The following is a 54,329-nucleotide window of genomic DNA, read 5'->3' as shown; positions in this document are numbered from 1 at the left end:
GCTCATGGAACACCCGCCGTCTCCCGTTGTCAACCATCCGGTTGATAGCATGACGACGTGCCCATGCCCCGCGATGCCGATGCCACCCGCGCCCGACTCCTCCTCGCCGCTCGTGACGAGTTCGCGGCGGTCGGGATCGCCGGTGCCCGTGTGGACCGGATCGCCGCGGCCGCCGCGAGCAACAAGGCGCAGATCTACCACTACTTCGGCAGCAAGGACGGCCTGTTCGACGCGGTCTTCGACGCCATGGTGGCGGAGACCCTCGACGAGGTGACGATCGACGCGGACGACCTCGCGGAGTACGCCGGGCGGCTGCACGACTCGTACGCCAGGCGCCCGTGGGTGCAGCGCTTGGCGACCTGGTACCGCCTCGAGCGAGGCGACTCCCAGCAGCCGATCGACGCCGTCGTCCGGAGCAACGCCGGGAAGCTCCGGGCGATCGAGGAGGCCCAGCACGCCGGGCGGCTGCCGACGACCTTCTCTCCCGCCGAGCTCCTCGGCATCGTGATCCACACCGCCGCGCTCTGGAGCGGGGCCACCCCGGAGTACGCCCGCCTCACGGACGAGGTCGGCGCTGCCCGACGCCGCGCCGTCGTGGTCGCCGCCGTCGCCGCCGTCCTCCGCGCCTGACTCGCTGCCGTCCTGCGCGTCGAAGGCCCTTCCGCGCGTAGTGGGTCGTTCCGCTCGTAGGGGGTCGTTCCGCTCGTAGGAGGTCGCTCCGCGCATCGGGAGACGAATCGCGCATCGGAGGCAGGAAATTCCGACCCCCTACGCGCGATTCCGCTTTCCATTCCGGGCGCGATGGGCAGGAACGTCACCGCGACCCACTGACGGACTGGAGGCGCGGTGCCAGCTGGCACCGCGCCTCCAGTCCGTCAGGTGGTGACGCTGGTCAGACGACGGACCAACCACCGTCGCTCGGCAGCACCGCCCCGTTCACGTTGGCGGAGTCGTCACTGAGCAGCCAGGTGATGGCGGCCGCGAGCTGCTCCGGCTGCGCGACCGGCGGGATCGCGACCTGCATGATCGGGCCGACGCGACCGGCGGCGTACTCACTGCGCATCGGCGCATCGATGTTCGTGGCGACCGCACCCGGGGCGACCGCGTTGGCGCGGATGCCCTGCGGTCCGTGGAAGAACGCGACGCTCTTCGTGAACCCGGCGATCGCGTGCTTCGACGCCGTGTACGCGGCGCCGGCCGCCGAGGCTCGGAGCGCAGCCTCGGATGCGACGTTCACGACGGCACCCCGACCGGCGGCGATCATGACCGGCAGGACGGCGCGGGTGAGTCGCATCGGACCGGTCACGTTGACGCTGAACACGCGATCCCAGGTGGCGTCGTCCACCTCGCTCGGCGGCAGGAAGGCGTCCATGATCCCCGCGATGTTGGCGAGGCCGTCGATCCGCTCGCCGGCGGCGGCGATGAGCGCGTCGATGGTCTCCGCTGCGGCGACGTCGCCGACCACGGTCTCGACCTGGAGCCCGGCGAGTTCGTCGCGCAGGACGTCGAGCCGCTCGGCGACGACGTCGGTCGCGACCACGCGGCCGCCCTCGTTCGCGATGCGCGTCGCCGTGGCGCGTCCGATCCCGGAACCCGCTCCGGTGACGATGATGGTCCTGCCGGCGAACCGTCCGGCGGTGGTGTCGGTCATGTGGTCTCCTCACTGAGAGGCGCTCGCTGCGCCGTGATCGTTATAGCACTCAGTGCCGAAAGGACTCCATGAGCTCGACGAGCGACCGGCCGACCGGACGACCGCGGACCATCGACCCGGACGCCGTGTCCCTGGTCGCGCTCCGACTCTTCGACGAGCAGGGGTTCGACACGGTGTCGATGAACGACGTCGCCGCGGCCGCCGGGATCAGTCGTCGCTCGCTGTTCCGGCTGTTCCCGAGCAAGGCAGCCCTCGTGTGGGGCGGCCTCGACGAGTTCGCCACCCGGTTCGCCGAGGCGCTGCGGGGACGACCGGCCGACGAACCCTCGTCCACCGCGCTCCGTGCCGCGTACCGGGTCGGCGCGTCGTTCCCGGACGCGGCCCTCGAGGTGACCCGGCACCGCCTCCGGGTCATCCGGTCGAACCCGTCCCTGCAGCGAGGCGGCGACGCCACGATCACGAGGCTCACCGACGCGATCGTGCGGTTCATCGCGGAACGGGACGGCGGATCGGTGGACGACCTCGCGGTGGTCGTCCGGGCGAACACGCTGGCGGCTGCGACGAACGCGGCGCTCACCTGGTGGGCGACCCACGGCGAGGGGCGGCCGGAGGACGCGGTCGACCGGGCGATCGACCTGCTCGGCTGAGCGGCCGCGGGGCCGCAGGGCCGATCGACCCTGGTGGACGTGACACCTCGGCGGTATCGTCCGGGCATGAACCTGAACGGGCCCTCGCCCTACTTCCAGTTCGACGGCAGCGCGCGCCAGGCGCTCGAGCGTTGGCAGGGGGTGTTCGGCGGCGAGGTGCGCATCGCGACGTTCGCCGAGTTCTCCCGCACGGACGGCCCGGCCGACGCGGTCGCGCACGGGCAACTCGCCGGCGACCTGCAGCTGTTCGCCGCCGACACCGCCATCGGCGAGACCCCGTTCCGAGCGACCGGGGTCCTCTTCTCCCTGCTCGGCGCCGCGGAACCGGACGTCCTGCGCCGGTGGTTCGACGACCTCGCCTCAGACGGCGCCGTCGTGGACCCGCTGCAGCAGCGGCCGTGGGGCGATTGGGACGGCATCGTCCGTGACGCGTTCGGCGTCACGTGGCTCATCGGTTTCGAGGCCTCGGCGCTGCAGTGACGGTGGCGGCGCCGGCACGCGCGCGAGCGCGCCGAGCGCCAGCGCCCGCGCCGCCTGCGCCCGCGCCCGCGCCAGCGCCGCGCCCGCGCCCGCCAGCGCTACCGCGCGTCGAGCGGCAGCAGCGGCGCCCAGTACGCGTCCGGCCCGTCCCCCACGACCGCCTCGCGCTCGAAACGGAACCCGTACTGCCGCAGGAAGTCCGCGGCAGCGGCCTGCTCGTCCTCGGCGTCGTCGTGCGCGGCGTCGAACAGGTACACGCCGTGCCCCATCGCGACACCGGCGTCGCTGATCACCGAGAGGTCCCAGCGACCCTCCTCGGAGCGTTCGATCCGGACGACGGCGGCCTGCGCGGCGGTGAAGTCAGCCATGCCGCGAGCATACGGACGACACGGCAGCGGCGTTCAGCCTAGGGTGACGGCATGGCGGCGACGGTGCGGCAGGTGCAGGTGACGTTCGACTGTGCGGACCCCGAGCGGGTGGCACGGTTCTGGTGCGAGGTGCTCGGGTACGTGGTGCCGGCACCACCGCCGGGGTTCGACTCGTGGGAGGCGTTCGACCACTCGCTCCCGCCGGAGCACCAGGGCTCGGCGTTCGCCTGCCAGGACCCGAACGGCGTCGGTCCGCGACTGTTCTTCCAGCGGGTGCCCGAGAGCAAGGTCGTGAAGAACCGGGTCCACCTCGACGTGCGCGTCGGCACGGGTCTCGTCGGCGCCGAACGCCTGGCGGCGCTCGACGCCGAGAGCGACCGGCTCATCGCCCTCGGCGCGACGCAGTTCCGGCGGATGACGGCCGACGCGGTGAACGAGTCGTGCATCGTGATGCAGGACGTCGAGGGCAACGAGTTCTGCCTGGACTGATGCGGCCGCTCCCGTCGTTGCTCCGGACCGACCGCCTCGTCCTCGACGGCTGGCTGACGGACGACGTCGGTTGGTACGCCGACCTCGTCGCGGAACGGAGCGCCGCAGCCGCCCGTCGCGGTGAACCGCCGACTCCCCGGACGTCGGGCCGGCCCACAGCCGAGTCCGCCGCAGCGTCCGTCCGAGCGCTGGCCGCGACGGTCGGCACCCCGCTCCCGCTCCACCCCGTCCGGGTCGCCGCTACCGGCACCGCGCTCGGGTACTGCGGGCTGGTCGTCGGCCGGTCCACCGCCGCCGAGCCGGAGCTCGCCTACGAGTTCCTCGAGGCAGCACACGGCCACGGCCACGCCACCGAGGCGGCCCGCGCCGTCGTCGACGCCGCGCGAACAGCCGGGTACGTCCGGCTCTGGGCGACGATCCGCGCCTGGAACGCGCCGTCGTTCGCCGTCGCCGCGCGCCTCGGGTTCGTCCGCGACCCCGCCGCCACCCGCGCCCACCCCGAACCCGACGACGGCCGCGGCGAACAGGTCTGGAACCGACTCGACCTCTGAGGTCGCGTCGCCGCGGCCGGCCAAGCCGATACCGCCGCATCCAGGCCGTCCACATCAGGGCGAGCCACATCAGGGCCTGGAGGCACGGTGCGGTCTGGCACCGCGCCTCCAGGCCCTAGTCTGTGAGCCGCTGGTCTGTACATGCAGACAGGTGACGAGTGGAGGAACGGTCATGTCAGTCGGGTTGCTCGCCGTGGTGGACGACATCCTCGCCGCCGCCCTGAAGGCCAGCGCGAAGACCGCCGGCGTCGTCATCGACGACGCCGCCGTGACCCCGCAGTACGTGCAGGGGCTCGCGCCGGCGCGGGAGCTGCCCGTCGTGTGGCGCATCGCCCTCGGCAGCCTGTTCAACAAGTTCGTCATCATCATCCCGATCGCGCTGCTGCTCACCGCGTTCGCGCCGTGGGTGTTGCCGTGGCTCCTCGTCCTCGGCGGCACCTACCTGTGCTTCGAGGGCGCCGAGAAGGTCATCGAGTGGTTCGGCACCCACCACGAGGCCGAGTCGGCGGCGCCGTCCAGCGAGCCGAAGCTCGTGTTCGGGGCGATCCGGACCGACCTCATCCTCAGCACCGAGATCATGCTCATCGCGCTCGCGAGCCTCGACACGGACCTCGGGTTCTGGCCGACGGTGGGCGCCCTGGCGCTGATCGGGCTCGGCATGACCGCGCTCGTGTACGGCGCGGTGGCCCTGCTCGTGAAGGTCGACGACATCGGCCTGCAGATGATGAAGCACCCCGTCCGTCGGACCCGTCGGACCGGTGCGCGCATCGTCCGGGCGATGCCGGCCGTCTTCCGGGTGATCAGCATCGTCGGCACCGTCGCCATGCTCTGGGTCGGTGGACACCTCGTCATCGCGAACCTCGCGGAGACGTTCTGGCGCGGCCCGTACGACCTGCTGCACGCGATCGAGCACGCGATCGAGGCGGCCGGGCCGGTCGTCACGTGGATCGTCGACACTGCGATCTCGGCGCTGGCCGGCTTCGTGCTGGGCATCGTCGTCGTCGGGATCGTGCTCGGGATCTCGCGGCTGCGCGGTCGCCAGCACCACTGACCGCAGACCTTCCAACAGGTCAGCCTCGGCTGTACAGTCGACGCATGCTGACCGCCGCACCCCGGCTCGACGTCATGAACCGCCTCGGACGCGCCCTCGCCGATCCGACGCGCTCCCGCCTCCTGCTGCGCCTGCTCGACTCCCCCGGCTACCCGGCGGAGCTCGCGGCGGAACTCGGACTCACCCGGACGAACGTGTCGAACCACCTCGCCTGCCTGCGCGGCTGCGGGATCGTCCTCGCCGTGCCCGAGGGCCGTCGCACCCGGTACGAGATCGCGGACGCGCACCTGAGCCGCGCGCTGGAGTCCCTCGTCGACGTGGTCCTGGCGGTCGACGACGGCAGCGGCTGCACCGACGAGGACTGTGACGTCCCGCTCTGCTGCGGACCCGGCGCATGAGCGAGACGACGCCGACCCGACCGCGCGTCGCGACCGACACGGCCGCGGCTGCGGCTGCAACCCTGACCGCCCCCGCGGCTGCGGCTGTGGCTGCGGCTGCGACCCCGACCGCCCCCGCGGCCGCGACTGCGACTGCGCGCCGGGCCGTGCTCCGGCGTCGGATCCGGTGGATCGTCGCGGCCACGATCAGCTACAACGTGGTCGAGGCCGTCATCGCCATCGCCGCGGGATCGGTGGCGTCGTCGACCGCGCTCATCGGCTTCGGCCTGGACTCGATCGTCGAGGTCCTCTCCGCCGCCGCCGTCGCGTGGCAGTTCGCGGGCCGCGACCCGGAGGCACGCGAACGCACCGCGCTCCGGGTCATCGCCGTGTCCTTCTTCGGACTCGCGCTCTTCGTCACGGTCGACGCTGCGCTCACGCTGACCGGCCTCCGCGAACCGGAGCACAGCACGGCCGGCATCGTGCTCGCGGCCGTGAGCCTCGCCGTGATGCCGTTCCTCAGTCTGCTCGAGCGCCGCACCGGCACGGAACTCGGCTCGGCTTCGGCCGTCGCGGACTCGAAGCAGACGCTGGTGTGCAGCTACCTGTCCGCCGCGGTCCTGGTGGGCCTGCTGCTCAACACCCTGTTCGGTTGGACGTGGGCCGACCCGGTGGCCGGGCTCGTCGTGGTCGTCTTCGCCGTCCGCGAGGGGCTGGAGGCGTGGCGTGGCGACGCGTGCAAGCAACCCGTCGCTGCCCTCACGGGTGAACGCGAGACCGACGACTGCGACTGCTGCTGACGTCGCACGACTGCGGCTGACGCGCGTACTTGCGGTGCACCGGCCGCGCGTCGCATAATCTGCGTGTGCATGCAGACAAGCAGATGTGCGGGCTCAGCCCGGAGTCGGAGTACGTCGAACTCGCGGTGGAGGTCTTCGCCATGCTCGCCGACGCCACCCGCGTGCGGATCGTCCTGGCGCTGCGGAACGCCGAGGAGATGTCCGTGAACCACCTCGCCGACGTCGTCGACAAGAGCCCGGCCGCGGTGTCGCAGCACCTCGCGAAGCTCCGGCTGGCGCGGATGGTCTCGACACGGCGCGAGGGCACGACGGTGTTCTACCGACTCACCGACGAGCATGCCTCCGAGCTGGTCGTCGACGCCGTCAAGCAGGCCGAGCACGCGGTCGGCAACGCGCCGCACCACCACCGGACAGCGGCCACGAGCGCATGAACGCGCACACGCACTCCGGCCACGACCACGACCACCCGCACGAGCACGAGCACGCCCACGACCACGCGCACACGCACACGCACGACCACGAGCACGCCCACCCCCACGGCGGCGTGAAGGGCTTCCTGTACGACCTGTTCGTGCCGCACACCCACGACTCCGCCGACTCGATCGACGACGCGATGGAGGCCTCCACCGCCGGCGTCCGCGCGCTCAAGATCAGCATGTTCGTCCTGCTCGGCACCACCGTGCTGCAGCTCGTCCTCGTCGTGTTCACGTCGTCCGTCGCCCTGCTCGCCGACACAATCCACAACTTCGCCGACGCCCTGACCGCCGTCCCGCTCTGGATCGCGTTCGTCCTCGGCCGCCGCGCCGCCACCCGCCGCTACACGTACGGCTACGGCCGCGCCGAGGACCTGGCGGGCATGTTCATCGTGTTCGTCGTCGCCCTCTCCGCGGTCGTCGCGGGGTGGGAGGCGATCGACCGCTTCGTGCACCCCCGTCCGATCGAGAACCCGTGGCTGCTCGTCGCGGCCGGCGTCATCGGCTTCGCCGGCAACGAGGCGGTCGCGATCTACCGCATCCGCGTCGGGCAGCGCATCGGCTCGGCCGCCCTCGTCGCCGACGGCGTGCACGCGCGTCTCGACGGCTTCACGTCGCTCTCCGTGGTGCTCGGCGCCGTCGGTGTCATGCTCGGCTTCCCGCTGGCGGACCCGGTCATCGGCCTCCTCATCGCGGTCTCGATCGTGATCCTGCTCTGGGGCACGGTGAAGTCCATCGGTGCGCGCCTGATGGACGCCGTCGACCCCGAGCTCGTACACCGTCTCGAGCACGCCGTCGAGGACACCGCCGGCGTCCGCGCGGTCCGGGACGTCCGACTCCGCTGGGTCGGACACCGCCTGACCGGGTCGGCGACCGCCGAGGTCGACGGCGACGACCTGCGTGGTGCGAGCGCCACGGCCGCGCACGCGGCCGAGCACGCGCGCGAAGCGCTCCGCAACCTCGACGAGTTCACCGTCACCGCGGCGCCGAGCGCCCGCCACTGACGGCCCGGTGCGAGCGCCGTGCGCCGCAGCGCACAACGGAAGTCACGCCGAACCGCGGGACGCTGCGGTTCGAGGTGACTTCCGTTGTGCGGCGGGTCGGCACAGCGCGGCGGCCCGGCATCGGACGTTCCGTCGGTGCGGTGGTCGCGACCACGTCCGGACTGGAGGCGCGGTGCGGGCCGGTACCGCGCCTCCAGTCCGTCACGGGATGACGTGCAGTCCGTCACGGGGTGACGTGCTCAAGCAGGGCTTCGACCGGTGGTCCGGCTCGGGCCGGAACGACGGCGAACCGCTCGCGGGGCAGGCGCTGGCCGCACTCGCGGAGCTGCGCGAAGCCGCCGCGGCGCGGCGCGAGCGCCGTGCGCCGCAGCGCACAACGGAAGTCACGCCGAACCGTGGGACGCGGCGGTTCGAGGTGACTTCCGTTGTGCGGCGGCCCGGCACAGCGCGGCGGCCGGCACCGGACGGCGGGTCGGCACCGCACGTTGCGTCGGTGCGGTGGTCGCGACCACGTCCGGACTGGAGGCGCGGTGCGGGCCGGCACCGCGCCTCCAGTCCGTCAGGGGGTGACGTCTTCGAGACCCGCCAGCAGGCCGGGCTGGGTGGACGCGTCAGGCCGGCGCCGCGACCACCGTGCGCGTCGTGCCCGAGCGCGCCTCGCGCGCCGGTCGCGCCGGGCGCGCTGGGCGGTGCCAGACGAGGGCCGCCCGCTCGGGGTCGCGCGCAAGCCGGCGCACCCGCAGCACGACGATGTCGTGGTCGCCCGCCCGGTGGGTGTCCTCGACGGTGCACTCCAGCCAGGTGTGCGACCCGGTGAGGAACACCGCCCCACTGTCCGTGGCGACGTGGTCGATCCCGTCGAGCCGCCGGTCCCGGTCCCGAGACGCGAGCTGCCGGGTGTGCGGCGCGTGCACGTCGGCGAGGACCGAGAGCCCGAGCACGGTGGCAGCGGCGAGGTCCGGCCACGTGGTGGAGGAGTGCTGCACCGCGACCGACACGAGCGGCGGGTCGTGGGAGACCCCGACCGTGAAGGACGTGGCGACCATCACGACGGGCACCCCGTCGATGCGGGCGGCGATCGCGGCGACGACCGAGGGGACCTCGGCCGCGGCCTCGCGGATGTCGAGCGGGTCGTCGGTGAACGCGTCGTGCATGTCGGACTCCTCGTGTCGTGGGACCGCGTCGCGGCCGTCCCGGTCAGGGGCGGGTGAGCAGGGCCCGGGCCCGGCGCTCGTCGTCGCGCATGGCGACCACGAGGGCGTCCGGCCCGGAGAAGGTGCGCTGGCGGCGGATCCGCGCCCCGACGGTGAGTTCGACGGGCGTGCCGTAGAGGTCGCCGGCGAAGTCGAGCACGTGGACCTCGACGGTCCGCGGGCGGTCGGGGAAGGTGCTGTTGCTGCCGATCGACACGAGGGCGTGCCGTGCCTCCGACCAGGTCGCCGCGCTGAGCGACCCGACGTAGACGCCGTCGGCCGGCACGCGACCGCCGTCGTCGGGCAGCAGGTTGGCGGTCGGGTAGCCGAGGCCGTTCCCGACGCCCGCTCCGTGCACCACGGCGCCGGTGAGCACGGTGGGCCGCGGTCGCCCGGGCAGGAGCGCCGCCGCCACCACGGCGCCGACCGCGGCGACCGCCAGGACCCCGAGCGCGACCGCGTCCGTCGACGCGGCGAGCACGACCGCGGTGGCCGTGCTGCCGAGCACCGCGCCGAGCTGCTTGACCGTGTTGAAGGTGCTCGAGGCGGCACCGATGGTGGCGGGGTCGCCGTGCAGGACCGCGGCGAGCGAGAACGGCGACCAGACGAAGGCGTTCGCGAACCCGAAGCCCGTGAACGCCGCAGCGACCGTCCAGAGCGGTGCGCCGGACCCGACGAGCACCGCGGTCAGCGCCACGGACACGACGAGGAGCACGGCGCCGACCGTCGCCGTGACCCGGGGTCCGGCCGTGTTCGTGAGCCGCCCGACGAACGGGGCGGCGGCGAGGCACGCGATGCCCATCGGGACGAGGACCAGGGCGGCCTCCCCCGCGCCGAGCCCGCGCCCGCGCTGCAGGTCGAGCATGAGCGGGATCGGCGCCGACCCGACGCAGAACGACGCGGCCGCCGCACCCCAGGACCCGGTGACGAAGCCGTGGTCGCGGAAGAGTCCGAGCGGCACGAGGGCCCGGTCGCCGGCCCGACGCTGCACGACGAGCACCGCGGCGACGACGAGGGCGCCGAGCAGCACGAGCGCGATGCGGGGCAGCGGCTCGGCGAGGACGCCGTCCCCGGTGCCCTGGACCCCGACGACGACGGCGAGCACCCCGGCGGTGACCCCGACGACCGCGGGCAGCGGCAGCGGGACCCGCACGCGCCGGGACAGCGGGACGAAGCGGAGGACGACGATCGCGGTGACGATCCCGACCGGCACGTTCACGAGGAACACCGACGGCCAGCCCCACGCCTCGACGAGGACACCGCCGACGATCGGCCCCGCGACCGTCGCCGCCCCGCCGCCCGCACTCCAGACGGCGAGCGCGACGGCCAGCCGCGGCGGGTCGAACAGCGACCGGATGACGGTGAGGCACTGCGGCGTCAGCAGCGCGGCGCCGACCCCCTGCACGGCCCGCCAGGCGATGAGGGCACCGATGCCGGGTGCCAGTGCGCAGCCGACCGAGGCGACGGTGAAGACGGCGAGCCCGAGCAGGTAGACCCGGCGGTGCCCGTACCGGTCGCCGAGCCGACCGGCGACGAGGAGCGGGACGGCGAAGGCGAACAGGTAGGCGCTGTTCACCCACACCGACGTCGACGCGTCGGCGTGCAGGTCCCGGGCGACGGCGGGCAGGGCCACGGACACGATCGTGCTGTCGAGCAGCAGCATGAAGAAGCCGAGGCAGAGCCCGCCGAGCGCGAGCCACCGACGGGCCGGGGTCACCTCACACCGCCAGGTTCTGGCGGAGCGTCGTCCCCGGGTACCGCGGGGCGAGGGCACCGCGCCCGCGGAGCTCCGGCACGAGCAGTTCGCTGAGGTCGGCGAACCCGGCGGGCATGCCGAGCGGGCTGGAGAGCATGTAGCCGCCGCGTCCGCCGGTGGCCGCGAAGTTCTCCTCGAGCGCGTCCGCCACGCCCGCGGCGTCACCGACGAGCATGTGGTCGAGCCCGGTCGCCGCACGCCAACCGTGCTCGAAGAACTCGTCGCGGTCCATGCAGTGCTCCTCACCGAACTCGGCGACGAGGCTGCCGACGAGGCCCGCGGGGCTCGCGTTCGCCGCGACGATCTCGTCGCGGAGCTCGCCGAGCCGGAACCGCTCCGGCAGCGTGGAGAAGTCGTAGCCGGCGTTGTGGGAGATGAAGGTGCCGACGGCCTCCCGGTTCCAGAACGACAGCAGCGAGTCGCGTCGTGCGGTGGCCTCGGCGTCGGTGCCGCCGACGATCACCTGCGTGGCCCAGAGGATCCCGACCGCTGCCGGGTCCCGTCCGGTGTCGACGAGTGCGGCGTCGAGGGCGTCCCGGTGCCGGCGCTGCCCGGCGAGGCTCGCGCCGAAGCCGAACACCAGGTCGGCGAAGGACGCACTCGCGGCGATCCCCCGGGGCGAGTTGCCGGCCTGCACGACGACCGGGTGGGTCTGCGGGCTCGGGACGCTCGCGAGCGGTCCGCGGACCTTGAAGAACCGGCCGTCGTGGTCGATCGGGTGCACGCCGGCGGGGTCGGCGAAGCGCCCGGTGGTGCGGTCGCGCACGATGGCGTCCGGCGCGACGGAGTCCCAGAGGTCCCGGCAGACGCCGATGAACTCCTCCATCCGCTCGTACCGGGCGTCGTGGTCGACGAGGTGGTCGGAGCCGTAGTTCGCGGCGTCCGCACCCCGTGACGAGGCGACGACGTTGAACGCCATCCGGCCGCCGGTGACGTGGTCGAGCGAGTTGAGCAGCCGCGCGACGTAGAACGGGTGCATGAACGTCGACGAGTAGGTGAGGCCGAACCCGATGTGGTCGGTGACGGTCGACATCGCCGCGATGACCGGGGACATGTCCTGCCGCGGCCACTGGATCCCCCACTCGACGGCGGGGTCGATGCTGCCGCGCCAGGTGCTCGGCACGCCGGACCCGTCGCCGAAGAACAGCATGTCGACGCCGGCGCGTTCGGCCGTCCGGGCCAGCTCCATGTACATGCGGACGTCGGGGAAGTCCTGCCCGACCCAGCTGCCCGGGGCTGCCCAGCGTCCCTCGGTGTGGGTGAAGGACAGGTCGTAGGCGAGGTGCATGCCGCTCATCGGGCACCCACCCCCGCCGGACCGGCCGTGCCGGCCGCCGCCGCCGCGCCGTCGGTCGCTGCCGCGTGCCACAGGTCCACGGTCTCGTCGGCGTCGGTGACGACACCGACGTTGAGCCCGATCATGGTGAGCGCGGCCTCGTGCACGTCGACGTCGTACGCCGCCGTCGCGTCCCGTGGGACGACGACCGGCCAACCGAGCTGCATCGCGTCCTGCGCGGTCGCGAAGACGCAGCACTCGCTCGTGAGTCCCACGACGGTCAGCCAGCCGATCCCGGCGGCGGTGAGTCGCGCCTCCAGGTCGGTCCCGAGGAACCCGCTGTAGCCGCGCTTGACGACGCGGGTCTCGCCGGGGGCGGGCGTCGTCCGGTACCACTCGGCACCCGAGGTGCCGAGCACGCACGGTTCGTCCTCGGCCATCGGCCCGTCCGGGTCGCCGCCGCGCAGCCAGGCGCTCGACCGCCACGGGGCGGCCGGGTCGCTGCCGAGTTCGACCCAGACGACGGGGACGCCGGCCGCTCGGGCCTCGTCGACGAGGGAGCCGATCCGGTCGATCGCGGCGTCGACCGCGGCGGACGCCGCGTCGTCGAGACCGTACGGCGCGATCCGCGACGGCTCACCGAAGTCACGCTGGACGTCGACGACGACGAGTGCCGGAGCACCGCCGGCCTGCAGACGGACGAGACGCGGATCGCGCGCCGCGCCGCCCGCCGGGGCCGCGCCCCCCGGGGCCGCGCCCGCCGGAGCCGCGCCCGCCGGGGCGGCGCCCGCCGGAGCCGCGCCGCTCATCGGAGCACCGCCGCGTCGTGCTGCCGGAGCGCCGGCAGGACCGACTCCCCGAACCGCACCATGTCCTGGTCGTACTCGGGGAAGATCAGCATGAGTCCGTCGAGCTCGCCACGGTCGACGATGTACTCGATGTGCTCCGTCACGGTCTCGGCGGACCCGGCGACGTACGCCGTCTGGAACGCGTCCTCACCCGCGGCCCCGTCCGCCCACGCCCGGGCCTGCTCGGCGGGCACACCCCACGACGCCCGCATCGACGCGAGGGCCTCGCGGTCGACGCCGACACCCCACTCGCGGACCTTCCGCTGCGCGGCCGCGTCGGTCTCGTCCTGCACGACCGTGAGCATCGAGTAGGTGCGGCACTCGCGCCCCTCGGCGGCGGCACGGTCGTGGACGTCACGGGACAGGTCCCGCATCTCGTCGAGGCTGTCGGCGGCGAGGAAGGCCCCGTCGGCGTGCTTCGCCTGGAACGCCCGCGCCGCCTCGGACTTGCCGGCGCTGATGATCGTCGGTCGGCTCGACGGGTGCGGCCGGGACTCGCACGCGTCGAGGTCGAAGTACGGCGTGTGCATGGTGACGCTGTCCTCGGTCCAGAGGCGCGTGACGGCCTCGGTCCACAGCTCGGTCATCCGGTACCGGTCGGCGTGGCTGAGGGCCGCGTCCCAGATCCCGAACTGCTCGAACTCGGCGGCGTAGGCACCGTTGACGATGTTCATGCCGGCCCGGCCGCCGGAGATGTCCTGCAGCGTCGTGTACATCTTCGCGGCGACGGCGGGGTTGTGGACGTTGGCGTGCATCGTCGCCCAGATCTTCACCCGTTCGGTGGCCTCGGCGATGCCGGCCATCATGGTCATCGACTCGAGCGAGCGACCCCAGTGGTCGGTGGTGCCGCCGAAGCCGCGCCACTTCGCCATCGACATCACGAAGTCCAGCCCGATCTCCTCGGCGTGGACGGCCGCACGGCGGTTCCACGCGTAGGTGGCCTCGGGGTGGGGTGCCGTGGTCGACAGCATCCAACCGCCGTTGCCGATCGGCAGGAAGATGCCGTACTCCTTCGCGGGCATGGTGGCCTCGCCTCTCGTCGTCGTTGCGCCGTCGGTGGTCAGTGCCGGGGTCACGGCGCCGGCCACACGAGCTTCCCGCCGTCGTACACCGCGTCGACGTACTCGTTCGTGAACCACTTCGACGCGTCGTCGGAAGTGACCGAGTCGTCGACGATGTCGAACTCGTGGAGCATGTCGACGAGCTTCGTGACGTTCGCCGGGTCGACGCCGCCGAGCGGCTGCCCGGGCGTCGGGTTGTCCGCGACGACCTTCGTCTCGGTGGTCCAGATCTTCGCGTTCTGGGCGGTGTCGTAGGTCGCACCGGAGAGCTTCGCGGCGTACCCGACGCACTGCTTCACCTTCGCGTCGCTCGAGGAGCAGAAGTCGTAGGCGTGGAGCGCGGCGCGGAGGACGTCCTCGACCGCGGTGGGGTGTGCCTTCGCGAACGCCGGGTTCACGGCCATCGCGCCGAGCGACGCCGGGATGTCGTAGTCGACCGGCTGCCACACCGTGACGTCGTCACCGGCGGCCTTGAGCAGGTTCGGCTCGTTCGAGACGAAGCCGGTGAGGGCCTCGAGCCCGTTCTGCTTGCGGGGCAGGACCGAGGGGTCGTAGCCCTCCTTCACGAGCTTGAGGGAGTCCCAGTCGACGCCGGCCTTCACCATCATCGCCTCGACCGCGGCGGGCACGTAGCCCTTGTGCCCGACGACCTGGCCGTCGAGCTGCTTGAGGTCGGTGATGTCGCCGTTCGTCATGAGGACGTCGAGTCCGGCGTTCGAGTACGACGAGATCCCGGTGATGTCGATGCCGTTCGCACGGGCCTGGATGAGGTCCTGCTCGGCGACGGCGGAGACGGTCGCCTGGCCGCTGGCGAGGAGCTTCGTGTTCTGCGCGGTGTCACCGGAGCCCGGCTTGAGCTGCACGTCGAGGCAGAGGTCCTTGAAGTAGCCGAGCTCGTCGGCCGCGATGTACTCGAGGATCGACGCCGACGACTGGTACTGGTAGCCGGACAGGTAGGTGATCTTCCCGGCGTCCTTGTTCTGCTGGCAGCGCTCGGACGAGATCGCTTTGCCCTCGGACGAGGCGCCGGCACTCGAGCCGGCGCTGCATCCGGTGAGCGCGAGGGCCACGGCTGCGGTGGCGAGGGCCGCGAGTGCGGCCTTGGTGCGGTGCTGCATGGTCACTCCTGTGGGAAGGGATGGGTGGTGCAGGGGCGGGTGCGGGGTGCGCTTGCGAGATGGTGCTGCGGGTGACGGCCTGGAGGCACGACACAGGTCTCCGGGGCGGGTCACGTCCGCGGATGGGGAGGGAGGAAAGGAGGGAGGGGCGTCAGTCGTTCGCGGTGCGGTGCCAGTGCAGGACGCGTCGCTCGACGAGCGTGATGAGTCCGAGCAGCACGACGCCCATCACCGCGAGGATCGCGATGGCCGCGTAGACCACGGCGAGCTGGTTCATCGACGACGCGGTGCTGATCACCGTCCCGAGGCCGCCCGTGGACCCGGAGGCGGAGAGCTCCGCGACGACGGCGCCGATGATCGACAGCGGGAACACGATCCGCAGCGCGGCGAACACGAACGGCAGGGCGTTCGGCACCCGCAGGTGGACGAGCATCTCGAAGCGGGAGGCGTTGATCGTCCGGTACACCTGCAGCACCGGCTGCGGCACCGACCGGAGTCCGGCCGCGGTGTTGATGAGGATCGGGAAGAAGCAGATGAGCGCCGTGATGACGAGCTTCGGCAGCGGCCCGAACCCGAACGCCACCACGAGCGCCGGGGCGATCGCGACGAGCGGGGTCACGTTGAGGACGATGGCGATCGGCATCACCGCGCGGCGGACGATCGCCAGCTCGCTCGTCAGCACCGCGAGGACGAACGCGGCGACGAACCCGATGCCGAGGCCGACGAGGGACTCGATCAGCGTGATGCCGGCGTTCTGCAGGTAGTAGGGCAACTGCGTCGCGAGGGACTCCCCCACCGCGGGCAGCGGCGGCAGCAGGTACGGCATCGCGGTGGCGCCGATCTGCCAGAGCACCGCGAGGACGGCGAGCATCACGACGAGGGGCAGCCAGACGGACGGCCGGAGCCATCCGGGGACGGGTCGGCGGATGGTGCGTCGTTCGGCCTCGGCGGTGGCGGCGATCGCTTCGGGGGTGGACGTGGACGTCGTGGTCGCGCTCATCGTGCCGTCTCCCTCAGGCCGCGTCCGTCGTCCGCCACGCGCTGTGCAGCCGCGTGCGGACGAGGTCCTCGTACTCGTGGAAGCGCCGTTCCTCGAACAGGCGCTGGTTGCGCGGCCGGGGCAGGTCGATGTCGATGACGTCGACGATCCGGCCGGGGCTCGGGGCCATCACGATGACCGTGTCGGACATCCGCACGGCCTCGGAGACCGAGTGCGTGACGAACAGCACCGTGGTGCGCAGCTCGTCCCAGAGGTCGAGGAGCTGGTCCTGCAGGCTCTCGCGGGTGAACTCGTCGAGCGCGGAGAACGGTTCGTCCATGAGGAGCACGTCCGGCCGGAGCCCGAACGCCCGCACGATCGCGGCGCGCTGCTGCATCCCGCCGGACAGCTGCGCGGGGAGCTTCTCCATCGCCTCGCCGAGTCCCGCCATCCGGAGCAGCTCCCGCATGTCCGGACCGTTGCCGGTGGCGCGCTCCTCGAGGTCGTCGATGGCCGCGCGTCGTCGCCCGGCACCGGGGTTCACCCGGCCGGCCAGGGTGACGTTCTGCAGCACGGTCAGCCAGGGCAGCAGCGCGGGGGTCTGCGGCACGAGCCCGATGAGCTTCGCCGCGCACGCCTCGGCCGGGCTGACACCGTGCACCCGGACGTCGCCGTGGTCGGCGGGTTCGAGCCCCGCGACGAGTCGGAGCAGCGTCGACTTCCCGCATCCGCTCGGGCCGATGAGCGAGACGAACCGCCCGGGCTCGATCGTGAGCTCGACGTCGTCGAGCGCCACCATGGCTCCGGGGCCGCTGCCGTACACCTTGCGCACGGCGTCCAACCGGACCGCTGATGTGGTCATCCGTATCCTCCATACCGTCGTCGAGCACGCTGCTCGGTCTCGTATGGCGGAGAGCGTGCGTCGCGAGTTCGGGTTCGTCTGCGACGCGGAAATCCGCTGCTGGTGTCGAGGCTAGGACGTCCGTGTTACGGCGCCGGACCACATGTGTTGCGAACGTGTGAACGCGTCCGCGAGGGGGCCGCTCAGCGCGTGGAGGGCACGGCAGCGGCACCGTCCCAGACGAGCACCTCGACCCCGAGGTCGGCGGCGGCGACCGCCACCCACCCGGCGAGCGCCCGGGCCGCGGGCTCCGCGACGACGAGCACGGCCCGCGGAGACCCGGGGATGCTCTGCCGCAGCCACAGCAGCTTGAACAGGTCCGCCATCACCTTGTTGCGCCAGGCCGGCTTGTAGGCGCCCTGGTTCGCCACGAGCTGGACGACGACGCTGTCCGCCTCGTCGATGCCCTCGACCTCGACGCGGGCGCGGTCGAGCACGACGGTGCGGGGGCGGAGGACCAGCCCGAACGCCGCGCCGGTGTGGTCGAGCATCAGGCGCTCGACGGAGTCGGGGGCGAAGCGGCCCCACTCGGGACGCACGACGGGGACCTCGGTCATGTCGGCAGTGTAAGCGCCAGCCTCAGATCTCGACGTCGCTGCCCATGGTCACGGTGCGCTGCGCGGGCAGCCCGAACCGTGCCGCGGGGTCGGCGGCGTTGTGCGCGAGACCGACGAAGAGCTTCTTCCGCCACGACACCATGCCGCGGTTGCCCGGCATCGGCCGGAGCGCGCCGCGGGAGATGAAGTACGACGCGTGCTCCATCTCGTCCGGGTCGATGTCGAGCACCTCGGCCAGGCAGGCGGCGTGCAGTGCCCGCGGCAGGTCCTGGTCGTCGGAGAACCCGAACTTCACGGTGATGTGGTCGATGCCGTCGTCCTCGTAGCCCAGGTCGTCGCGGAAGAACGCCTTCGCGTGCGGGACGTGCGGAACGTTGGCGGTGAGGACGGACACGATGAGCACGGTGCGGTGCAGGACGTGGTTGTGCTCCACGTTCGCGCGGAGCGCCAGCGGCGTCGTCTCCTTGTTCGGGTGCGGGAACACCGCGACCCCGGGCACCCGTGGGATGTGGTGCTCGTTGACGTGCTGGATGAAGTCCGCGAGGGAGCCCTCGCGTTCCTTCCGTTCCTCCTGCACGAGCGCACGGCCGCGGCGCCACGTCGTCATCACCGTGATCACGGCGAGGGCGATGAGGAGCGGGACCCACCCGCCGTGCAGGACCTTCGACAGGTTGCCGGCGAGGAAGGTGAGCTCGAGGCCGCCGAACGCCACGGCCGCGACCACCAGCTTCCACGTCTTCCACTTCCACAGGGGTCGCACGACGAGCAGCAGCAGGAGCGTGTCCACGACGAGCGCCCCCGTGACGGACACCCCGTACGCGGTGGCCAGGGCCGCCGAGGACCGGAACACGAACATGATCGCGAGCACCCCGATGAACAGCAGCAGGTTCACCGCGGGCAGGTAGATCTGCCCGCTCTCGCGGCGGGACGTCTGCCGGATCGTCAGCGGCGGCAGCAGGCCGAGCTGCACCGCCTGCCGGGTCAGCGAGAACGCTCCGGAGATGACGGCCTGGCTGGCGATCACGGTCGCGATGGTCGCGAGCAGCACGACGGGGAGGCGCAACCCGTCCGGGAACAGCAGGAAGAACGGGTCCTTCGCGGCGGTCGGGTCGCTCAGCACGAGCGACGCCTGGCCGAGGTAGTTGAGGACGAGCGCGGGGAACACCACGAAGAACCACGCGCGGAGGATCGCCGGACGACCGAAGTGCCCCATGTCCGCGTAGAGCGCCTCGGCGCCCGTGATGACCAGCACCACCGCGCCCATCGCGACGAACGTGATGTACGGGTGCGCGAACGTGAACGCGATCGCCCACGTCGGCGAGAGCCCCTGCAGGACCCCCGGGTGCGCGAGGATGTGCGGCACCCCGGCGGCCGCGATGACGACGAACCAGAGCAGCATGACCGGGCCGAACAGGTTGCCGACCCTGCCGGTCCCGAAGCGTTGCGCGGCGAACAGCACGACCAGGATGACCGCGGCGATCGGCACGACGAGGTGCCCCACCGACGGCGCCGCGGTGCCGAGCCCCTCGACCGCGGACAGCACCGACACCGCCGGCGTGATCACCGAGTCGCCGTAGAAGAGCGAGACGCCGACGATCCCGATGACGAGGAAGATCGTCGCCCCGCCACGGCGCTTCGCGTACAGGCGGCGTGCGAGTGCGGCGAGCGCCATCACCCCGCCCTCGCCGTCGTTGTCCGCCCGCATGAGCACGAGGACGTACTTGATCGACACGATGATCGTGATGCTCCAGAACATCATCGAGATGACGCCGTAGACGTCCTCCTGGTTCGCCTTCACCAGGCCGTCGTCGATCGTGAACACCGTCCGCAGCGCGTACAGCGGGCTCGTGCCGATGTCCCCGAACACCACACCGAGCGCGGCGAGCGCCAGGACGGCGACGCCCTTGCCCGCGCCGTGGCCACCGTCGTCGGTGGTCTCGGTCGCGGGGGGCTCGGTCGCGGGGGGCTCCGTCGCGGGGGTCTCAGAGCGGGTCTCGCTCACGCTCGTCACTTCCGTCTCCGGCCGTCCGGGCGACGGCCGCCGCTCATCATCGCACCGGCGGCAGGCCCGCGCTCGCAGGTGGCGCACATGCGTGCGCGGAGCGGCGATCGCGTCGTGCGCATCCGTCGGACGGGAGGCGCGGGGCGGGCCCGCACCGTGCCTCCAGTCCGGTGGTGGGCGCGGGAGACCGCCCGGCGTGCGCCCGGCGGGTCAGGCCGGTCCGTCTGCCCGTTCCGCCGTCGGCTCCGCCGCCGTACCCGCGTGACCCGGGCGCTGCCGAGCCAGCTCGTCCGCGACGAACCGTGCCAGCGCGTCCGCACCGAAGTGGTCGTCCGCCGTCACCGTGACCACCGTGTCCCCGTCGAAGAGGAGCATCTGACCGTACGCGCCGTGCAGCCGCCACAGGCGCCCCGGGCCGCCCCAGCCGGCCATCTCGTACCGGTCGTACCCGGGCTCCGTGCCCTCCCGCTCCACCCAGTCGGTGTGCATCGCATCGCACCACCGGGTGCCCACGATCCGCTGCCCGTCGACCACCCCGCCGTCACGGACGAGGCGACCGATCCGGGCGATCTCCTCGGTGCGGAGCGCGATGCCCTCACCGGCGGCGACGTACCCGTTCGGGCAGCGGAGCCAGTCGACGTCCTCGATGCCGAGCGGGGCGAACAGCCGTTCCGCGACGAACGCGCCGACGTCGCCCACCCGGGTCTCGAGGACCCGCATCGCCGTGTACGTGCTGGCGTTCGCGTACTGGAAGACCCGGCCACGGGAGGGGCGGCCGAGGAACTCGGCGGCGAGGTCGGGCCAGTCGGTGCGCTCCGTCGCGGACCACGGCATGTCGATGCCGCTCGTCATCGTGAGCAGGTGGCGGAGCGTGACCTCCTCCACGCCCGGTCCGGTGACGAACCCGGGCAGGTACGTCGCGACCGGGACGTCGACGTCGACGAGCCCGTCGTCGGCGGCGATGCCCGTGGCGAGGACGCAGACGCCCTTGGCGACGGAGTGGACCTCGCGGCGGAGGTCGGGGGTCCAGTGGTGTTCGGCGGTTTCTGCGCCGCTTCGCACGTGGAGGCCGTGCGCGGTGAACCCGGTCGCGTCGACTTGCTGGACGATGGCGTCGAGGATGGTCGTCGCGGTGGTCACGCTCCATCCTCTCGCGGGATCGTCGTCCGCGCTGGCTGCGCTGGCTGCGCTGGCTGCGCTGGCTGCGCTGGCTGCGCTGGCTGCGCTGGCTGCGATCGTCCGCCGCGTAGCGTGCCGAGCGTGTCCGACCAGCAGAACCCGCGACCCGACCCGACGCGTGTCGGCGACCAGCCCGCGCTCCGCACGGCGTCGGGCTCGAACTGGCTCGTGTGGGGCGCGGTCACCGCCGTGCTCGTCGCGGCTGTGATGGTCCTCATGGCGATCCGCGCGCCGGCGGTCGGGTGGCCGGCCCTCGTCGCCGTGGTCGTCCTGTTCGTGGCGATGGTCGTGGTCCGGGCCGTCGTGCGGCCGCGTCGTGCCCGGCTCGTCACCCTCGCGGTGCTCGACCTCGGGATCGTGGTCGTCGGCCTGGTCGCCGTGCTCGTCGTGCTGTTCTCCGCGCCGACCGGCTGACGGGGTCCGTCGCGTCAGCGCTGCGCGCCGCTGCCCTCGCCGCTGCCGTCTCCGCGGCCGCTGCCGCTGCCGCTGCCGCTGCCGCTGCCGTACATGTCGCGGCGCAGCCGGGTGAAGCGTCCCTGGTTGCTGAACCCCCACTTCGCCGCGACGGCCCCGATCGTCTTCGTCTCGTCGTCGAGGAGTTCCTGGTGCGCCTCGGCGAGACGCGCGCGGCGCAGGTAGGTCATCGGGGTCATGTCGAGCTGGCGGCGGAACGCCGCCTGGAGGCCACGCGGTGACACCCGGGCCGCAGCCGCGACGTCGTCGATCGTGATCGCCTCGGTCAGGTGGGAGTCGATGTACGCCATCGCACGGCGGATCGTCGCCGCTCCGGCACCGGTGCTGGCCAGCGCGCGCGTGACCACCTCGAACGGCAGCGCCCGGGCGGCGATCGCGAGCAGGTAGTCGAACGCGGCGGCGCGGATCAGGTCGTTCTGGAAGACGGAATCGACCTGGACCACGTTCTGGTACACGTGCGACACCGCCTTCGCCCAGAGATCGGCGTGCTCGGCGACGGGGTGGTGTCCACGGAGGCGGAGGGTCCCGCTGTCAGCACCCTCGGCCCGGATCGCGCGCTGCAGGAGCGCCGTCTCGGGCATGTTCACCACGAGGAGCTCGGAGCCGTCGTACTCGGCGCTCGTCTCCTCCTGGCCGAAGATCACCCCGCCGACGTTCCCGCCGTCGCCGTGCACCGTCCGGAGGCGCCCGCCGAGACGGGTCGCCGACGTGAAGACGCCCTCCGGTTCGACGACGACCTCGGCGTGGAACCCCATCGACAGGCGGGCGATGGTGAGGTGCTCGTCGCCGCGGATGTCCGCCTGGAACCGGACCTTGCCACGCGGCGGGTCCAGCCGCACCTTCGGGTACATCCCCCCGAGCACGGCGCTGACGGTGTCCACGTCGTCGGTGTCCTGCTGCAGCATCATCAGCGTCATGTGGTCGTCGGTCTCCCATCAGCGCGTTGCAGTCACGAACACCTCCACGCTAGCCCCGTGCGATTCCGCACCGATCCACCACGCGGGGGGCGGTGGCAGCGCGCATGATCCGGCGAACGCGGCGACGGTGTCAACCTCTGTTCCGTCGCGATGTGTCCCGTCGATACTGAAACTGTCTCGTGCACTGCCGTCCCCGGTGGTGCACAGCATCGACGAAGGAGGCGCCATGGGACACGAACAGGTGACGAGTCAGGTCCTGGTCTCGGCGGCGTGGCAGCAGCTCGTGCACGCCGATCGGGTGCGGGCGCTGGCGGCGACCGACCCGATGGACGTCCGCGTGCAACCGGTGGACCAGGGGTGCTGGCGAGTGGTGGACGCGACGGCCGTCTGGGGTGACCCGGAGATGCTGCTCGGCTTCATCGAGCGGACGGTCGACGGGTTCGACTGCACCCTGATGGCATCGCTCCACGAGCACCGGCACACCGGATCCCTCGAAGCGGCGCACCAGTACTTCGAGGACCAGTGCGGCCACCCGGACGAGGCGCCGTGCTGATCGACTGAGCAGCACGGTGCCGGCGTCGCTCCGCCTCCAGGATTCGAACCCGGACCTAACGGCACCAAAGGCCGTCGTGCTGCCATTACACCAAGGCGGAACACACCCCGCGGAGTGCCCGACCATCCTCCCATGCCGACGCGGCTGGCCGCGCAGCCCTCGCTTCCGCCAAGATGGGGGGATGCCGCAGGAGGACGAGGTCGATCGCATCGTCGCCGCGTGGGGACGCGAACGCGACGACCTGGACTTCGGACCGCTCGAGGTGCTGTCCCGGGTGGACCGACTCGCGCGGCACCTCGACCGTGCTCGTCGCGCCGCGTTCGACGAGAGCGACGTCGAGCCGTGGGAGTTCGACGTCCTGTCCGCACTCCGGCGGGCGGGTGAACCGTACGAGCTCAGCCCGAAGACGCTCCTGCAGCAGACCCTGGTGTCGAGCGGGACGATGACGAACCGGGTGGACCGGCTCGCCGCCCGCGGGCTCGTCGCACGACGCACGGACCCTCGTGACGGCCGGGGCATCCTCGTGTCGCTCACTCCTGCGGGCCGCGCGGCCGTGGACTCCGCCATCGCGGACCTGCTCGCCGCCGAGCGGGACATCCTGTCGGGGGTCTCCGACGCCGAGCAGGACCAGTTGTCCGGCCTGCTCCGACGACTCATCCTAGGACTCGGGGACTAGTCTCCGGCGCATGCACGCGATCACCCTCGCCGTCGCCGACGTCGCACGGTCGGCGGACTTCTACCGCGCCCTGCTCGGTCTCGACGGCAGCGGGGTGATCGGCACCGAGTACCCCGCGACGGAGACCGCGGCCGGCGGCACCACGGCGATGTTCACGCTCGACGACGGCCTCATCGTCAGCGTCTACGGCCGCGGGGACATGGCGAAGGACTCCGGCGCGCCGTTGGCCACCGCGCCGAGCAGCACGATCGGGCACTTCGTGGACTCCCGCGAGGCGGCCGACGCCTTCCTCGAACGGGCACGAGCGGCCGGGGCGACGATGCTCGCGGCGCCGTACACGCGGCCGTGGGGCATGTACTCCGGCTTCTTCCAGGACCCGGACGGCCACCTGTGGGAGGTCGTCGCGAACCCCGGCGGCGGCGACCCCGCCGACGCGACGCCGGACAGTGCGTCCCAGGACGACGTCGACCCCGAGTCCGTCGAGTAGCACCCCCATACGAGCATCGCGCCCCGTCATGACAGGGCGCGACGTTCGTACGGGGGTGCGAACGATCGTGCGCGGACTAGACGCCGAGCTGCTCCGCGACCTCGAGCCAGCGCTCCTCGAGTTCCTCGACCTCGGCCTCGAGCGCACCGAGCTTCGTCTGCAGCGCCCCGAGCCCCGCGTAGTCCGACTGGTCGTGGGCGGCGAACGCGTCGAGCATCTTCTGCCGGTCGGCCCCGACCTTGCTGATCTTCCGGTCGAGCGCCGACATCTCCTTCTCGGCCGCACGGCGTTCGGCACCGGACAGCGACGACGCGGCAGACCCGGAACCGGACGCGGAGGCACCGGCCCCGGCCGCAGGACTGGCCGAGCCGGTCCCGCCTGCCGTGTCGGGCCTCCCGGCAGTCGCGGCGGCAGCCGCTGAAGCGGTCCCGCCACCGGTGCCGGCCGCCCGGAGCCGCATGTACTCGTCGACGCCGCCAGGCAGGTGCCGGAGGTGCCCGCCGAGCACCGCGTACTGCTGGTCCGTCACGCGCTCGAGCAGGTACCGGTCGTGGGAGACGACCAGCAGGGTGCCCGGCCACGTGTCGAGGAGGTCCTCCATCGCCGCGAGCATGTCGGTGTCGAGGTCGTTCGTGGGCTCGTCGAGGATGAGCACGTTCGGCTCGTCGAGCAGGATGAGCATGAGCTGCAGGCGACGCTTCTGCCCGCCGGACAGGTCCTTCACCGGCGTGGACAGCTGCTCCGCCGTGAAGCCGAGGCGCTCCAGCAGCTGCGACGGCGTCATCTCCTTGCCGTCCGACACGTAGGAGGTCTTCTTGCGGGCGACGACCTCGCGGACGCGGTCGTTCGCGAACTGCGCCAGGTCGGCGAGCTGCTGGTCGAGCACCGCCACCTGCACCGTCTTGCCGGTCTTCACCCGCCCGCTCGTCGGCTGGAGGCGACCGGCCACCAGGTTGAGCAGGGTCGACTTGCCGGCGCCGTTCGGGCCGAGGATGCCCGTCCGCTCCCCCGGCGCGATCCGCCACTCGATGCGGTCGAGGATCTCGGTGCCGTCGAACGAGACGCTGACGTCGAGCAGGTCGACGACGTCCTTGCCGAGCCGCGCCGTCGCCGTCTTCGCGAGCGCGACGGCGTCACGGATCGGCGGCACGTCGTCGATGAGCGCGTTCGCCGCGTCGATGCGGAACTTCGGCTTGCTCGTGCGAGCCGGCGCGCCACGGCGGAGCCACGCGAGCTCCTTGCGGGCCAGGTTCTGCCGGCGCTGCTCACTCGCCGCGGCCTGCCGGTCACGCTCGACGCGCTGCAGGATGTACGCCGCGTAGCCGCCCTCGAACGGGTCGACGACGCCGTCGTGGATCTCCCACGTGTCGGTCGACACCGCGTCGAGGAACCACCGGTCGTGCGTCACGACGACGAGGCCGCCCTGGTTCGGCGACCACCGGCGGGTGATGTGCTCCGCGAGCCACTGGATGCCCTCGACGTCGAGGTGGTTCGTGGGCTCGTCGAGGAACAGCACGTCCCAGTCGCCGACCAGCAGCCGCGCCAGCGCCACACGACGACGCTGACCACCCGACAGCTCGTCCACGCTGACGTCCCACGGGATGTCCGACACGAGGCCGCCGATGATGTCGCGGATCTTCGGGTCGCCCGCCCATTCGTGCTCCTGGAGGTCGCCGACCACCGTGCTGCCGACGGTCGCGCCCTCGGGCAGGATGTCGCGTTGGTCCAGGTACCCGATCGTCACCCCACGACGGTGCGTGACCCGACCGCCGTCCGGTTCGAGGCGCTGGGACAGCAGGGCGAGGAGGGTCGACTTGCCGTCACCGTTCCGGCCGACGACGCCGATGCGGTCACCCTCGTCGATGCCGAGGGTGACGCTGTCGAAGACGACCTTGGTGGGGAACGCGAGATGGAGGTTCTCGGCGCCGAGGAGATGTGCCACCCGTCAAGGGTAGGCGGCGTGGCGGGGTGCGTGGTGCGCGGTGGTGCGCGCGGGTGCGGTGCGGGTCGCGTGGGTGCGGGTGGCCAGCGGGTGGTGGGTGCGCACCTTTGGTGCGAGGTTCCGTGCTCCGTGGGACGCGCAGGACCTCGCACCGTTCGCGGAAGCTCGCACCGTACGCACGCACCGTGCGCGCGCGCCGGCCTGGAGGCGCGGGTCAGCTCCCCGGGGTCGGCTCGCCGTCGCCGGCGGCCTCCTTGGCACGGCGCAGTCGCGCCTGGGCCTCCCAGTACTCGATCTCACGCTCGAGTTCGGCGAGCTCCTGCTCCGTGCCGGTGATGCGCTTCTCGCCGTGGGCGTTGCGCGCGGCTCCGAGGGTGGCGTACCCGTCCTCGTGGCGCCGCGGCTCGATGTAGCGGCCGTGGTTCCGGTCGCTCTGGGACCAGTCGTGCCCGACGGCGAACCACACGATGCTGCCGACGACGGGCACCAGGATCACGAGGAACACCCACGCGACCTTCGGGAGGCCTCGCACCTGGTCGGCCCCCTTGGTGAGGATGTCGATCAGGGCGAAGACCAACAGGACGATGGAGGCCCCGTACAGCAGCACGCTCATGAGCAGCGAGTCTATGGATCGGCTTGGAACCGCCGCTACGCCCCGAACGCGTGCCGTTGTTGCGATCGGGCAACATTGCGATCGGGCAACGGTCAGAGAGCGGCGACCCACTCGTCGGAGCCGTCGGTGAACCGCTGGTGCTTCCAGATCGGAACGCGCTCCTTGACGAGGTCGATCAGCGCGCCGCAGGCAACGAACGCCTCGGCGCGGTGCGGCGACGACACCGCTGCGGCGAGCGCGACGTCCCCGATGCCGAGCGCTCCGACACGGTGCAGCACGGCGATGCGGACTTCGGGGTGCGCGTCGGCGATGGTGCGGGCGACCTCGGCGATGACGTCCCCGGCGCTCGGGTGCCGCTCGTACTCGAGCGCGTTGACGCCCTTGCCGCCGTCGTGGTCGCGGACGACCCCGGCGAAGGTGACGACCGCGCCGTCCTGATCGGTCGCGACGACGGCCGAGACCTCGTCGACGGTGATCGAGCGGTCGACGACGTCGGCGACCACCACGCGGCCGTCGGTCTCCGCCGGCCGCGTCACGAGGCGCTCCGCGGCGCGTGGCCCTCGCCGTGCACCTGCGCCAGCACGTGGTCGAGCAGCCCGTCGAGCACGGCCAGCCCGTCGGCGACGCCACCGCGTGAACCGGGCAGTGTCACGAGCAGGGCGCCACCGGCGGCGATGCCCGCGATCCCGCGACTCAGGAGCGCTGTCGGTCCGGCTCCGGCGAGTCCGCGACGGCGGATCTCCTCGGTGATGCCGGGCAGGTCGAGGTCGATGAGCGCCGAGACGGCTTCGGGGGTGCGGTCGGTCGGCGTGACGCCGGTGCCCCCGCTGGTGATGACGACGCGGGCGTCGGCGTCCAGTTCACCGGCGACGGTGTCCTCGATCGGCCCGCCGTCCGGCACGATGATCGGCTCCGCCACGGTGAAGTCGTGCTCGCGCAGCCAGGCGGCGATGACCGGCCCGGTGCGGTCGAGGGCGGGGTCGGCCGCGGCCTGGGTGGACACCACGACGACGCCCGCTCGTCCCCTGGTCGGCTGTGTGGTCATCGGTTGCTCCAGTCCCCGGAGCGTCCGCCGTGCTTCTCGAGCACCCGGATGTCCGTGATCGATGCCGTCCGGTCGACGGCCTTCACCATGTCGTAGACGGTCAGTGCGGCGACGCTCGCGCCGGTCAGTGCCTCCATCTCGACGCCCGTCCGTGAGGTCGTGCGCACCGAGACCTCGACGACCACCCGGTCCCCGGAGCCGGTGATGTCGACCTCGACGCCGGCGATCGGCAGCGGATGGCACAGCGGGATGAGGTCCGAGGTCTTCTTCACGGCCATGATCGCGGCGATGCGGGCCGTGCCGATGACCTCGCCCTTCGGCAGTGAGCCGTCGAGGATCCGGGTGACGACGTCCGGCCGGGTGACGAGGGTCGCCGTCGCGGTCGCCGAGCGTGCGGTGACGTCCTTCTCGGAGACGTCCACCATGTGCGCGCTGCCGTCGGCTCGGACGTGGGTGAGGTGCTGGTCGGTCAACGGAGTCTCCAGACGGTCAACGGGTCCCCGGGTGCGACGGTGTCGGTGCCGACCGGCACGTGCACCAGGTGTGTGGCAGCGGCGTAGTGGGCGAGCAGGTGGGAGCTCGGACCGCCGACGAAGTGCACGTGGCCGTCCTGTACCCGGCCACGCCGGACCTGGTGCTTGCCCGCGGGCGAGGTCGCGGCCTCGGCGGCGGGGAGCACCAGCACCGTGCGGTCGTCGACTGCCCCGGCGGCGGCCGCGAGCACCGGACGGAGGAACACCTCGAACGAGACGAGCGCGGAGACCGGGTTGCCCGGGAAGGACACGACGGGCACCGGACGACCGGCGATGGTGACCGTGCCGAACGCCTGGGGACCGCCGGGCTGCATCGCGACCGGGGTCACCGCGAGCCCGCGCGGCTCGAGCGCCTGCCGGACGACCTCGTACGCCCCGGCGCTGATGCCACCGGTCGTGAGCACGAGGTCCGCCCAGTCCCCCACCGCGTCGTCGAGCGCGGTGAGGAACGCGGCCTCGTCGTCGGGCACCCGGACGGTGCGTGCATCTGCCCCGACCTCGGCGAGCGCCGCCCGCAGCGCGATCCCGTTGGCATCGCCGATCATCGCCGAACCGCCACCGGCGCCGGGGTCCGCGCCGGCATCCGCGCGCGCACCCTGCAGCTCGGAACCCGTCGACACGACCAGCGCCCGGAGCTGCCGGACGATCTCGACCGTCGTCACCCCCGCCGACGCGAGCGCCCCGAGGAGCGCCGGCGTCACACGAGCGCCGACGGGCGCGAGTTCGTCGCCCTGCGGCAGGTCCGTGCCGGTCCCCCGCACGAACGTCCCCGCGACCAGGTCGTCCGGCACGGTGACGTCGGTGAGTCCGAGCGCCGCCGGGAAGGCACCGGGCTCGGTCCGCTCGACCGGAAACACCGCGTCGGCGCCGTCCGGGATCCGCGCGCCGGTCATGATCGGTGCCGCGGTGCCGGTCACGAGTGGCGACGGGACCACCCCGGCGGGGATCGGCGCGACCACCCGCAGCACGCGCCCCGCGTCGGCGGCACGGACGGCGAAGCCGTCCATCTGGCTGTTGTCGAACGGCGGGAGGGGAACCGGTGCGACGACGGCCCGTCCGAGCACCCGGTGCCCCCGTCCGGCGCCGGCTCCGGTCGCGAGGTCGTCGATCTCGCGTTCCTGCAGCTCGGCGACCCCGATGCCGGACAGGACCGGCGCGACGAGCGCGGCGATCTCGTCTCGGTGCTGACCGATCGTTCGCACGGGGGCCTCCGAACAGGTGGGAAGTGTGCCCGCTCCCGGTTGGTCCCGGGGCGGTCTCAGTAGCGTAACCAGCGCGCAGAACGCGCCGACGACCATTCGGAGGACCTGTGGAGAACGACGTGACCACGACCGGGGCTGTGGACGAGACCGTGGGCATCGGGGTGATCGGGGGTTCCGGGCTCTACGAGCTGTTCGAAGCCGGCACCGCGGACGAGGTCGACGTCGACACCCCGTTCGGACCCACGTCGAGCCCGATCAGCATCGGGACGATGTCCGGCAAGCGGGTGGCGTTCCTCACCCGGCACGGCCGTGAGCACTCCGTCGCACCGCACCGCATCAACCACCGGGCGAACCTGTGGGCGCTGCGTTCCCTCGGCGTCCGGGCCGTGGTGTCGTCGAGCGCCGTGGGCGGACTGCACCCGGACTACGCGCCGGGGACGTTCGTCGTCACCGACCAGCTCATCGACCGGACCTGGGGTCGCGCGGACACGTTCTTCGAGGACGCCGTGCAGCACCTGTCGTTCGCGGACCCGTTCGACCCGGTGCTCCGCCGGGTCGCCGTCGCGGCGATCGGCCAGCTCGACGTGCCGTTCCGACCGACCGGCACCTGCGTCGTGATCCAGGGGCCGCGGTTCTCCACCCGCGCCGAGTCGGTGTGGCTTCGCGAGGCCGGTGGCCACACCATCAACATGACGATGACGCCGGAGGTCCCGCTCGCCGCCGAGCTCGGGATCGGCACCGTGAACCTGTCGTTCGTGACCGACGCCGACGCCGGGTTGGCGCCCACCGAGGACGAGGCCGCGGCCGCCGCCGAGGCCGGCGGTGACGCCGAGACCCCGGTCACCCACGCGCTCGTGATGGAGCGCCTCGCCCGTGCGAACGAGGTGATCGTCCGCGCCATCGGCTCCATCGTCGCCGCGATCCCCGACGACTACTCACCGCGCGAACTCGTGCCCGCAGCGGCGAGCGCCGCAGCGCTGGCGACGACGAGCCCCGCCGTGCCCACCGGCAAGCACGCCGCGCCCGCGACGGCGAGCGCCACCGCGCCGGCACCCGGGAGCGTCGCGTGACCCGCCTCCTCGTCACCGGCGGCGCCGGCTTCATCGGCTCCGCGATCGTCCGCCGCGCGCGCGCCGACGGCCACGAGGTCCGCGTGCTCGACTCGCTCCGCGACGACGTGCACGGCGACCCCGCCGAGATCGTCCGCGCACACCAGCAGCAGGGCATCGAGTTCGTCCACGGTGACGTCCGTGACCGGGTGGCACTCGACGCGGCCCTCGACGGCGTCGAGGTGGTGTGCCACCAGGCCGCCAAGGTGGGGCTCGGGGTCGACTTCCAGGACGCCCCCGACTACGTCTCCTCGAACGACGCCGGCACCGCCCACGTGCTCGCCGGGATGGACCGGCACGGCATCGGCCGCCTGGTCGTGGCGAGCTCGATGGTCGTCTACGGCGAGGGGGCGTACACGACCGCCGACGGCGAGCCCGTCCGTCCACCGGCCCGCCGCCGCGAGGACCTCGACCAGGGACGCTTCGACCCGATCGGCCCCGACGGCCAGCCGCTCGTGCCCGGCCTGATCGACGAGTCCGCAGCGCTCGACCCACGGAACGTCTACGCGCAGACGAAGGTGGCACAGGAGCACCTCGCGTCGAGCTGGGCGCGGGCCACCGGTGGCCGTGCCGTCGCCCTCCGCTACCACAACGTCTACGGTCCGGGCATGCCCGCGAACACCCCCTACGCCGGTGTCGCCTCACTGTTCCGCTCGGCACTGGCCCGCGGTGAGGCCCCTCGGGTCTTCGAGGACGGCCGGCAGCGGCGCGACTTCGTGCACGTGGACGACGTCGCCGGGGCGAACGCCGCGTCCATCGCCGCGACCGCCGACCTGCCGTCGGAGTCCTTCCGGGCGTACAACGTCGGGTCCGGCGTCGTCCACACGATCGGCGAGATGGCGGGGGCGATCGCCGGGCCGGACGGTCCGCAGCCGGTCGTGACTGGCGAGTACCGCCTGGGTGACGTCCGGCACGTCACCGCGTCGTCGGACCGGATCGCCGCCCAGCTCGGTTGGCGCGCCGAGGTGGACTTCGAACGCGGCATGCGCGAGTTCGCGACGGCCCCGCTGCGCGCCGCAGTGCAGGCACCGCAGCCGCAGCCGGGGCAGTAGACCGGGTCCCGCACCGGACGGGAGGCGCGTGGCGAGACGACCCGCGCCTCCAGTCCGCTTTCCGACCACCCCACCGTGCGTGAGATCGCACTTCGGCGCGCGTCCCTGCCGACGTGAGCCGCCGAAGTGCGATCTCACGACCGACACGACGCGACCGACACGACCAACACGACCAACGCGACCGACGTCCCCACAGTCCGCTTCGTGTTGTGTCGAGGGCATGGAACGACAGCCGGCCGACGAGACCGACCGCCTCCCCGGAGCGACGCGCGCGGCAGGACCCGACACCAGTCGGTCCGCCCGACGGCACCGAATGGCAGACATGAACGTCGACGTCATCCTCCCTTGTCTCGACGAGGCCGATGCACTCCCCGCGGTCCTCGGCCGCCTCCCCTCCGGCTACCGCGCGATCGTCGTCGACAACGGCTCGACCGACGGTTCGGCCGACATCGCGCGGGCACACGGCGCACTCGTCGTCACCGAACCGGTGCGCGGATTCGGCTCGGCCTGCGCCGCCGGTGTCGCCGCCGCGACCGCCGAGTACGTCGCCTTCTGCGACGCCGACGCCTCGATGGACCCCGCCGAACTCGTCCCGCTCGTCGCACGCGTCGCGACCGGCCACACCGACCTCGCACTCGGCCGCCGTGTCCCGACCACTCCGGGAGCCTGGGCACCGCACGCCCGCTTCGCGAACCGTGTCCTCGCCGTCCTCATGCACCGTGCGACCGGGTACCGCCTCCGCGACCTCGGCCCGATGCGCGTGATGCGCCGCGAGGACCTGGTCTCCCTCGACCTGCGGGACCGCCGCAGCGGGTACCCGCTCGAGATGGTCCTCGCCGCGCACGCGGCCGGGTGGCGCGTCGACGAGTCCGACATCGGGTACGCGCAGCGCATCGGTGACAGCAAGGTGACGGGCACGCTCCGCGGCACGGTCAACGCGATCAAGGACATGTCGCGTCTGCTGCGCGCCTACCGCCGCGAGACACAGGGCGCCGGCCTGGAGGCACGGGGCCGCGTCGTCGCACCGGCTCCCGTCCGGCGCACGGCCGGGTCCACCCCCGAGGTGGTCGGGTCGACGGTCAGCGCACCGACCGAAGGCGCTCGCTCGTGAGCGCCGACACCGCCGGCATCACCGTCGCGGTGGTCGCCAAGGAGTGCCTGCCCGGCAAGGTGAAGACCCGGCTGACGCCGGCGCTGACGCCGGAGGGCGCTGCCCGCGTCGCCGCTGCGAGCCTCGCGGACACGCTCGCGACGGTCCGCGCGCTGCCCGCTGCGCGGCGCGTGTTGTTCTTCGACGGGTCCTCGCTGCCCGAGGGTGCGCTGGACCTCGACGGCACCGGGGGCTTCGACGTCGTCCACCAGACCTCCGGCGGACTCGACGAACGCCTCGGCGCCCTGTTCGACGCGGTCGACGGCCCGACGCTGCTGGTGGGGATGGACACGCCGCAGTTCGGCCGGGCGGACGTCGCACCGGTGTTCGACGACCCGTCTCGCGACGCCTGGTTCGGTCCCGCCGAGGACGGCGGCTTCTGGTCGCTGTACCTCCGCGAGCCGGACGGCGCGTACCTCCGCGGCGTACCGATGTCCCGCGAGGACACCGGCGCCGTGCAGCGCGCCCGACTGACCGACGCCGGCTTCGACGTGGGCACCCTCGGGGTCCTGCTCGACGTCGACACCGTGCCCGACGCCGAGCGCGTCGCAGCCCTCGTGCCGGACTCGCGGTTCGCCGCGGCCCTGCACGCCGAGACCGTGGGGAGCCTCCGATGACCATGCACGCACCCGTCTCGTTCGGGGCCGGCGGCGGCGAGCCCTACGCCCGGGCCCTCCGCACCGACGGCCGCATCCGCCTGACGGACCCGGACCGACCCGACGCCGAGGTCACCCTCGACGTCGGTCGGTGGAGCGCGGCCGCCGACCGGGTGGACCGCTCGCTCCTCGACGGTGCCGACGGCCCCGTGATCGACATCGGCTGCGGCCCGGGCCGGATGCTCGTCGCCGCCCGGACGCTCGGCCTGCCGGCGCTCGGCGTGGACGTCTCCGCCGAGGCCGTGGCGATCGCCCGGCGCTCCGGCGGCACCGCCCTGCAGGGGTCCGTGTTCGACCCGATCCCCGACGAGGGCCACTGGGACACCGCGCTCGTCATCGACGGCAACATCGGCATCGGCGGCGACCCGACGGCGCTGCTGACCCGGTGCCGCAACATCGTCCGTGTCGGCGGCCGCGTCATCGTCGAGACGCACGTCGACCGCGATGCCGACCGCACCTTCACCGCTCGCGTGGTGGACGCCGACGGCCACCAGAGCGCCGGGTTCCCCTGGGCCGAGGTGGGCGTCGACGCACTGCTCGACCACGCCGAGCGTGCGGAACTGATCGCGCGCCAGAGCTGGACGACGGGCGGACGGACGTTCTGCGAGCTGCTCGCCTGACGCGGGGCGGCATCTCGTCGTCGACGCCCCGCTCCGGCCGTGACATGTGTCACGGCCGGTCGTGACATCCGGGCACATCCGCTCGCGGTCGTCCGCCGCTTGACTGATCGGACGCCGCCGCGCACCCCGGCCGCGCGGCCAGATCCGGAACGAGCACCATGCGGAAGTCCCTGCGCATCACCCTGATCACCCTCGGCTCCCTGCTGGCGGTCCCCGTGCTCGCCCTCGCGACCACGTCCGTCGTCAACGTCGTCGCGACCCGGGCCGAGGCGTCGGAGATCGCCGACTACGGCGAGCGGGTACCGGTCGACGGCAAGGAGATGAACGTCGTCGTCCGCGGATCCGGTGCCGAGACGGTCGTGCTCCTCCCGGGGCTCGGGACGGCAGCCCCGGGACTCGACTTCGGTCCGCTCATCGCCCAGTTGGTGCGGACGTACCGGGTGGTCGCCGTCGAACCGTTCGGCACCGGGCTCAGCGACCAGACCGACGTCCCCCGCACCGCCGCGAACATCACCCGCGAGGTTCACGAGGCACTGCACCACCTCGGCGTCGACCGGTACGTGCTGATGGGCCACTCGGTCGCCGGCGTCTACGCGCTGCCGTACGTCGAGTCGTACCGCGACGAGGTGACGGCGTTCGTCGGCATCGACAGCAGCGTGCCGCGACAGTCGACCTGGGACGACCCGATCCCGACCGGCGCGATCGTCGCGCTCGACCGCCTCGGCCTGCTGCGCGTGGCGAACGCGTCGACGCCGGACACGTACGGCGCCGCGTACAGCGCGGCGACGAAGCGGCAGATGCAGCTCCTCTCCGCGAAGAACGGTGCCGCCCCCACGATCATCGACGAGATGGCACGGGCGCCGGAGAACTTCCGGTCCGTCGAGGACTCGACGTTCCCGGCGGACCTGCCCGTCCTGCTGTTCGTCCGGACGAACGACAACCAGGTGCCGAACTGGGTGCGGCTGCACGAGCGCCAGGCCGCGAGCGTCGAACACGGGCGGGTCGTCGGACTCGTCGGCGACCACTACCTGCACCACACGCTGTCGGAGCGGATCGCCAGGGACACGGTCGCCACCCTCGCTACCCTGGGCGAGTGACGCACCCCGGGCACGCGCGGCCCCGCGCCGACACCGATGTCCGGGTGGTGCGCTGGTCCTCGATCACGTCGCTCTGGGCCGTCGTCCTGGTGGGCGGTGCCGTGCAGGTGCTCGTCGGCACGGACAGTCCCGCCTCGGCGCGGACCCCCGCCCTCGTGGCGCTCACCGTCGTCGCGGTGGCGGCAGCGTCGGCCGCGATCCCGCTCCTGCTCCGGCCCGCCAGGGAAGCGGCACCCCTGCACCCCAGCGTGCTCGCTCTGGTCCTGACGTCGGTCGCCGTCTGGGTCGTGTCGCTCGTCCCGTCGTCGGACGGACCGGGCTGGGCGTTCACGATGGCCATCGCCGGCGGCACCCTCGGGTGTCTCCTGCACGGGTGGGGGCGGGTCGTCACGCTCGCCATCACGATCGTCCTGCTCGTGGGCGGGGCCGATGCGGACGCCCCACCAGGGGAGCTGGTCCTCGTCGGCACCCTCGCACTGTTCACGCTGATGCCGCTCAGTGTCGTCTGGATCCACCGGGTGGTCCTCCGCCTCGAGGCAGCTCGGCGCACCGCGTCCGACCTCGCCGTCGCCGAGGAACGACTGCGGTTCGCCACCGACCTGCACGACATCCAGGGCCACCACCTGCAGGTGATCGCGTTGAAGAGCGAACTCGCCGAGCGGCTGCTCGTCGCCGACCCCGAACGTGCTCGTGCCGAACTCGACGACATCCGATCGGTGGCGAAGGCGGCGCTCGAGGACACCCGTGCACTGGTCAACGACTACCGGACCGTCACCGTCGCGGTCGAGGTCCGGAACGCCGCAGCCGTGCTCCGCTCCGCCGGCATCGACTGCGCCGAACGGATCGAGACCGACGGCATGCCGGACGCGGTCGGCGCGGTGTTCGCCGTCGCGATCCGCGAGGCGGCGACGAACATGCTCCGGCACAGCCGGGCGGGCACTGCCGCGATCGAGCTCGTGCGGGTCGGGGATGCCTTCCAGCTGACCGTCACGAACGACGCCGCACGCGCGTCCGACCACCACGCCGGGACCGGCATCGCGGGGTTGACGCAGCGCGTGTCGGCACTCGGTGGCACGGTCGATGCTCGCCGCCTGGGCGATCGGTTCGCCCTCGTCGTCCGGATCCCGGTCCCGGCCGGGGCGCCGGCGCCGGCAGCGTCGAAGTCGCCGTCGCCGTCGCCGGCGGTTCCGGCATGATCCGGATCGTCATCGCCGACGACGAGGAGCTCATCCGTGGCGCCCTGGTCGCCCTGCTGGGTCTCGAGCCCGACATCGAGGTCGTCGCCGACGTCGCGGACGGTCGATCGGCGGTCACCGCGGCGCTGACCCACCAACCGGACGTCGTGCTGCTCGACCTCGAGATGCCCGTGCTCGACGGCATCGAGGCCGCGCGTGCACTGTCCGCGATGCCCACCGTCATCGTCACCCGTCACGCGCGTCCCGGGACCCTCAAGCGCTCCCTCGCCGTCGGCGTCCGCGGGTTCGTGCCGAAGTCGACGCCCGCCGCGCGGTTGGCGGCGATCATCCGCAGCGTGGCCGCGGGCGAGCGCTACGTCGACGCCGGACTCGCCGCAGCCGCCCTCACCGAGGACGAGAGCCCGCTGACTCCGCGGGAGGCCGACGTCCTCCGGCTCACCCGCGACGGCCTCGCGACGAAGCAGATCGCCCGTGCGCTCGCACTCGCGCACGGCACGGTGCGGAACCACCTGTCGTCCGCGATCACGAAGCTGCACTGCGACTCCCGGGTCTCAGCGGCGGCGGTGGCCGCAGACCGCGGATGGATCTGAATTGCCCCACCTTGTTTTGTGTGATGCAAAAGAAGGAGGTACGCTGGGAACATCAAGCCGACGGCGTCGCGGTCGCCGGCCTGGTGACCGGGGACCCTCGGCACGACGACGAGGAGCACCCATGCAGAACCGTCAGAACCCCCTGGGCGGCGCCTACGTGACCGGCCTCGAAGCGCGCGACGAGCTCGGCGGCTACGCGGTCAACGCCGCGTGGCGTCCGATCGGCACCTACACCGGCACCGGCATCGGCCGCGCACTCGGTCGGTTCGTCGACACGCAGTTCCGGCGCCCGAGCACCGCAACGTCCTCCACGCGCACCGTGACCGGATCGCTGCGCACGGCGACCGGCTCGTTCCGCACGGCCTGACGCGCCGTTCCCTCAGACCGCGAGCGGTCGTCCACCCGGGGTTTCCCCCCTTTCACCCCGGGCTGGACGGCCGCTCGCTCCTGTCAGCCGCGCTTCCGCTCGGGACGGTCGAACCGCGCTCCGCTGCGCTCGCTGTCCTGCACGTTCCACACGAGCAGCAGGAACGGGCCGACGACGGGTGCGAGTTGCACCAGCATCGACCAGCCGCTTCGCCCCGTGTCGTGGAGACGTCTCACTTGCAGCGTGATGTTGGGGATGGCGGTGACTGCGATCCAGGCGAGGAAACCGATCAGGACCGGCGTGCGGATCTCGTCGGGAACGGCGCCGACCAGCCCCAACAGCACCACGCAGACGAGGCCCCAGAGGAATCGAGCCCACCAGAACTCCGCACGGCTCGCCCGACCGTCAACCGATGCGGCGTTCACCACGAACCGCTTGACGGCGACCACGGGGTCCGCCCCGGGCATCGGCCTCGGGTCCCGCACCCATCCGGCTTCGCCGACGACCGCCGACGGCACCGGGGCGAGTGCGACCGCGTCACGCTCGAGGCTTCGCAGGACCCACCCGAGCCACGACCGATCCGTGGAGTTGTCCTCAGCCGCGTCGTAGTTGCAGTCGAGGGCCACCAGACAGGCCGCGAGCGCCTCGTCATCGAGCTCGAGCACGGCACGGACGTCGTTCGCCAGAGCATCGACCTCCGTAAGACGCGCATGCGTGGAGAAGTGCGCCATCGCCTCGACCGGCGACAGGTTGCCATCCGTCCGCGTCCGGTTGCAGTAGGCCCCCACGAAGTCGTCGAGCGCCGGGAACTGCCCGCCGGCACCGACGTCGAGCGACGGGTAGACCGCCTGCACCGTGTGCTGCCAGGGGTCGCCCGCGCTCACCGTCAGGACCACACGAACGGCATTGAGACCGATCTCCTCCCCGAACGGCGTGCCGACACCGACAGCACCGAGGAGCTCGGGTCGGTAGGTCAGACGGAGCGGCTTCACCATGCCCCGGCTCGACCATGAGTCGAACCGTGCTTCGTCAGCGTGGATGGCGGCATGCGCGAACGAGCGAACGGTCGCGTCGTCGACGGTGAACCGTGCCGCACCTGTCCGTAGCTGCCATGTCCCCGTCACGCCGTCAGACACCGTCGTTCCCGTTCTCGGCCCCGGAGAGGTGACGATGCAGCCGCTCACCGACGCTCCGCAACCACTGACGGTCGTCGAGGCCGTCCTCAGCCGGGACGTAGTTGCAGTCGAGTTCGATCAGGCGACCCGCGAGGGAAGCCTCGTCCGGAAGAATCGCGTCGAGGTCGCGGACGTTCTCCAGGAGCATGCGCAGTGCCTCGTCCGACGCAACTGCGACGTGATCCTCCAGGGCCTGCTCGGCGGAGTACGGCTCCTCCGCCCAGTCCTGGTGGAAGTACGACCCGACGAATGCGTCGAAGCCGTGGAAGTTCTGCGCGGTGATGCTCGCGACGGCGGGGTACGCGGTGAACACGGTGTAGCCCGACGGATTGTCGGGCGCTCGCGTCAGCACGACTCGCACGCCTTCCAGGTCTTGGGGTTCCGAGAAGGGATTGCCGCGACCAGTGACGCCACCCTGCACCGCGTAGATCCGCAGCGGCCGGACTGCCCCTGCCGCCACCCATCGACGGATGCGCTCGTGGTTGAAGTCGAGCGCGTACGCCACCGCTTCGTTCGCTCGTTCGACGTTCGGGAAGTAGGACTCCCCTGTCCGGACAGCGTGAGCCATCAGACCGCTCCACCCAACTGACCGTGCTCTTCGGACTCTGCCTTCAACACGACGTTCCGCCGGGCACGATCCCGAACGTCGATCAGCCATGAACGGGCCGATCTACCAGTGTCAGCGAGGGGATCGAGACCCGAATCAACGTACGTGAAGAAGGCGTCCGCCAAGGGCTCTGTTCCAAGCACGCTCAAGAGATAGTCGAGTTCCGTTCGCAGCTCTTCGTTGTCTGCCAGGGAAGCATCGTCGAGGTCTTGCACGAGCACCGCCTCCACATCCGGCCAGTCGAGTCGCCAATCGAAGTTGAACTCCGCTCCGAGCAGCGACGTCATCTTCGGTGCGCGTCGGACCACATCTCGGTAGAAATCCTCGTCAATCATGGAGCACCTCTCGCGGGTAACTGGTCAGAATCGAGTATGGAGGGTCGCCATCGGGATCGAACTTCAGAACAACTCGCACGACGGACGCATCCCGGATCGGAGGAACACGACCGTCAACGAATCTCCGGCCGACGACCTGATCGGCCGACCAGTCGAATGCCTCGGTTTGTTTGCCCTTCGGCCCCAGCCGCTTCGAATCGATCCAGTCCTGGATTTCTTTGTGGTTGAAGTCCAAGGTGTTGGCGATCAACCGGTCTACCGCCGGAACCGGTTCACTGACCTTCGAGACGGTTCATTCGCGCCTGCACACGCGCGCGGAGCATTCGGAGCCACTCTCTGGGTTCCTGGTTGGCATCGAGCTGTGGGGAGAACCCGGACGCGTTCACGGAGATGAATCTCAACACATCCGCATCGGTGTGCAAGTGTTCGATCAGCAGTGCTGAGTCAGCGTCGAGCTGTGGTATCTGCTGGGAGGGTGCGTGATCGATTGCGGTTCGCCAAACGTCCTCCGCAGAGTCCCAGTCGTCTTTCCAGTCTTGGTGAAAGGCGCCACTCAAGATCGAGGAGATCACTGGTGTTTGGGCTCTCAGGAATTTGATGTCCATGTCCATGTCCATCCTCAAGGAATCGGGTCGGGCCTCGTGCTCGATCGTGAGGTCGACGTGCAGCCGGGCGCCGCCCGGTCCGCGGTCGGCGTCGTCGGGGCGTTCCGGCGCCCACCGGAAGCCGTGCGCGGCGAGCAGGTGCAGCGCGGCCCACGACACCACCGCTCCGCGCGCGGTGTGCAGCGTCGCGCCGTCACCCGCCTGCACGGCGTCGAGCAGCGCCGCGTCCGCGCGGATCGTGTCCCCCATCCGTCGACCATACCGCCGTTCGTCAACATGTCGCATACGACGGGAACGTCCGAGGGGCAGGGGTGCCAGGATGGACGCATGAACGACCGCGCCGGCACCCCCGCGACCGCAGACGACCTCGTCGACCTCGACGCCCTCATCGCCGCCTACCACGAGCGCGTCCCGGACGTGTCCGTTCCCGAGCAGAAGGTCGTGTTCGGCACCTCGGGGCACCGCGGCTCGTCGCTCGACTCCGCGTTCAACGACACCCACATCGCCGCCATCACACAGGCGATCGTCGAGTACCGGCAGTCGCAGGGCACGGACGGCCCGCTGTTCATCGGCCGTGACACCCACGCCCTGTCCGGCCCCGCCGAGCGCACCGCGCTCGAGGTCCTGGCGGCACACGGCGTGCACGTCCTCGCTGACAGCGAGAACGGCTACGTCCCGACGCCTGCGCTGAGCCACGCGATCATCGCCTACAACCGCGCGGGTCACCCGGACACCGCCGACGGCATCGTCATCACGCCGAGCCACAACCCGCCCCGCGACGGCGGCTTCAAGTACAACCCGCCGCACGGTGGGCCCGCGGACAGCGACGCGACGTCGTGGATCGCCGACCGGGCGAACGCCATCATCCAGGGCGGCAACGCCGAGGTGCAGCGCACGGAGCAGGCGACGCCGGACCGCTACGACTTCCTCGGCGCGTACGTCGCCGACCTCGAGAACATCATCGACATCGACGCGATCAAGCGTGCCGGCGTGAAGATCGGCGCCGACCCGCTCGGTGGCGCGTCGCTCCCCTACTGGAACCGCATCCGCGACCACTACGGCCTCGACCTCACCGTCGTGAACCCGGACGTCGACCCGACCTGGTCGTTCATGACGCTCGACTGGGACGGCAAGATCCGGATGGACCCGTCGAGCCCGAGCGCGATGGCGTCCGTCGTCGCGCGGAAGGACGAGTACGACGTCCTGACCGGCAACGACGCCGACTCGGACCGCCACGGCATCGTCACGCCCGACGGCGGCCTGATGAACCCGAACCACTACCTCGCGGTGGCGATCGAGTACCTGTACGCGCACCGCCCGGCCTGGCGCGACGACGCCGCGATCGGCAAGACCCTGGTGTCGTCGAGCATCATCGACAAGGTCGCCGAGTCGCTCGGTCGTCGCCTGTGGGAGGTCCCGGTCGGCTTCAAGTGGTTCGTGCCCGGTCTCATCGACGGCTCGGTGGCGTTCGGCGGCGAGGAGTCCGCGGGCGCGTCGTTCCTCCGCAAGGACGGCACTGCGTGGACGACCGACAAGGACGGCATCATCCTGGCGCTCCTGGCGTCGGAGATCATCGCGGTGACGGGCAAGACCCCGTCGCAGCTGTACGACGAGCTCACCGAGCGCTTCGGCGACCCGGTCTACCAGCGGGTGGACGCGGCGGCGAGCAAGGACCAGAAGGCGCGGCTCGGCAAGCTCGACGGCGACGCGATCACGGCCGAGACCCTGGCGGGCGACCCGATCACGGCGAAGCTGTCGAAGGCGCCCGGCAACGACGCGGCGGTCGGCGGTGTGAAGGTCGTCACCGACAAGGCCTGGTTCGCGGCTCGTCCGTCCGGCACCGAGGACGTCTACAAGATCTACGCGGAGAGCTTCGTCGGGCAGGAGCACCTCGAACAGGTGCAGCGCGAAGCCAAGGAGATCGTGGACGCCGCCCTCGGCGCCTGACACCGCCCTCGCGCATGGGATGGTTCGGACGGAAGAAGCCCGACGTCGAGGCCCCGAGCCTCGTCGTGCTCGCGCAGCGCGCCCTCGCCGAGCGCGGCATGGAGACGACGGTCCAGGGGCCGGCGGGTGAGCTGCACGAGGCACGCCTGATCGGCTCCGACGGCCGGGTGTTCCTGCTCGAGAACCTCGCCTCGCAGGTCCGCGGCGAGACGCCGGCGGTGCAGGCCGACATCATCGCGGAGCACTTCGACCGGATGATCGAGGCGTACAGCGAACCGCCGGTCGAGGAACTCAGCCCCGACGAACTCCGCGGGCGCGTCCGCCTGCGCGTGCTCGCCGCCGACAGCGGTGGACCGTCGGACCCGACCGACCTGTCGTACGCGCGGCCGTTCGCACCCGGACTCGTCCTCGGGCTCTGCGTCGACTACCCGACGATGGTCACGACGATCTCGGCGCCGTCGCTCGACCGGTTGTCGCTCGGCGTCGACGAACTGTTCGCGATCGGGCAGCTCAACACCGACTCCGAGCCGGTCGACGAGCACACCGAGCTCGCACCGGGCGTCTTCGTCGTCGAGGGCGAGTCGCTCTTCGTCGCGTCGAAGGCCGTCAACCTGCCCGCCGTGTTCGGGTCCGCTCCCTTCGGCACCGTGTTCGCGGTCCCGCACCGGCACCTCCTGCTCGCCGCGCCGCTCCGGGGCGCCGACGGCATCAGCGCGGTGCAGACCCTCGCGGGGATGCTCGTGCAGGTGCTCACCGATTCTGATCGCGGACTGCCCGGCGGGCCGCTCAGCCCCCTCTTGTTCTTCTCGCGGAACGGGCAGGTCAGCGCGGTCTCCGGTTTCGACGAGGAGACCGGTGCGATGCGCATCGAGGTGGACGAGCGGTTCCAGCAGGCGCTGGAGGAGGCCGCAGCCGCCTGACGGACGCACCCCGCGCCTCCAGTCCGCCAAGTCCTGCGGGTGCCACGGAACCGGCCTGGAGGCGCGGATCGCCTCAGTCCGTCAGCACCCGCTGGTACCGCAGCCAGTTCTCGCAGAGCCGCGTCCACTGCGACGTGTGCGGCTCGCGCACCGCGGTGCCGAGACCGTGCCGACCGTGCGGGAAGACGTGCACCTCGACGTCGACCTCGTTCCGGACGAGCGCGTCCGCGTAGGCGAGCGTGTTCGTGGCACGGACGATCCGGTCGTCGGCCGTCGTCCACACGAACGTCGGCGGCGTGCGGGCGTCGACCCGGGTCTCCATCGACAGCTCCCGGCGCTCCCGCCAACTCGGCGCGTCCCCGAGCAGGCCCACGAGGGGTCGCGGGCGGGTCGGGGCTTCCATGCTGATCACCGGGTAGTTGAGGACGCAGAACGCGGGACGGTCGAGCGCGGGGTCGTCGATCCCGTTCGCCAGGCACGCGGCGAGGTGTCCGCCGGCGCTCGAGCCGACGACCCCGATGCGCTCGGTGTCCACCGTCACCCCGGCCCCGGGCGCTCCGTCGCGGAGCCACGCGAACACCCGCCGGGTCGCGTCGATCGGTGCGGGGTGCAGCGGCCCGTCGAGGTCCGGCGTCCGGAGCGGGTACCGGAACAGGGCGGCGTGCACCCCGACGCCGGCGAACCAGTCCGCCATCGGTTCGGAGCTCGCCCGTCCGTGTTCCTCGTACCCGCCACCGGGCAGCACGATGACGGCGGGCCGGGAACCCGGCAGTGCACTCGGGCGTACTGTGACGGCGTCGGGCGTGCTCATGACGGCGACCCTACTGATCCGCCGCCGGTGCTGCCGATCCACTCAGGAACCCGCTCCGACACGAACGTCCACCTTGCGGCAGTTGTAACTTTGCAGCCAGCGCAAAGTTTTCGGGAGATCCTGCACATGACCCAGACCGCGACCGCACCCGCGGCTCCGACGACCTCGTCGAACGCCGTGATGAACCACCGGCAGATCCTGCTGGTGATCTACGGCCTGATGGCCGGCATGTTCCTCGGCGCCCTCGACCAGACCATCGTCGGTACGGCGATCCGCACCATCGGCGACGACCTGCACGGGCTCGACCAGCAGGCATGGGTGACGACGGGCTACCTCATCGCCTCGACGATCACCACGCCGATCTACGGCAAGCTGTCGGACATCTTCGGCCGACGCCCGCTGTTCCTCACCGCGATCGGCATCTTCATCGTCGGGTCGTTCGCCGCGTCGTTCTCGACGTCGATGCTCATGCTCGCCGGGTTCCGCGCCCTGCAGGGTCTCGGCGCCGGTGGCCTGATGTCCCTGCCGCTCGCGATCATGGGCGACATGCTCGCTCCCCGTCAGCGCGCGAAGTACCAGGGCTACTTCCTCGCCGTCTTCGGCATCTCGAGCGTCATCGGCCCGCTCGTCGGCGGTGTGTTCGCCGGGTCGGGCGAGCTGCTGTTCATCTCCGGCTGGCGCTGGGTCTTCCTGATCAACGTGCCGATCGGCATCATCGCGTTGTTCATGGTGCTGACGTTCCTGCACCTGCCGAAGTTCGGCGACCGCGGCAAGCCCCGCATCGACTGGTGGGGGGCGACCCTCGTCATCGTCACGCTCGTCCCGCTGCTCCTCATCGCCGAGCAGGGCCGCGAGTGGGGGTGGAGCTCCGCGGGCGCCTTCGCCTGCTACGGCATCGGCGCCGCCGGGCTCATCGCGTTCATCCTCGTCGAACGCGCCATGCAGGACGACGCGATCCTGCCGCTGAAGCTCTTCGGCTCGCGGGTGTTCTCGATGTCCGCGGTGCTGTCCGTCCTGGTCGGTTTCGGCATGTTCGGCGCGATGCTGACCATCCCGCTCTACCTGCAGATCGTGAAGGGCGTCACCCCGACCGAGTCCGGGTTCGCGATGCTGCCGATGGTGCTCGGCCTGATGATCTCCTCGATCGCGTCGGGCCAGATCATCTCCCGGACCGGCAACTACCAGGTCTTCCCGATCACCGGCACGGCGTTCACCGCCATCGGCTTCACCGTCCTCACGTTCCTGACCGCCGACCGTCCGCTCTGGTTCCTCATGCTCGGCATGTTCGGCATCGGCCTCGGGCTCGGGCAGCTCATGCAGACCCTGACCCTGGCGGCGCAGAACTCCGTCAGCCCGCGGGACATCGGTGTCGCGACCAGTGCGGCCACGTTCTTCCGCCAGATCGGCGGCACCATGGGCACGGCCGTGCTGCTGTCCGTGCTGTTCACGCTCATGCCGACGAACATCACGACCGCGATGCAGAACGAGAGCGACCTCAAGCCCGCCCTCAACGCGGCGCTCACCCCGTCGGTCGCGAACGCGTCCGACAACAAGGGCGTGATGAACCAGATCTGGGACAAGATCGTCGACCCGGTGAAGCAGAACGTCCAGGACGGCCTCAACAAGGGCGCCGTGCAGGCCAAGGAGGCCGCGGACGCCGCCGTGACGAAGCAGGTCACCGCGGCGGTCCAGCAGCAGGTCGCCGCCGGCCGGGTCCCCGCCGCCTCGGCCCCCGCGGTCATCGCGCAGCAGGTCGCCGCGGCGAAGCCCGCCGCCGAGCAGCAGGCGCTCGAGGCCGCGGCGGCGAAGGCCAACGCCGACGTCGTCGACGGCACGCTCCAGGTCGACTACTCGAACGCCGACCAGCGCTCGAACGTCGTCGACGAGGTCGCTCCGACGCTCGTCAAGCAGCTCAAGAGCGGTGACTCGAGTGCGAACTCGTCGTCCAGCTCGGCGACGAGCGACACGTCGTTCCTCAACGGGGCCGACAAGCGTCTCACCCGACCGTTCCTCGTCGGCTTCAGCGACTCCGCCGTCGTCGTCTACTGGGTCGGCCTCGCCGTGATCCTGCTCGCGTTCGTCCTCACCTGGTTCTTCCGGGTGCCGCCGCTCCGCAAGGTCTCCGCCCTGCAGGAGCAGGCGAACGCCGCCAAGGACGACGCCGACCGGCTGTCCGTCGAGGCGCAGTCGGCTGCGGCCGGCACCGGCTCGCTCGTCTCGCCGGACACCGGCTCGACGGCGGTCGCGCCGACCTCGCCGGACGTGGCGTCGCAGCCCCGTCCAGCCGGTTCCGCCGTCGGGACGACCGGGCCTGGAGGCACGGCCTCCCCCGCCACGACCGCACCGTCCGGCGCGTCCCCCGCTCCGGCGACGGGGGCTGCCAGCACGGCGTCGACCGGCGACACCCGTGCACCGCTCCCGAACGCGACCACGCACGGCGCGCACTCGGCGGCCGCACCGGTCGACGAGCCGCCGGTGACCACCGGCGCCATCCGCACCCGGGCCGCGCACGCTGCGGCGGTGACGGATCCGGCCGCGGACGCTGCGGCGGTGACGGTGACGGATCCGACCGCGGACGCTGCGGCTGCCGAGACCACGGGCGTGACCCCGGCCGACGGGGCGGACCCAAGCCGCGCCTCCAGGCCGGACGAGCACGCGCACGGCCGCCACTCGGCCGAGTAGCCGACCACCCGTCGAGACCCAGTCCGTTCACCCGCCTGCGTCAGACCGCGGAGGCGGCGGGCGGTTCCACGACCTCGAACGACGCCGCGGGGAGCCGCTTCCGCATCACGTCGACCGCGACGGGGTTGTCGTCCACCAGGACGAACCGCCGGCCGAGCGCCTGGGCGACCGCACCCGTCGTGCCGCTGCCGGCGAAGAAGTCGAGGACCCAGTCGCCCTCGCGTGAGGACGCCTGGACGATCCGCCGCAGCACACCCTCGGGTTTCTGCGTCGGGTAGCCCGTCTTCTCGCGGCCGGTCGGCGACACGATCGTGTGCCACCACACGTCGGTCGGGAGCTTGCCGCGCTCCCGCTTCTCGGCGGTGACCAGGCCGGGAGCCATGTACGGCTCGCGGTCGACGGCAGCGGAGTCGAACCAGTAGCGCGACGGGTCCTTCACGTACACGAGGATCGTGTCGTGCTTCGTCGGCCAGCGTGACCGCGACTTCGCGCCGAAGTCGTACGCCCAGACGATCTCGTTGAGGAACGCGTCCCGGCCGAACAGTGCGTCGAGCAGGACCTTCGCGTAGTGGGACTCGCGGTAGTCGAGGTGCAGGTAGAGGGTGCCGTCCGCGGCGAGGAGCCGCCACGCCTCGAGCAGCCGGGGCTCGAGGAACGACCAGTAGTCGTCGAAGCGGTCGTCGAAACGCATGAGGTCGCCGCGGATCCGCTCGTACGTGCGCCCGCGGAAGCCGGTGACGCGGGTCTCGGGGCGGGCTCGGGGCGCCGCGGGTGGCGACTCGCTCAGGTCGTCCGTGGTCGCGACCGCCGCGCTCGCGTGCCGGCGCTGGTACCGGCCGGTGTTGAACGGCGGATCGAGGTAGACCAGCGTGAACGACCCGTCGGCGAGGGTGGGGAGCACATCGAGGTTGTCGCCGAGGACCACCCGGTCCGGGCCACGATCGTCTCCGCGCTGCACGCGTCCATTCTGGTGCACGCCGTCGCACAGCCTGCCCTGCGGCCGCGGGGGTATCTTCGCCGCCATGGCAGCACCCGAGGTCCGCAACGACACCGACAAGCAGCAGTACTCCCTCGTCGAGGACGGCGAGGTGATCGGCTTCGCGGCGTACGAGGTCGGCGGCGACGAGATCCGCTTCGTGCACACCGAGGTCGATCCGGCACACCGTGGGGGCGGGCACGCGTCGATCCTCGTCGAGCACGCGCTCGACGACGTCCGATCGCGCTCGCTGCGCGTCGTGCCGCAGTGCAGCTACGTCGCGGCGTGGCTCGAGCGGCACCCGGACTACCAGGAGCTCACGACCCGCTGACGCGAGCGGGCGTCAGTCGGCGGCCGTCAGTAGCCGCGCGTCAGCCGGCGGCCGTCAGTAGCTGCGGTCGTGCGTGCCGGCGCGCGCTTCGTGCCGGCCGGCGCCGCGCACCGCCGGGACCCTGATGAGCACGGTCCCGCTGAGCAGGTCGTGGTCGTCGTCTGCCGGTGTCGGGGCCTCCTTCGGGAGGCGCGACTGCCGTTCGTACGCCGCTTGCGTCTCGTGACGGGTCGGCGCGAAGACCTCGTCCATCATCGAGATCACGCCGCCGGATCCGCCGCTGCGTGTGGACTTGTTCGACAGGTCGATCCACCCCACGCGATCGGCGATCCACATCACGACGGCCGCGGCGGCCACCGCCCCCAGGAGGATCAACCAGTTCACGCTGACGAGGCTACGTCGGGCCGTCGGGGTCGACATCAGCCGCGCGGGGGATTCTCGTGATCCGCACATGTGGTTCTTCAGGACGATGTCCACACTGGATGTGCGGCCGCTCGGGACCCCCTCCCCGGGCGGCCGACCACGTTCCCGACGCTCGGCCGACCACGTTCCTGACGCTCGGCCGCTCCCCGCTCAGGGGACGCGCTCGAGCCACTCCTGCGTCTGGAACTTCGTCCGCACGAGCTCCTGCGCCCGGGCACGCTCGGCCTCGGTCACGTGCCCCTCGTGCGCCCCGTAGAGCCGGGTGAAGGTGCCGATGAGCCGGTCGATGATCTCCGCGCGGGTCAGGCCGGTCTGCGAACGCAGCGGATCGACGCGCTTCGCGGCACTGGTCGTCCCCTTGTCGCTCATCTTCTCGCGTCCGATGCGCAGGATCTGCACCATCTTCTCGCCGTCCATGTCGTAGCTCATGGTGGCGTGGTGGAGCAGTGCCCCGGTACCGAGGCGCTTCTGGGCGGCGCCGCCGATCTTGCCCTTGGTCGAGGTGATGTCGTTGAGCGGCTGGTAGTACGCCTCGATGCCGAGCGACTTCAGCGCCTCGATCACCCACTCGTCGAGGTAGGCGTACGAGTCGGCGAAGGTCATGCCCTGCACGAGGTCGGTCGGGACGTAGAGCGAGTACGAGATGACGGCGCCGGCGTCCATGAACATCGCGCCGCCGCCGGAGATCCGTCGGACGACCTCGACGCCGAACTTCGCCGCGCCGTCCGGGTCGACCTCGTTCTTGAGGGACTGGAACGACCCGATGACGACGGCCGGCTGGTTCCACTCCCAGATGCGCAGGGTCGGGCCGCGGCGACCGGCACCGACCTCTTCCGTCAGGACCTGGTCGAGCGCGAGGTGCTCGTTCGGGCTGATCGGCCCCTCGTGGACGATCTCCCAGTCGTACTCGCGCCAGGTCGAGGCGCGGGACAGCGCCCGGCGGACGGCGACTCCCACGGACTCGGGGGTGAAGCCGAGCAGCACGGCGTCCGCCGGCAGCGCGGCACGGACCGCGGCGGCGATGCCCGCGGCGTCCGTCGTCGCCGGCTGGCCGTTGACGGCCTGGTCGATGAGCGGGAGCGCGTCGTCGGGTTCGAGGAAGAAGTCCCCCGCCAGTCGGAACTCCTGGATGACGCCGTCGACGACCTCGAGGTCGACGACGACCAGCTTGCCCCCGGGGACCTTGTACTCACCGTGCATGGGGCAACCCTATTCCGGACTGCAGCGGTGACGGCCGGAGGCGCGTGGCGGCGCCGCCACGCGCCTCCAGGCTGTGGGGTGGTCGCGTCAGCGCGACGTGACCCGGTCGAGCCACCCGACCAGGTCGGCGACGACCTCGGCGCGGTTGGTCTCGTTGTAGACCTCGTGCCGGGCTCCCTCGTACACCCGCACCGAGACGTCGGTGAGTCCGCCCCGACGCCGGTAGGCCTGCGCGAGCCGTTCGACGGACCGGGGGCCGCCGAGGGGGTCCTCCGACCCGACCTGCAGCAGCATCGGCAGGTCGTGCGGGATGCCGCGCCGCGGGACCCCGAGGAGGCGCAGCGTGTCCGCGAGCCCGAAGAGCCCGATGACGTCGGCCTCGACCGCGAGGGGGTCCACCGACATCGCCTCGATGATCGACCGGTCACGGGTGAGCCACTCGAACTTCGTCGGCCCGGACCCCGCGTGCCGGGCGTTGAGGTCGCCGCTGTTCATCCACCCGGGCAGCCGGTACGCGGTCGCGGAGAGCACCACGCCGTCGTACGACTCCGACGAGGTGTTCACGATCCGCTGCGCCATGAGCGAGCCCCACGAGTGTCCGACGAGCACGAGCGGGACGCCGGGGGTGTCCGCGCGCGCGACCGCCGTCATCTGCTCCACGGCTGCGATCGCTGCGCGGAGCCCACCGGGTCCGAGGCGTCCGAGCTTGCTGTGGTCGCCGTCCCACTGCCCGAGGCCGGTGCGACCGTGCCCACGGTGGTCGTTGACGTGGACGGTGTACCCGGCGCGGACGAGGTCCTGCGCGAGCGGCTCGTACCGGAGCCCGTGCTCGCCCACCCCGTGCGCGATCTGCACGATGCCCTTCGGCCGCGCCGCACGCCAGGTCGAGTAGACGATCTCGACGCCGTGGGCATCGGTGAACGAGGCGTCGCCTCGTGCTGCGGAGAAGGTGGGCACGGCTCGATCCTCCCAGATCCGCGTGTGCGCGCGCCTGCGCGGCGGGCGGGCGCCGGCGCTGTGCTTCGTGAGCAGCGATGGCAATGGACTGGAGGCGCGACCCACGTGAGCAGGTCGGCTCGCGCGATCCGCGCCTCCAGTCCGGACGTTCCTGCCCATCGCACGCGCAGTAGGAAGCCGAATCGCGCATAGGAGGCAGGAATTTCCGTCCTCCTACGAGCGATTCCGCTTCCTACGCGCGGAACGACCCCCTACGCGCGGAACGACCCTCTACGCGCGGAACGGCCCTAGTGGGCGCTGTAGCCGCCGTCGACCAGGTGGTAGCTGCCGCTGATGAACGAGGCCTTGTCGCTCAGCAGGAACAGCACGAGCGCGGCGACCTCGGCGTCGGTGCCGAGACGCTTCGCGGCGTGCTCGGACTCGAGCGCCGACAGTGCCTCGGCGGACAGCGACGCCCGGACGAGCGGGGTGTCGATGAAGCCCGGGCCGACCGCGTTCGTGCGGACGCCCTGGGCGGTGTACTCCAGCGCGGCGACCTTCGTGAGGCCCACGAGCGCGTGCTTCGAGGCGACGTACGCGGCGTTCTGCGCGATGCCGACCGAGCCGAGCACGGACGACATGTTCACGATCGCGCCACCACCGGAGGCGAGCATCGCGGGGATCTCGTACCGGAGGCCGTAGAACACACCGTCGAGGTCGACCGCACGGACACGGTCCCACGCGGCGATGTCATACTCGCCGATGGGCTGCGGTGCGGCGCCGATGCCGGCGTTGTTCACGGCGAGGTGGAGTGCCCCGTAGGTGTCGACCGCGAACTGCACGGCCCGCTCGTTGTCGGCGGCGAGGGCCGAGTTCGCCTCGAACGCGACGGCGGTGCCTCCCACTGCCTCGATCTCCGACACGACGCGCTGTGCGGCGTCCAGCTTGATGTCGGTCGCGACGACCTTCGCGCCCGCGGCGGCGAGCTCCTTCGCGATGGACTCCCCGATACCGCTGCCACCACCGGTGACGATGGCGACCTTGCCCTCGAACTCGGACATGTTCTCCTTCTCTCTTGGCAACACCTGTTGTCTAAGCGCAGACTACACCCGCAAACTGGTTCGTTCGCTGAGCTAATCAGTTAGACTGGTGATCGTGAACGACGTCTCCCTCTCGACCGACCTGCGGATCGCGGTGAACCGGCTGTCCCGGACCCTCCGCGGGCAGAAAGCCGACACCACGGTCACCGACGCGCAGTTCTCCGCCCTCGCCCGCCTGCACCGCGACGGATCGATGTCCCTCGCCGACCTCAGCCGGCAGGACGGCGTCACCCCGCCCTCGATGACGAAGACCGTCGCCGTGCTCCTCGAGCGTGGACTGGTCTCGAAGGACGGACACGGCGACGACCGCCGCAAGGTGCTCCTCGGAGCCACCCCGGCCGGCGCCGCCTTCGTCGAGGAGACCCGTCGCCGTCGGGACGGCTGGCTCACCCCGCGCCTCGCCGACCTCACCGAGGCCGAGCGCCAGACCCTCGCCGACGCCACCGAGATCATGAGGAGGCTGGCCCAGCAGTGACCGCCATGTTCCGCTCCCTGTCGACCCACAACTACCGCATCTGGTTCGCCGGAGCCCTCGTCTCCAACGTCGGTACCTGGATGCAGCGCACCGCCCAGGACTGGATCGTCCTCACCAAGCTCTCCGACAACGACGCGATCGCGGTCGGCATCACGATGGCGCTGCAGTTCGGCCCGCAGCTCCTGCTCCTCCCCCTCACCGGCCTCGCCGCCGACCGGTTCGACCGGCGCAAGATGCTCATGCTCACGCAGGGGCTGATGGGCGCACTCGGGCTCGGCCTCGGGATCCTGGTGCTCACCGACACCGCGACGATCTGGTCCCTCTACGGGTTCGCCCTCGCGCTCGGCATCGTCGCCGCGTTCGACACCCCGATCCGGCAGACCTTCGTCTCCGACGTCGTGCAGGGGGAGAACGTCGCCAACGCCGTGGCGCTCAACTCCGCGTCGTTCAACGCCGCACGGCTCGTCGGCCCCGCGGTCGCCGGCGTCCTCATCGCCGCGATCGGCTCCGGCTGGGTGTTCGTCATCAACGCGGCCTCGTTCCTGGCCGTCCTCATCGCGCTGCGCTTCGTCGACCCGTCCCAGCTCGCCGACCGGATCCGGGCGAAACGCGGCAAGGGGCAGATCCTCGCCGGGATCCACTACGTGCGGACCCGGCCCGACATCATCGTCGTGCTCTGCATGATCTTCGTCGTCGGCACGTTCGGCGTGAACTTCCCGATCTTCACCTCGACGATGGCCCGGGTCGAGTTCCACAAGGGCGCGGGCGAGTTCGGTCTGCTCAACTCGGTGATGGCGATCGGTTCGGTCGCCGGCGCACTGCTCTCCGCGCGGCGGGACCGCCCCCGGATGCGCACCCTCGTGATCGCCTCCGCCGGCTTCGGGATCGCCTGCGCCGCAGCCGCCGTCGCCCCGACGTACTGGACCTTCGCGATCGTCCTGGTGTTCGTCGGGCTCGCGTCCCTGACCTTCATGACGACGGCCAACGCCCTGGTGCAGACCACGACGAAGCCCGCGATGCGTGGCCGCGTGATGGCGCTGTACATGGCGATCTTCGCCGGCGGCACCCCCATCGGCGCCCCGATCGTCGGAGCCGTCGCCGACGCCTGGGGCCCGCGATGGGCCATCGGCGTCGGCGCGACCTCCGGGTTCGTGGCGCTCGCGATCGCCCTCGTCTGGCTCATCCGCCACGAGCGGTTCCGGGTGCGGTACGACGCGGACACCCGGCTCCACCTGGCGATCACGCACGCGATGCCGGTGGTCGGGACGCGCGCCTCGCGCGCGGCACTCCGGCACGACCTGGAACGTGACGAGGCGGTCGCCAACCGCTCCAGCGCCGTCTGACTGGGCCACCCACCGGGCCTGGAGGCACGTGGCGGCCCCGCACCGCGCCTCCGGTCCGCCCGTCGGTCGCGTCGCACCGCGGACGGGTCGCGTCCCACCGCGGACGGGTCGCGTCCCACCGCGGACGGGTCGCGTCCCACCGCGGACGGGTCGCGTCCGACCGCGGATGGGTCGCGTCCTACCGCGCCGGCTCGGTCTCCGCGAAGACGCGCTCGTCGAGCGCCGCGACGACCCGGTCGGCCGCGACCGCGAGCCGCTGGCCCGCGGTACGTGCCACGAGGAGCGCGGTGTCCTCCGAGACCGCCTCGAGGTCCTCCCGCGTCGCCGCGAACGCGCGCACCTCGTCCTCGATGCAGGACGGCGCGACGTCGGCGAGGCACTCGTCCGTGCGGCGCGCGAGGAACCGGAGCGACCGGGGACTGTGCTCGTCGAGGAGCAGGAACGCGGCGGCGTCCTCGGGGCCGAGCGTGTGGTGGTCACGACCGCGCTGGAACGCCTCGCCGGCCCCGCACGCCCGGAGCGCCGTGGCCCACGACGACCCGGACTCCGGGTCGAGCAACCCCGAGGCGAGCAGCCGAGCGGTCGCAGCACACCGCTGCAGCGACCGACCGAGGGTGAAGAACTCCCACACCTCGTCGCGGCTCGCATCGGCTTCGACGACCCCGATGGCCAGGGCGCTGCGCTCCCGGACCCACCCGAGGAACTCGTGCGCCCGATCGGCCGACACCTTGCGCGGCATCCGGGAGCGGGTGACGTTGAGGCAGTCCCAGAGCTCGGTCGAGACGACGTCACGAGCACGCCGGGCGTTGTCCCGCGCGACCGCCACGGCCGACGCGATCGAGGCGGGGTCGTGCCGGTCGAGCGCGATCGAGTCGATGGTCGACGCCCGGTCCGGGTCGTTCGCCGGACCGGCCGCACCGACGACGGAGCGGAGCTCGGCTGCGACCGCCCGGTCCTGGTCCACACCGGCCGGTTCACCCCGCGCGACGTAGACGTCGAGCATCCGGGCGACGACGTCGGTGCGTTCGACGGCGTTCCCGACGTGGAAGACGCTCCCCGCGAGTCGGCTCAGCACGTCGGCTCCTGCATGTCGTGAACCTACTGACCGGGGATTGCCGGAGTGTTTCGTCGCCGCGTCACGGGTGTTGCAGTCGGCCGATCCACGCACTCGCTAGACAAACTAACTAGAGCCTCTAGCATTGTCGACATGACTTCCGAGGTGATGAGCAGTGCCACGGGATACTGGTACGACGGGGAATCCCGGGTCGACTCGGTGGACGTCCTCAACGCCCTCCGCCGGTACCGGACCTCCGAGAGCTCCGCACAACGCCGGGCCCGCGAGTCGCTCGGCATCGGTGAGAACGCCCTCCTCGCGCTCCGCGTGCTCCTCGACGCCGAGAAGGCCGGACGCACGGTCAACGCG

General features: G+C 71.8%; 62 protein-coding genes and 1 tRNA gene (1 of these 63 only partly in view). 30 read left to right on the top strand and 33 right to left on the bottom strand.

Annotated features, from left to right (window positions below):
• Nucleotides 1-63: 63 nt before the first annotated feature.
• A complete protein-coding gene (locus DEJ28_RS03845) occupies nucleotides 64-630 on the top strand; it encodes a TetR/AcrR family transcriptional regulator (RefSeq protein ID WP_111116760.1) in 567 nt (188 codons plus the stop codon).
• A gap of 262 nt (nucleotides 631-892) precedes the next feature.
• Here DEJ28_RS03845 and DEJ28_RS03840 read toward each other — a convergent pair whose 3' ends face one another.
• Nucleotides 893-1,651, bottom strand: coding sequence for an SDR family NAD(P)-dependent oxidoreductase (locus DEJ28_RS03840; RefSeq protein WP_111116759.1), 759 nt, complete (start codon nucleotides 1,649-1,651; stop codon nucleotides 893-895).
• Nucleotides 1,652-1,719: 68 nt separating this feature from the next.
• On the opposite strand from DEJ28_RS03840, the gene DEJ28_RS03835 reads away from it, so the two are divergent.
• Nucleotides 1,720-2,298 carry a TetR family transcriptional regulator gene (locus tag DEJ28_RS03835; RefSeq protein WP_111116758.1) on the top strand — a complete coding sequence of 193 codons (579 nt, stop codon included), beginning with the start codon at nucleotides 1,720-1,722 and terminating at the stop codon, nucleotides 2,296-2,298.
• 66 nt (nucleotides 2,299-2,364) lie between these two features.
• Complete coding sequence (locus DEJ28_RS03830) at nucleotides 2,365-2,778, top strand: VOC family protein (protein WP_111116757.1); 414 nt, start codon at nucleotides 2,365-2,367, stop codon at nucleotides 2,776-2,778.
• 98 nt (nucleotides 2,779-2,876) lie between these two features.
• Here DEJ28_RS03830 and DEJ28_RS03825 read toward each other — a convergent pair whose 3' ends face one another.
• Nucleotides 2,877-3,146, bottom strand: coding sequence for a hypothetical protein (locus tag DEJ28_RS03825; protein ID WP_181433806.1), 270 nt, complete (start codon nucleotides 3,144-3,146; stop codon nucleotides 2,877-2,879).
• A gap of 51 nt (nucleotides 3,147-3,197) precedes the next feature.
• Between DEJ28_RS03825 and DEJ28_RS03820 the strand changes: the two genes are divergently transcribed.
• From DEJ28_RS03820 to DEJ28_RS03790, 7 genes are all read left to right on the top strand, one after another.
• A complete protein-coding gene (locus DEJ28_RS03820) occupies nucleotides 3,198-3,635 on the top strand; it encodes a VOC family protein (RefSeq protein WP_111116755.1) in 438 nt (145 codons plus the stop codon).
• Nucleotides 3,635-4,186 carry a GNAT family N-acetyltransferase gene (locus DEJ28_RS03815; RefSeq protein WP_111116754.1) on the top strand — a complete coding sequence of 184 codons (552 nt, stop codon included), beginning with the start codon at nucleotides 3,635-3,637 and terminating at the stop codon, nucleotides 4,184-4,186. The genes DEJ28_RS03820 and DEJ28_RS03815 overlap by 1 nt, the downstream gene beginning before the upstream one ends.
• A 172-nt stretch (nucleotides 4,187-4,358) precedes the next feature.
• Nucleotides 4,359-5,237 (top strand): DUF808 domain-containing protein, encoded by an 879-nt coding sequence (locus DEJ28_RS03810; protein WP_111116753.1) that lies wholly within the window; start codon nucleotides 4,359-4,361, stop codon nucleotides 5,235-5,237.
• A 44-nt stretch (nucleotides 5,238-5,281) separates the two neighbouring features.
• Nucleotides 5,282-5,635: a Cd(II)/Pb(II)-sensing metalloregulatory transcriptional regulator CmtR gene (gene cmtR, locus DEJ28_RS03805; protein WP_111116752.1), complete on the top strand. Its 354-nt coding sequence runs from the start codon at nucleotides 5,282-5,284 to the stop codon at nucleotides 5,633-5,635.
• Nucleotides 5,632-6,414, top strand: a complete 783-nt coding sequence (locus tag DEJ28_RS03800) for a cation diffusion facilitator family transporter (RefSeq protein ID WP_111116751.1) — start codon at nucleotides 5,632-5,634, stop codon at nucleotides 6,412-6,414. Before cmtR ends, DEJ28_RS03800 begins: the two co-directional genes overlap by 4 nt.
• A 65-nt stretch (nucleotides 6,415-6,479) precedes the next feature.
• Nucleotides 6,480-6,845 (top strand): ArsR/SmtB family transcription factor, encoded by a 366-nt coding sequence (locus DEJ28_RS03795; protein WP_284180770.1) that lies wholly within the window; start codon nucleotides 6,480-6,482, stop codon nucleotides 6,843-6,845.
• Nucleotides 6,842-7,891 (top strand): cation diffusion facilitator family transporter, encoded by a 1,050-nt coding sequence (locus tag DEJ28_RS03790; protein WP_111116750.1) that lies wholly within the window; start codon nucleotides 6,842-6,844, stop codon nucleotides 7,889-7,891. The genes DEJ28_RS03795 and DEJ28_RS03790 overlap by 4 nt, the downstream gene beginning before the upstream one ends.
• Nucleotides 7,892-8,502: 611 nt before the next feature.
• On the opposite strand, the gene DEJ28_RS03785 is transcribed toward DEJ28_RS03790, so the two are convergent.
• The 11 genes from DEJ28_RS03785 to DEJ28_RS03735 all read right to left on the bottom strand — a co-directional run bounded on the left by DEJ28_RS03785 (nucleotide 8,503) and on the right by DEJ28_RS03735 (nucleotide 20,722).
• Nucleotides 8,503-9,045, bottom strand: a complete 543-nt coding sequence (locus DEJ28_RS03785) for a flavin reductase family protein (RefSeq protein ID WP_111116749.1) — start codon at nucleotides 9,043-9,045, stop codon at nucleotides 8,503-8,505.
• 43 nt (nucleotides 9,046-9,088) lie between these two features.
• A complete protein-coding gene (locus DEJ28_RS03780) occupies nucleotides 9,089-10,801 on the bottom strand; it encodes an MDR family MFS transporter (protein ID WP_258368188.1) in 1,713 nt (570 codons plus the stop codon).
• 1 nt (nucleotide 10,802) lies between these two features.
• Entirely contained in the window at nucleotides 10,803-12,137 is a 1,335-nt protein-coding gene (locus DEJ28_RS03775) for an NtaA/DmoA family FMN-dependent monooxygenase (RefSeq protein WP_111116775.1), read from the bottom strand.
• Nucleotides 12,134-12,925: a cysteine hydrolase family protein gene (locus tag DEJ28_RS03770; RefSeq protein ID WP_111116748.1), complete on the bottom strand. Its 792-nt coding sequence runs from the start codon at nucleotides 12,923-12,925 to the stop codon at nucleotides 12,134-12,136. Before DEJ28_RS03770 ends, DEJ28_RS03775 begins: the two co-directional genes overlap by 4 nt.
• A complete protein-coding gene (locus tag DEJ28_RS03765; RefSeq protein ID WP_111116774.1) occupies nucleotides 12,922-13,986 on the bottom strand; it encodes an LLM class flavin-dependent oxidoreductase in 1,065 nt (354 codons plus the stop codon). Before DEJ28_RS03765 ends, DEJ28_RS03770 begins: the two co-directional genes overlap by 4 nt.
• A 50-nt stretch (nucleotides 13,987-14,036) precedes the next feature.
• Complete coding sequence (locus tag DEJ28_RS03760) at nucleotides 14,037-15,143, bottom strand: ABC transporter substrate-binding protein (protein WP_111116747.1); 1,107 nt, start codon at nucleotides 15,141-15,143, stop codon at nucleotides 14,037-14,039.
• Between the two features lie 151 nt (nucleotides 15,144-15,294).
• Nucleotides 15,295-16,143 (bottom strand): ABC transporter permease, encoded by an 849-nt coding sequence (locus tag DEJ28_RS03755; protein WP_220034655.1) that lies wholly within the window; start codon nucleotides 16,141-16,143, stop codon nucleotides 15,295-15,297.
• 13 nt (nucleotides 16,144-16,156) lie between these two features.
• Nucleotides 16,157-16,984, bottom strand: coding sequence for an ABC transporter ATP-binding protein (locus tag DEJ28_RS03750; protein ID WP_111116746.1), 828 nt, complete (start codon nucleotides 16,982-16,984; stop codon nucleotides 16,157-16,159).
• A 182-nt stretch (nucleotides 16,985-17,166) separates the two neighbouring features.
• Nucleotides 17,167-17,580, bottom strand: a complete 414-nt coding sequence (locus tag DEJ28_RS03745; protein ID WP_111116745.1) for a hypothetical protein — start codon at nucleotides 17,578-17,580, stop codon at nucleotides 17,167-17,169.
• Between the two features lie 22 nt (nucleotides 17,581-17,602).
• On the bottom strand, nucleotides 17,603-19,582 hold the full coding sequence (locus DEJ28_RS03740) for a potassium transporter Kup (protein WP_181433805.1): 1,980 nt from the start codon (nucleotides 19,580-19,582) through the stop codon (nucleotides 17,603-17,605).
• A 210-nt stretch (nucleotides 19,583-19,792) separates the two neighbouring features.
• On the bottom strand, nucleotides 19,793-20,722 hold the full coding sequence (locus DEJ28_RS03735) for a serine hydrolase domain-containing protein (protein ID WP_111116744.1): 930 nt from the start codon (nucleotides 20,720-20,722) through the stop codon (nucleotides 19,793-19,795).
• A gap of 120 nt (nucleotides 20,723-20,842) precedes the next feature.
• Here DEJ28_RS03735 and DEJ28_RS03730 point away from each other — a divergent pair, with 120 nt between their 5' ends.
• Complete coding sequence (locus DEJ28_RS03730) at nucleotides 20,843-21,175, top strand: hypothetical protein (RefSeq protein ID WP_181433804.1); 333 nt, start codon at nucleotides 20,843-20,845, stop codon at nucleotides 21,173-21,175.
• A gap of 14 nt (nucleotides 21,176-21,189) precedes the next feature.
• Here the strand turns inward: DEJ28_RS03730 and DEJ28_RS03725 are convergent, their stop codons facing one another.
• Nucleotides 21,190-22,152 (bottom strand): helix-turn-helix transcriptional regulator, encoded by a 963-nt coding sequence (locus DEJ28_RS03725; protein ID WP_111116742.1) that lies wholly within the window; start codon nucleotides 22,150-22,152, stop codon nucleotides 21,190-21,192.
• Nucleotides 22,153-22,378: 226 nt separating this feature from the next.
• On the opposite strand from DEJ28_RS03725, the gene DEJ28_RS03720 reads away from it, so the two are divergent.
• Nucleotides 22,379-22,705, top strand: coding sequence for a hypothetical protein (locus tag DEJ28_RS03720; RefSeq protein ID WP_111116741.1), 327 nt, complete (start codon nucleotides 22,379-22,381; stop codon nucleotides 22,703-22,705).
• 28 nt (nucleotides 22,706-22,733) lie between these two features.
• Here the strand turns inward: DEJ28_RS03720 and DEJ28_RS03715 are convergent.
• Nucleotides 22,734-22,805: transfer RNA gene (locus tag DEJ28_RS03715), tRNA-Gln, on the bottom strand.
• A gap of 81 nt (nucleotides 22,806-22,886) precedes the next feature.
• On the opposite strand from DEJ28_RS03715, the gene DEJ28_RS03710 reads away from it, so the two are divergent.
• Both DEJ28_RS03710 and DEJ28_RS03705 read left to right on the top strand, forming a co-directional pair.
• Complete coding sequence (locus DEJ28_RS03710) at nucleotides 22,887-23,381, top strand: MarR family winged helix-turn-helix transcriptional regulator (RefSeq protein WP_111116740.1); 495 nt, start codon at nucleotides 22,887-22,889, stop codon at nucleotides 23,379-23,381.
• Nucleotides 23,382-23,391: 10 nt separating this feature from the next.
• Nucleotides 23,392-23,868: a VOC family protein gene (locus DEJ28_RS03705; protein WP_111116739.1), complete on the top strand. Its 477-nt coding sequence runs from the start codon at nucleotides 23,392-23,394 to the stop codon at nucleotides 23,866-23,868.
• A 76-nt stretch (nucleotides 23,869-23,944) separates the two neighbouring features.
• On the opposite strand, the gene DEJ28_RS03700 is transcribed toward DEJ28_RS03705, so the two are convergent.
• From DEJ28_RS03700 to DEJ28_RS03675, 6 genes are all read right to left on the bottom strand, one after another.
• Nucleotides 23,945-25,810, bottom strand: a complete 1,866-nt coding sequence (locus DEJ28_RS03700) for an ABC-F family ATP-binding cassette domain-containing protein (RefSeq protein ID WP_111116738.1) — start codon at nucleotides 25,808-25,810, stop codon at nucleotides 23,945-23,947.
• A gap of 214 nt (nucleotides 25,811-26,024) precedes the next feature.
• Nucleotides 26,025-26,423, bottom strand: coding sequence for a PLD nuclease N-terminal domain-containing protein (locus DEJ28_RS03695; protein ID WP_111116737.1), 399 nt, complete (start codon nucleotides 26,421-26,423; stop codon nucleotides 26,025-26,027).
• 92 nt (nucleotides 26,424-26,515) lie between these two features.
• The gene (locus tag DEJ28_RS03690; RefSeq protein WP_111116736.1) at nucleotides 26,516-26,959 is read right to left on the bottom strand and encodes a molybdenum cofactor biosynthesis protein MoaE; all 444 of its coding nucleotides are present in this window, start codon (nucleotides 26,957-26,959) and stop codon (nucleotides 26,516-26,518) included.
• Nucleotides 26,956-27,468 (bottom strand): MogA/MoaB family molybdenum cofactor biosynthesis protein, encoded by a 513-nt coding sequence (locus DEJ28_RS03685; RefSeq protein WP_111116735.1) that lies wholly within the window; start codon nucleotides 27,466-27,468, stop codon nucleotides 26,956-26,958. Before DEJ28_RS03685 ends, DEJ28_RS03690 begins: the two co-directional genes overlap by 4 nt.
• Complete coding sequence (gene moaC, locus DEJ28_RS03680) at nucleotides 27,465-27,941, bottom strand: cyclic pyranopterin monophosphate synthase MoaC (RefSeq protein WP_111116734.1); 477 nt, start codon at nucleotides 27,939-27,941, stop codon at nucleotides 27,465-27,467. Before moaC ends, DEJ28_RS03685 begins: the two co-directional genes overlap by 4 nt.
• Entirely contained in the window at nucleotides 27,938-29,203 is a 1,266-nt protein-coding gene (locus tag DEJ28_RS03675; RefSeq protein WP_258368186.1) for a molybdopterin molybdotransferase MoeA, read from the bottom strand. Before DEJ28_RS03675 ends, moaC begins: the two co-directional genes overlap by 4 nt.
• Before the next feature lie 119 nt (nucleotides 29,204-29,322).
• Between DEJ28_RS03675 and DEJ28_RS03670 the strand changes: the two genes are divergently transcribed.
• From DEJ28_RS03670 to DEJ28_RS03630, 9 genes are all read left to right on the top strand, one after another.
• Entirely contained in the window at nucleotides 29,323-30,273 is a 951-nt protein-coding gene (locus DEJ28_RS03670; protein WP_258368185.1) for an MTAP family purine nucleoside phosphorylase, read from the top strand.
• Nucleotides 30,270-31,364: an NAD-dependent epimerase/dehydratase family protein gene (locus tag DEJ28_RS03665; protein ID WP_111116732.1), complete on the top strand. Its 1,095-nt coding sequence runs from the start codon at nucleotides 30,270-30,272 to the stop codon at nucleotides 31,362-31,364. Before DEJ28_RS03670 ends, DEJ28_RS03665 begins: the two co-directional genes overlap by 4 nt.
• Nucleotides 31,365-31,686: 322 nt before the next feature.
• On the top strand, nucleotides 31,687-32,475 hold the full coding sequence (locus DEJ28_RS03660; RefSeq protein ID WP_284180769.1) for a glycosyltransferase family 2 protein: 789 nt from the start codon (nucleotides 31,687-31,689) through the stop codon (nucleotides 32,473-32,475).
• Entirely contained in the window at nucleotides 32,472-33,131 is a 660-nt protein-coding gene (locus tag DEJ28_RS03655; RefSeq protein WP_181433803.1) for a TIGR04282 family arsenosugar biosynthesis glycosyltransferase, read from the top strand. Before DEJ28_RS03660 ends, DEJ28_RS03655 begins: the two co-directional genes overlap by 4 nt.
• A complete protein-coding gene (locus tag DEJ28_RS03650; protein ID WP_111116730.1) occupies nucleotides 33,128-33,790 on the top strand; it encodes a class I SAM-dependent methyltransferase in 663 nt (220 codons plus the stop codon). The genes DEJ28_RS03655 and DEJ28_RS03650 overlap by 4 nt, the downstream gene beginning before the upstream one ends.
• A 158-nt stretch (nucleotides 33,791-33,948) precedes the next feature.
• Nucleotides 33,949-34,887 (top strand): alpha/beta fold hydrolase, encoded by a 939-nt coding sequence (locus DEJ28_RS03645; protein WP_111116729.1) that lies wholly within the window; start codon nucleotides 33,949-33,951, stop codon nucleotides 34,885-34,887.
• On the top strand, nucleotides 34,884-36,083 hold the full coding sequence (locus DEJ28_RS03640; RefSeq protein WP_146248900.1) for a sensor histidine kinase: 1,200 nt from the start codon (nucleotides 34,884-34,886) through the stop codon (nucleotides 36,081-36,083). Before DEJ28_RS03645 ends, DEJ28_RS03640 begins: the two co-directional genes overlap by 4 nt.
• Nucleotides 36,080-36,673 (top strand): response regulator transcription factor, encoded by a 594-nt coding sequence (locus tag DEJ28_RS03635; RefSeq protein ID WP_111116727.1) that lies wholly within the window; start codon nucleotides 36,080-36,082, stop codon nucleotides 36,671-36,673. Before DEJ28_RS03640 ends, DEJ28_RS03635 begins: the two co-directional genes overlap by 4 nt.
• A gap of 121 nt (nucleotides 36,674-36,794) precedes the next feature.
• Nucleotides 36,795-37,040 carry a hypothetical protein gene (locus DEJ28_RS03630; protein WP_111116726.1) on the top strand — a complete coding sequence of 82 codons (246 nt, stop codon included), beginning with the start codon at nucleotides 36,795-36,797 and terminating at the stop codon, nucleotides 37,038-37,040.
• Between the two features lie 83 nt (nucleotides 37,041-37,123).
• Here DEJ28_RS03630 and DEJ28_RS03625 read toward each other — a convergent pair whose 3' ends face one another.
• The 5 genes from DEJ28_RS03625 to DEJ28_RS03605 all read right to left on the bottom strand — a co-directional run bounded on the left by DEJ28_RS03625 (nucleotide 37,124) and on the right by DEJ28_RS03605 (nucleotide 40,011).
• Nucleotides 37,124-38,035, bottom strand: a complete 912-nt coding sequence (locus tag DEJ28_RS03625; protein WP_146248899.1) for a contact-dependent growth inhibition system immunity protein — start codon at nucleotides 38,033-38,035, stop codon at nucleotides 37,124-37,126.
• A gap of 133 nt (nucleotides 38,036-38,168) precedes the next feature.
• Entirely contained in the window at nucleotides 38,169-38,783 is a 615-nt protein-coding gene (locus DEJ28_RS03620) for a contact-dependent growth inhibition system immunity protein (RefSeq protein WP_111116724.1), read from the bottom strand.
• A complete protein-coding gene (locus DEJ28_RS03615) occupies nucleotides 38,783-39,157 on the bottom strand; it encodes a contact-dependent growth inhibition system immunity protein (protein ID WP_111116723.1) in 375 nt (124 codons plus the stop codon). Before DEJ28_RS03615 ends, DEJ28_RS03620 begins: the two co-directional genes overlap by 1 nt.
• The gene (locus DEJ28_RS03610) at nucleotides 39,150-39,407 is read right to left on the bottom strand and encodes an RNase A-like domain-containing protein (RefSeq protein ID WP_146248898.1); all 258 of its coding nucleotides are present in this window, start codon (nucleotides 39,405-39,407) and stop codon (nucleotides 39,150-39,152) included. The genes DEJ28_RS03615 and DEJ28_RS03610 overlap by 8 nt, the downstream gene beginning before the upstream one ends.
• Before the next feature lie 22 nt (nucleotides 39,408-39,429).
• Complete coding sequence (locus DEJ28_RS03605) at nucleotides 39,430-40,011, bottom strand: contact-dependent growth inhibition system immunity protein (RefSeq protein WP_111116722.1); 582 nt, start codon at nucleotides 40,009-40,011, stop codon at nucleotides 39,430-39,432.
• 78 nt (nucleotides 40,012-40,089) lie between these two features.
• On the opposite strand from DEJ28_RS03605, the gene pgm reads away from it, so the two are divergent.
• On the top strand, nucleotides 40,090-41,709 hold the full coding sequence (gene pgm / locus DEJ28_RS03600) for a phosphoglucomutase (alpha-D-glucose-1,6-bisphosphate-dependent) (RefSeq protein WP_111116721.1): 1,620 nt from the start codon (nucleotides 40,090-40,092) through the stop codon (nucleotides 41,707-41,709).
• Between the two features lie 14 nt (nucleotides 41,710-41,723).
• Nucleotides 41,724-42,629 carry a DUF1444 domain-containing protein gene (locus tag DEJ28_RS03595; protein ID WP_111116720.1) on the top strand — a complete coding sequence of 302 codons (906 nt, stop codon included), beginning with the start codon at nucleotides 41,724-41,726 and terminating at the stop codon, nucleotides 42,627-42,629.
• Between the two features lie 73 nt (nucleotides 42,630-42,702).
• On the opposite strand, the gene DEJ28_RS03590 is transcribed toward DEJ28_RS03595, so the two are convergent.
• Nucleotides 42,703-43,440: an alpha/beta hydrolase gene (locus tag DEJ28_RS03590; RefSeq protein ID WP_111116719.1), complete on the bottom strand. Its 738-nt coding sequence runs from the start codon at nucleotides 43,438-43,440 to the stop codon at nucleotides 42,703-42,705.
• 126 nt (nucleotides 43,441-43,566) lie between these two features.
• On the opposite strand from DEJ28_RS03590, the gene DEJ28_RS03585 reads away from it, so the two are divergent.
• Nucleotides 43,567-46,122: an MDR family MFS transporter gene (locus DEJ28_RS03585; protein WP_111116718.1), complete on the top strand. Its 2,556-nt coding sequence runs from the start codon at nucleotides 43,567-43,569 to the stop codon at nucleotides 46,120-46,122.
• 40 nt (nucleotides 46,123-46,162) lie between these two features.
• Here DEJ28_RS03585 and DEJ28_RS03580 read toward each other — a convergent pair whose 3' ends face one another.
• Complete coding sequence (locus DEJ28_RS03580) at nucleotides 46,163-47,080, bottom strand: DNA-methyltransferase (RefSeq protein ID WP_258368184.1); 918 nt, start codon at nucleotides 47,078-47,080, stop codon at nucleotides 46,163-46,165.
• A gap of 64 nt (nucleotides 47,081-47,144) precedes the next feature.
• On the opposite strand from DEJ28_RS03580, the gene DEJ28_RS03575 reads away from it, so the two are divergent.
• Complete coding sequence (locus tag DEJ28_RS03575; protein ID WP_111116716.1) at nucleotides 47,145-47,429, top strand: GNAT family N-acetyltransferase; 285 nt, start codon at nucleotides 47,145-47,147, stop codon at nucleotides 47,427-47,429.
• 54 nt (nucleotides 47,430-47,483) lie between these two features.
• Here the strand turns inward: DEJ28_RS03575 and DEJ28_RS03570 are convergent, their stop codons facing one another.
• The 4 genes from DEJ28_RS03570 to DEJ28_RS03555 all read right to left on the bottom strand — a co-directional run bounded on the left by DEJ28_RS03570 (nucleotide 47,484) and on the right by DEJ28_RS03555 (nucleotide 51,049).
• Nucleotides 47,484-47,813: a hypothetical protein gene (locus DEJ28_RS03570; RefSeq protein ID WP_146248897.1), complete on the bottom strand. Its 330-nt coding sequence runs from the start codon at nucleotides 47,811-47,813 to the stop codon at nucleotides 47,484-47,486.
• A gap of 189 nt (nucleotides 47,814-48,002) precedes the next feature.
• The gene (gene lplAB / locus DEJ28_RS03565; RefSeq protein WP_111116714.1) at nucleotides 48,003-49,052 is read right to left on the bottom strand and encodes a lipoate-protein ligase LplAB; all 1,050 of its coding nucleotides are present in this window, start codon (nucleotides 49,050-49,052) and stop codon (nucleotides 48,003-48,005) included.
• Nucleotides 49,053-49,139: 87 nt separating this feature from the next.
• The gene (locus tag DEJ28_RS03560; protein WP_111116713.1) at nucleotides 49,140-50,009 is read right to left on the bottom strand and encodes an alpha/beta hydrolase; all 870 of its coding nucleotides are present in this window, start codon (nucleotides 50,007-50,009) and stop codon (nucleotides 49,140-49,142) included.
• 287 nt (nucleotides 50,010-50,296) lie between these two features.
• The gene (locus DEJ28_RS03555) at nucleotides 50,297-51,049 is read right to left on the bottom strand and encodes an SDR family NAD(P)-dependent oxidoreductase (RefSeq protein WP_111116712.1); all 753 of its coding nucleotides are present in this window, start codon (nucleotides 51,047-51,049) and stop codon (nucleotides 50,297-50,299) included.
• A 94-nt stretch (nucleotides 51,050-51,143) separates the two neighbouring features.
• Between DEJ28_RS03555 and DEJ28_RS03550 the strand changes: the two genes are divergently transcribed.
• A complete protein-coding gene (locus tag DEJ28_RS03550; RefSeq protein ID WP_181433802.1) occupies nucleotides 51,144-51,563 on the top strand; it encodes a MarR family winged helix-turn-helix transcriptional regulator in 420 nt (139 codons plus the stop codon).
• A gap of 5 nt (nucleotides 51,564-51,568) precedes the next feature.
• A complete protein-coding gene (locus DEJ28_RS03545; protein WP_502866963.1) occupies nucleotides 51,569-52,906 on the top strand; it encodes an MFS transporter in 1,338 nt (445 codons plus the stop codon).
• Between the two features lie 178 nt (nucleotides 52,907-53,084).
• On the opposite strand, the gene DEJ28_RS03540 is transcribed toward DEJ28_RS03545, so the two are convergent.
• A complete protein-coding gene (locus DEJ28_RS03540) occupies nucleotides 53,085-53,981 on the bottom strand; it encodes an alpha-E domain-containing protein (RefSeq protein WP_181433801.1) in 897 nt (298 codons plus the stop codon).
• A gap of 132 nt (nucleotides 53,982-54,113) precedes the next feature.
• Between DEJ28_RS03540 and DEJ28_RS03535 the strand changes: the two genes are divergently transcribed.
• On the top strand, nucleotides 54,114-54,329 hold the 5' portion of the coding sequence (locus DEJ28_RS03535) for a MarR family winged helix-turn-helix transcriptional regulator (protein ID WP_258368183.1). The gene runs 300 nt beyond the window's last position; only the first 216 of its 516 coding nucleotides appear in the window; it begins with the start codon at nucleotides 54,114-54,116; the stop codon falls past the right edge of the window.

Origin of the sequence: Curtobacterium sp. MCPF17_002 (assembly GCF_003234115.2) — a bacterium.
In the GTDB taxonomy this organism is placed as follows: domain Bacteria; phylum Actinomycetota; class Actinomycetes; order Actinomycetales; family Microbacteriaceae; genus Curtobacterium.
Note: the sequence above shows the minus strand (reverse complement) of the source record. Positions and strands in the feature narration are given on the sequence as shown.

Coding starts and splice junctions, on each gene's coding strand:
- DEJ28_RS03845 (WP_111116760.1), top strand. CDS start 64: ATGCCCCGCGATGCCGATGCCACCCGCGCCCGACTCCTCCTCGCCGCT.
- DEJ28_RS03840 (WP_111116759.1), bottom strand. CDS start 1,651: ATGACCGACACCACCGCCGGACGGTTCGCCGGCAGGACCATCATCGTC.
- DEJ28_RS03835 (WP_111116758.1), top strand. CDS start 1,720: ATGAGCTCGACGAGCGACCGGCCGACCGGACGACCGCGGACCATCGAC.
- DEJ28_RS03830 (WP_111116757.1), top strand. CDS start 2,365: ATGAACCTGAACGGGCCCTCGCCCTACTTCCAGTTCGACGGCAGCGCG.
- DEJ28_RS03825 (WP_181433806.1), bottom strand. CDS start 3,146: ATGGCTGACTTCACCGCCGCGCAGGCCGCCGTCGTCCGGATCGAACGC.
- DEJ28_RS03820 (WP_111116755.1), top strand. CDS start 3,198: ATGGCGGCGACGGTGCGGCAGGTGCAGGTGACGTTCGACTGTGCGGAC.
- DEJ28_RS03815 (WP_111116754.1), top strand. CDS start 3,635: ATGCGGCCGCTCCCGTCGTTGCTCCGGACCGACCGCCTCGTCCTCGAC.
- DEJ28_RS03810 (WP_111116753.1), top strand. CDS start 4,359: ATGTCAGTCGGGTTGCTCGCCGTGGTGGACGACATCCTCGCCGCCGCC.
- cmtR (WP_111116752.1), top strand. CDS start 5,282: ATGCTGACCGCCGCACCCCGGCTCGACGTCATGAACCGCCTCGGACGC.
- DEJ28_RS03800 (WP_111116751.1), top strand. CDS start 5,632: ATGAGCGAGACGACGCCGACCCGACCGCGCGTCGCGACCGACACGGCC.
- DEJ28_RS03790 (WP_111116750.1), top strand. CDS start 6,842: ATGAACGCGCACACGCACTCCGGCCACGACCACGACCACCCGCACGAG.
- DEJ28_RS03785 (WP_111116749.1), bottom strand. CDS start 9,045: ATGCACGACGCGTTCACCGACGACCCGCTCGACATCCGCGAGGCCGCG.
- DEJ28_RS03775 (WP_111116775.1), bottom strand. CDS start 12,137: ATGAGCGGCATGCACCTCGCCTACGACCTGTCCTTCACCCACACCGAG.
- DEJ28_RS03770 (WP_111116748.1), bottom strand. CDS start 12,925: ATGAGCGGCGCGGCTCCGGCGGGCGCCGCCCCGGCGGGCGCGGCTCCG.
- DEJ28_RS03765 (WP_111116774.1), bottom strand. CDS start 13,986: ATGCCCGCGAAGGAGTACGGCATCTTCCTGCCGATCGGCAACGGCGGT.
- DEJ28_RS03760 (WP_111116747.1), bottom strand. CDS start 15,143: ATGCAGCACCGCACCAAGGCCGCACTCGCGGCCCTCGCCACCGCAGCC.
- DEJ28_RS03755 (WP_220034655.1), bottom strand. CDS start 16,143: ATGAGCGCGACCACGACGTCCACGTCCACCCCCGAAGCGATCGCCGCC.
- DEJ28_RS03750 (WP_111116746.1), bottom strand. CDS start 16,984: ATGACCACATCAGCGGTCCGGTTGGACGCCGTGCGCAAGGTGTACGGC.
- DEJ28_RS03745 (WP_111116745.1), bottom strand. CDS start 17,580: ATGACCGAGGTCCCCGTCGTGCGTCCCGAGTGGGGCCGCTTCGCCCCC.
- DEJ28_RS03725 (WP_111116742.1), bottom strand. CDS start 22,152: ATGACGCTGATGATGCTGCAGCAGGACACCGACGACGTGGACACCGTC.
- DEJ28_RS03720 (WP_111116741.1), top strand. CDS start 22,379: ATGGGACACGAACAGGTGACGAGTCAGGTCCTGGTCTCGGCGGCGTGG.
- DEJ28_RS03710 (WP_111116740.1), top strand. CDS start 22,887: ATGCCGCAGGAGGACGAGGTCGATCGCATCGTCGCCGCGTGGGGACGC.
- DEJ28_RS03705 (WP_111116739.1), top strand. CDS start 23,392: ATGCACGCGATCACCCTCGCCGTCGCCGACGTCGCACGGTCGGCGGAC.
- DEJ28_RS03695 (WP_111116737.1), bottom strand. CDS start 26,423: ATGAGCGTGCTGCTGTACGGGGCCTCCATCGTCCTGTTGGTCTTCGCC.
- DEJ28_RS03685 (WP_111116735.1), bottom strand. CDS start 27,468: ATGACCACACAGCCGACCAGGGGACGAGCGGGCGTCGTCGTGGTGTCC.
- DEJ28_RS03660 (WP_284180769.1), top strand. CDS start 31,687: ATGAACGTCGACGTCATCCTCCCTTGTCTCGACGAGGCCGATGCACTC.
- DEJ28_RS03650 (WP_111116730.1), top strand. CDS start 33,128: ATGACCATGCACGCACCCGTCTCGTTCGGGGCCGGCGGCGGCGAGCCC.
- DEJ28_RS03645 (WP_111116729.1), top strand. CDS start 33,949: ATGCGGAAGTCCCTGCGCATCACCCTGATCACCCTCGGCTCCCTGCTG.
- DEJ28_RS03635 (WP_111116727.1), top strand. CDS start 36,080: ATGATCCGGATCGTCATCGCCGACGACGAGGAGCTCATCCGTGGCGCC.
- DEJ28_RS03630 (WP_111116726.1), top strand. CDS start 36,795: ATGCAGAACCGTCAGAACCCCCTGGGCGGCGCCTACGTGACCGGCCTC.
- DEJ28_RS03625 (WP_146248899.1), bottom strand. CDS start 38,035: ATGGTGAAGCCGCTCCGTCTGACCTACCGACCCGAGCTCCTCGGTGCT.
- DEJ28_RS03620 (WP_111116724.1), bottom strand. CDS start 38,783: ATGGCTCACGCTGTCCGGACAGGGGAGTCCTACTTCCCGAACGTCGAA.
- DEJ28_RS03615 (WP_111116723.1), bottom strand. CDS start 39,157: ATGATTGACGAGGATTTCTACCGAGATGTGGTCCGACGCGCACCGAAG.
- DEJ28_RS03605 (WP_111116722.1), bottom strand. CDS start 40,011: ATGGGGGACACGATCCGCGCGGACGCGGCGCTGCTCGACGCCGTGCAG.
- pgm (WP_111116721.1), top strand. CDS start 40,090: ATGAACGACCGCGCCGGCACCCCCGCGACCGCAGACGACCTCGTCGAC.
- DEJ28_RS03595 (WP_111116720.1), top strand. CDS start 41,724: ATGGGATGGTTCGGACGGAAGAAGCCCGACGTCGAGGCCCCGAGCCTC.
- DEJ28_RS03590 (WP_111116719.1), bottom strand. CDS start 43,440: ATGAGCACGCCCGACGCCGTCACAGTACGCCCGAGTGCACTGCCGGGT.
- DEJ28_RS03585 (WP_111116718.1), top strand. CDS start 43,567: ATGACCCAGACCGCGACCGCACCCGCGGCTCCGACGACCTCGTCGAAC.
- DEJ28_RS03575 (WP_111116716.1), top strand. CDS start 47,145: ATGGCAGCACCCGAGGTCCGCAACGACACCGACAAGCAGCAGTACTCC.
- lplAB (WP_111116714.1), bottom strand. CDS start 49,052: ATGCACGGTGAGTACAAGGTCCCCGGGGGCAAGCTGGTCGTCGTCGAC.
- DEJ28_RS03555 (WP_111116712.1), bottom strand. CDS start 51,049: ATGTCCGAGTTCGAGGGCAAGGTCGCCATCGTCACCGGTGGTGGCAGC.
- DEJ28_RS03545 (WP_502866963.1), top strand. CDS start 51,569: ATGTTCCGCTCCCTGTCGACCCACAACTACCGCATCTGGTTCGCCGGA.